At 64.8% G+C, this 57,671-nt stretch carries 47 protein-coding genes and 1 pseudogene (1 of these 48 running past the window's edge); 19 read left to right on the forward strand and 29 right to left on the reverse strand.

The window, feature by feature from the left end:
* From AB7849_RS16145 to AB7849_RS16180, 8 genes and pseudogenes are all read right to left on the reverse strand, one after another.
* Positions 1–382, reverse strand: a pseudogene (locus AB7849_RS16145) (transposase); the annotation flags it as partial.
* A 194-nt stretch (positions 383–576) separates the two neighbouring features.
* Complete coding sequence (locus AB7849_RS16150; protein ID WP_008216266.1) at positions 577–1,002, reverse strand: integrase core domain-containing protein; 426 nt, start codon at positions 1,000–1,002, stop codon at positions 577–579.
* Between the two features lie 310 nt (positions 1,003–1,312).
* Positions 1,313–2,677, reverse strand: coding sequence for an ABC transporter ATP-binding protein (locus tag AB7849_RS16155; RefSeq protein ID WP_008216264.1), 1,365 nt, complete (start codon positions 2,675–2,677; stop codon positions 1,313–1,315).
* Positions 2,667–3,518, reverse strand: coding sequence for an ABC transporter permease (locus AB7849_RS16160; RefSeq protein ID WP_369501391.1), 852 nt, complete (start codon positions 3,516–3,518; stop codon positions 2,667–2,669). Before AB7849_RS16160 ends, AB7849_RS16155 begins: the two co-directional genes overlap by 11 nt.
* Before the next feature lie 371 nt (positions 3,519–3,889).
* A complete protein-coding gene (locus AB7849_RS16165; protein ID WP_369501392.1) occupies positions 3,890–4,360 on the reverse strand; it encodes a copper resistance protein NlpE in 471 nt (156 codons plus the stop codon).
* Positions 4,361–4,407: 47 nt separating this feature from the next.
* Positions 4,408–5,769, reverse strand: a complete 1,362-nt coding sequence (locus AB7849_RS16170; protein ID WP_008216258.1) for a phosphomannomutase/phosphoglucomutase — start codon at positions 5,767–5,769, stop codon at positions 4,408–4,410.
* Positions 5,770–5,789: 20 nt separating this feature from the next.
* A complete protein-coding gene (locus AB7849_RS16175; protein WP_008216256.1) occupies positions 5,790–6,731 on the reverse strand; it encodes an electron transfer flavoprotein subunit alpha/FixB family protein in 942 nt (313 codons plus the stop codon).
* Between the two features lie 110 nt (positions 6,732–6,841).
* Positions 6,842–7,603, reverse strand: coding sequence for an electron transfer flavoprotein subunit beta/FixA family protein (locus AB7849_RS16180; RefSeq protein ID WP_008216254.1), 762 nt, complete (start codon positions 7,601–7,603; stop codon positions 6,842–6,844).
* Positions 7,604–7,956: 353 nt separating this feature from the next.
* On the opposite strand from AB7849_RS16180, the gene AB7849_RS16185 reads away from it, so the two are divergent.
* The gene (locus AB7849_RS16185; protein ID WP_037102290.1) at positions 7,957–8,943 is read left to right on the forward strand and encodes a glycosyltransferase family 2 protein; all 987 of its coding nucleotides are present in this window, start codon (positions 7,957–7,959) and stop codon (positions 8,941–8,943) included.
* Positions 8,936–9,853 carry a glycosyltransferase family 2 protein gene (locus AB7849_RS16190; RefSeq protein WP_037102289.1) on the forward strand — a complete coding sequence of 306 codons (918 nt, stop codon included), beginning with the start codon at positions 8,936–8,938 and terminating at the stop codon, positions 9,851–9,853. The genes AB7849_RS16185 and AB7849_RS16190 overlap by 8 nt, the downstream gene beginning before the upstream one ends.
* Before the next feature lie 30 nt (positions 9,854–9,883).
* On the opposite strand, the gene AB7849_RS16195 is transcribed toward AB7849_RS16190, so the two are convergent.
* A complete protein-coding gene (locus AB7849_RS16195) occupies positions 9,884–11,494 on the reverse strand; it encodes an electron transfer flavoprotein-ubiquinone oxidoreductase (protein WP_008216247.1) in 1,611 nt (536 codons plus the stop codon).
* 170 nt (positions 11,495–11,664) lie between these two features.
* Here AB7849_RS16195 and AB7849_RS16200 point away from each other — a divergent pair, with 170 nt between their 5' ends.
* The 9 genes from AB7849_RS16200 (at position 11,665) to AB7849_RS16240 (ending at position 22,380) form a co-directional block, all read left to right on the forward strand.
* Positions 11,665–13,062, forward strand: coding sequence for an amidase (locus tag AB7849_RS16200; protein WP_369501393.1), 1,398 nt, complete (start codon positions 11,665–11,667; stop codon positions 13,060–13,062).
* Positions 13,063–13,222: 160 nt separating this feature from the next.
* The gene (gene cysD, locus AB7849_RS16205) at positions 13,223–14,140 is read left to right on the forward strand and encodes a sulfate adenylyltransferase subunit CysD (protein WP_008213349.1); all 918 of its coding nucleotides are present in this window, start codon (positions 13,223–13,225) and stop codon (positions 14,138–14,140) included.
* A complete protein-coding gene (cysC, locus tag AB7849_RS16210; protein ID WP_008213348.1) occupies positions 14,140–16,011 on the forward strand; it encodes an adenylyl-sulfate kinase in 1,872 nt (623 codons plus the stop codon). Before cysD ends, cysC begins: the two co-directional genes overlap by 1 nt.
* A gap of 188 nt (positions 16,012–16,199) precedes the next feature.
* A complete protein-coding gene (locus AB7849_RS16215; RefSeq protein WP_369501394.1) occupies positions 16,200–17,378 on the forward strand; it encodes a DegT/DnrJ/EryC1/StrS family aminotransferase in 1,179 nt (392 codons plus the stop codon).
* 82 nt (positions 17,379–17,460) lie between these two features.
* Complete coding sequence (locus tag AB7849_RS16220; RefSeq protein WP_369501407.1) at positions 17,461–18,093, forward strand: alpha-ketoglutarate-dependent dioxygenase AlkB family protein; 633 nt, start codon at positions 17,461–17,463, stop codon at positions 18,091–18,093.
* A gap of 90 nt (positions 18,094–18,183) precedes the next feature.
* Positions 18,184–19,284 (forward strand): glycine cleavage system aminomethyltransferase GcvT, encoded by a 1,101-nt coding sequence (gcvT, locus tag AB7849_RS16225; protein WP_092703764.1) that lies wholly within the window; start codon positions 18,184–18,186, stop codon positions 19,282–19,284.
* Between the two features lie 86 nt (positions 19,285–19,370).
* Positions 19,371–19,766: a glycine cleavage system protein GcvH gene (gcvH, locus tag AB7849_RS16230; protein WP_008208509.1), complete on the forward strand. Its 396-nt coding sequence runs from the start codon at positions 19,371–19,373 to the stop codon at positions 19,764–19,766.
* Positions 19,767–20,442: 676 nt separating this feature from the next.
* A complete protein-coding gene (gene metJ, locus AB7849_RS16235) occupies positions 20,443–21,057 on the forward strand; it encodes a met regulon transcriptional regulator MetJ (RefSeq protein WP_081491697.1) in 615 nt (204 codons plus the stop codon).
* Between the two features lie 297 nt (positions 21,058–21,354).
* Positions 21,355–22,380, forward strand: coding sequence for an energy transducer TonB (locus AB7849_RS16240; protein WP_037098390.1), 1,026 nt, complete (start codon positions 21,355–21,357; stop codon positions 22,378–22,380).
* A 285-nt stretch (positions 22,381–22,665) separates the two neighbouring features.
* Here the strand turns inward: AB7849_RS16240 and AB7849_RS16245 are convergent, their stop codons facing one another.
* Both AB7849_RS16245 and AB7849_RS16250 read right to left on the reverse strand, forming a co-directional pair.
* The gene (locus AB7849_RS16245) at positions 22,666–23,961 is read right to left on the reverse strand and encodes a serine hydrolase domain-containing protein (protein WP_037098392.1); all 1,296 of its coding nucleotides are present in this window, start codon (positions 23,959–23,961) and stop codon (positions 22,666–22,668) included.
* A gap of 231 nt (positions 23,962–24,192) precedes the next feature.
* Complete coding sequence (locus tag AB7849_RS16250) at positions 24,193–25,794, reverse strand: GMC family oxidoreductase (RefSeq protein WP_008208515.1); 1,602 nt, start codon at positions 25,792–25,794, stop codon at positions 24,193–24,195.
* Between the two features lie 71 nt (positions 25,795–25,865).
* Here AB7849_RS16250 and AB7849_RS16255 point away from each other — a divergent pair, with 71 nt between their 5' ends.
* Positions 25,866–27,179, forward strand: a complete 1,314-nt coding sequence (locus AB7849_RS16255) for an NTP/NDP exchange transporter (RefSeq protein ID WP_008208516.1) — start codon at positions 25,866–25,868, stop codon at positions 27,177–27,179.
* Positions 27,180–27,228: 49 nt separating this feature from the next.
* Here the strand turns inward: AB7849_RS16255 and AB7849_RS16260 are convergent, their stop codons facing one another.
* The 3 genes from AB7849_RS16260 to mtgA all read right to left on the reverse strand — a co-directional run bounded on the left by AB7849_RS16260 (position 27,229) and on the right by mtgA (position 29,518).
* Positions 27,229–27,657 (reverse strand): CBS domain-containing protein, encoded by a 429-nt coding sequence (locus AB7849_RS16260; protein WP_008208517.1) that lies wholly within the window; start codon positions 27,655–27,657, stop codon positions 27,229–27,231.
* Positions 27,658–27,695: 38 nt separating this feature from the next.
* Entirely contained in the window at positions 27,696–28,670 is a 975-nt protein-coding gene (locus tag AB7849_RS16265; RefSeq protein WP_369501395.1) for a glycosyltransferase family 2 protein, read from the reverse strand.
* Between the two features lie 131 nt (positions 28,671–28,801).
* Entirely contained in the window at positions 28,802–29,518 is a 717-nt protein-coding gene (gene mtgA, locus AB7849_RS16270; protein ID WP_008212041.1) for a monofunctional biosynthetic peptidoglycan transglycosylase, read from the reverse strand.
* A 187-nt stretch (positions 29,519–29,705) separates the two neighbouring features.
* Between mtgA and AB7849_RS16275 the strand changes: the two genes are divergently transcribed.
* Positions 29,706–30,602, forward strand: a complete 897-nt coding sequence (locus AB7849_RS16275; RefSeq protein WP_092703772.1) for an Hsp33 family molecular chaperone HslO — start codon at positions 29,706–29,708, stop codon at positions 30,600–30,602.
* A gap of 116 nt (positions 30,603–30,718) precedes the next feature.
* On the opposite strand, the gene AB7849_RS16280 is transcribed toward AB7849_RS16275, so the two are convergent.
* Positions 30,719–33,598 carry a bifunctional diguanylate cyclase/phosphodiesterase gene (locus AB7849_RS16280; RefSeq protein ID WP_369501396.1) on the reverse strand — a complete coding sequence of 960 codons (2,880 nt, stop codon included), beginning with the start codon at positions 33,596–33,598 and terminating at the stop codon, positions 30,719–30,721.
* Between the two features lie 269 nt (positions 33,599–33,867).
* Here AB7849_RS16280 and AB7849_RS16285 point away from each other — a divergent pair, with 269 nt between their 5' ends.
* Entirely contained in the window at positions 33,868–34,782 is a 915-nt protein-coding gene (locus tag AB7849_RS16285; RefSeq protein ID WP_008209203.1) for a hypothetical protein, read from the forward strand.
* 121 nt (positions 34,783–34,903) lie between these two features.
* On the opposite strand, the gene AB7849_RS16290 is transcribed toward AB7849_RS16285, so the two are convergent.
* From AB7849_RS16290 to AB7849_RS16310, 5 genes are all read right to left on the reverse strand, one after another.
* Entirely contained in the window at positions 34,904–35,806 is a 903-nt protein-coding gene (locus AB7849_RS16290; protein ID WP_008209204.1) for a DUF4097 family beta strand repeat-containing protein, read from the reverse strand.
* A gap of 16 nt (positions 35,807–35,822) precedes the next feature.
* On the reverse strand, positions 35,823–36,245 hold the full coding sequence (locus AB7849_RS16295) for a hypothetical protein (RefSeq protein WP_008209206.1): 423 nt from the start codon (positions 36,243–36,245) through the stop codon (positions 35,823–35,825).
* Entirely contained in the window at positions 36,242–36,790 is a 549-nt protein-coding gene (locus AB7849_RS16300; protein WP_037098771.1) for an RNA polymerase sigma factor, read from the reverse strand. Before AB7849_RS16300 ends, AB7849_RS16295 begins: the two co-directional genes overlap by 4 nt.
* Before the next feature lie 599 nt (positions 36,791–37,389).
* Positions 37,390–39,168 carry a phosphoenolpyruvate carboxykinase (GTP) gene (locus AB7849_RS16305; RefSeq protein ID WP_008209474.1) on the reverse strand — a complete coding sequence of 593 codons (1,779 nt, stop codon included), beginning with the start codon at positions 39,166–39,168 and terminating at the stop codon, positions 37,390–37,392.
* A gap of 148 nt (positions 39,169–39,316) precedes the next feature.
* A complete protein-coding gene (locus tag AB7849_RS16310; protein WP_008209476.1) occupies positions 39,317–39,895 on the reverse strand; it encodes a TetR/AcrR family transcriptional regulator in 579 nt (192 codons plus the stop codon).
* Between the two features lie 121 nt (positions 39,896–40,016).
* Here AB7849_RS16310 and AB7849_RS16315 point away from each other — a divergent pair, with 121 nt between their 5' ends.
* Positions 40,017–40,904: an alpha/beta fold hydrolase gene (locus tag AB7849_RS16315; protein ID WP_008209478.1), complete on the forward strand. Its 888-nt coding sequence runs from the start codon at positions 40,017–40,019 to the stop codon at positions 40,902–40,904.
* A gap of 35 nt (positions 40,905–40,939) precedes the next feature.
* Complete coding sequence (locus AB7849_RS16320) at positions 40,940–43,408, forward strand: acyl-CoA dehydrogenase (RefSeq protein WP_008209480.1); 2,469 nt, start codon at positions 40,940–40,942, stop codon at positions 43,406–43,408.
* Positions 43,409–43,460: 52 nt separating this feature from the next.
* Here the strand turns inward: AB7849_RS16320 and AB7849_RS16325 are convergent, their stop codons facing one another.
* The 8 genes from AB7849_RS16325 to AB7849_RS16360 form a co-directional block, all read right to left on the reverse strand.
* Positions 43,461–44,465: a diguanylate cyclase domain-containing protein gene (locus tag AB7849_RS16325; RefSeq protein ID WP_092703788.1), complete on the reverse strand. Its 1,005-nt coding sequence runs from the start codon at positions 44,463–44,465 to the stop codon at positions 43,461–43,463.
* On the reverse strand, positions 44,462–45,028 hold the full coding sequence (locus tag AB7849_RS16330; protein WP_147626422.1) for a chemotaxis protein CheB: 567 nt from the start codon (positions 45,026–45,028) through the stop codon (positions 44,462–44,464). Before AB7849_RS16330 ends, AB7849_RS16325 begins: the two co-directional genes overlap by 4 nt.
* The gene (locus AB7849_RS16335) at positions 45,025–45,903 is read right to left on the reverse strand and encodes a CheR family methyltransferase (RefSeq protein WP_008215781.1); all 879 of its coding nucleotides are present in this window, start codon (positions 45,901–45,903) and stop codon (positions 45,025–45,027) included. The genes AB7849_RS16330 and AB7849_RS16335 overlap by 4 nt, the downstream gene beginning before the upstream one ends.
* Before the next feature lie 6 nt (positions 45,904–45,909).
* Positions 45,910–49,548, reverse strand: a complete 3,639-nt coding sequence (locus AB7849_RS16340) for a response regulator (protein WP_369501397.1) — start codon at positions 49,546–49,548, stop codon at positions 45,910–45,912.
* Positions 49,549–49,686: 138 nt separating this feature from the next.
* Complete coding sequence (locus tag AB7849_RS16345; RefSeq protein ID WP_008215778.1) at positions 49,687–50,589, reverse strand: CPBP family intramembrane glutamic endopeptidase; 903 nt, start codon at positions 50,587–50,589, stop codon at positions 49,687–49,689.
* A 522-nt stretch (positions 50,590–51,111) separates the two neighbouring features.
* A complete protein-coding gene (locus tag AB7849_RS16350) occupies positions 51,112–52,713 on the reverse strand; it encodes a peptide chain release factor 3 (protein WP_008207929.1) in 1,602 nt (533 codons plus the stop codon).
* Positions 52,714–52,783: 70 nt separating this feature from the next.
* On the reverse strand, positions 52,784–53,551 hold the full coding sequence (locus tag AB7849_RS16355) for an anti-sigma factor family protein (RefSeq protein WP_147626425.1): 768 nt from the start codon (positions 53,549–53,551) through the stop codon (positions 52,784–52,786).
* Positions 53,552–53,556: 5 nt separating this feature from the next.
* Positions 53,557–54,075, reverse strand: a complete 519-nt coding sequence (locus AB7849_RS16360; RefSeq protein ID WP_008209590.1) for an RNA polymerase sigma factor — start codon at positions 54,073–54,075, stop codon at positions 53,557–53,559.
* A gap of 205 nt (positions 54,076–54,280) precedes the next feature.
* Between AB7849_RS16360 and AB7849_RS16365 the strand changes: the two genes are divergently transcribed.
* The 3 genes from AB7849_RS16365 (at position 54,281) to AB7849_RS16375 (ending at position 56,643) form a co-directional block, all read left to right on the forward strand.
* The gene (locus AB7849_RS16365; RefSeq protein WP_157618042.1) at positions 54,281–55,282 is read left to right on the forward strand and encodes a cytochrome D1 domain-containing protein; all 1,002 of its coding nucleotides are present in this window, start codon (positions 54,281–54,283) and stop codon (positions 55,280–55,282) included.
* A gap of 86 nt (positions 55,283–55,368) precedes the next feature.
* On the forward strand, positions 55,369–55,680 hold the full coding sequence (locus tag AB7849_RS16370) for a high-potential iron-sulfur protein (RefSeq protein ID WP_008209587.1): 312 nt from the start codon (positions 55,369–55,371) through the stop codon (positions 55,678–55,680).
* Positions 55,681–55,839: 159 nt separating this feature from the next.
* Complete coding sequence (locus AB7849_RS16375) at positions 55,840–56,643, forward strand: extracellular solute-binding protein (RefSeq protein WP_008209586.1); 804 nt, start codon at positions 55,840–55,842, stop codon at positions 56,641–56,643.
* A 191-nt stretch (positions 56,644–56,834) separates the two neighbouring features.
* Here the strand turns inward: AB7849_RS16375 and fusA are convergent, their stop codons facing one another.
* Positions 56,835–57,671, reverse strand: the final stretch of a protein-coding gene (gene fusA / locus AB7849_RS16380) for an elongation factor G (RefSeq protein WP_369501398.1). 1,305 nt of this gene lie beyond the right edge of the window; only the last 837 of its 2,142 coding nucleotides appear in the window; its start codon lies off the right edge, out of view — the gene reads right to left on this strand; its stop codon occupies positions 56,835–56,837.

Consider the following 57,671-nt stretch of genomic DNA (forward strand, 5'->3'; position numbering starts at 1 on the left):
TGTGCTCGAAGAAGCGCTGCGCGACCTGCTCATCGAACAACCGCTCGCGGTTGAACGAGAACGTGGAGTGATCCCACGCCGCGTCGTCGATGTTGAGTCCGACGAACTATCGGAACAGCAGGTTGTAGTTCATCTGCTCCATCAGCAGGCGCTCGCTGCGCACGCTGTAGACCACCTGCAACAGCGAGGCTCGCAGGATGCGTTCGGGCGGGATCGAAGGCCGTCCGCCTTCGGCGTAGCGTTCGTCCAGCAGCCCGTCCAGCTCACCGAGGATCACGTCCACCAGCACGCGCAGCTTGCGGATCGGATGATCGGTCGGCACGCGCTGTTCGACGGATACGTACGAAAACATACCAAGCTGCTGGACGTCGGGGCTGCGCATCAAAGTGGGCCTGGTGATTGATCGCGTCTATGACAGCCGGCGCCGCAGGGAGTTTCTCAACAGCCTGCTAGACCAACAAGGGAGTCCCTCGGCTCGGTGTTCAGACTGGGGCATGGTGGACACGTTTAGGGAAGCTTCCGGTCGCTGATGGAAGTGTGTTCGACAACGTCGATCCGGGCAAAGAGGGTGGTTGATTAGTAGACGTCGAAGAGGTGTTGGTCGGTGGTAGGGCGGATCTCTACCGGCTCGCTGACGAAGACCTTGCCGACACGGTAGGCCTGGCCGCTCCAGCGGAGCAGACCACCGTCGCCGATGCGGCGAACGTACCTGGGGTCGGGGTATTCCGGCGACGAAGGCTTCTCGCAGTACTCGCGAGGGCTGGCTTGGTAACGCGTGACGGGAACCGCCATGTTCAGCGCCTCGTATGGTCGGTCCTGATTGTAAACGTCGCGCCACGTGTCGAAGTCGCGCTGGGCATGTGCCAGATCGTCGTACGCCGTACCTTGCAGCAGCTCGATCTTCAGTGTCCGGTGGAAACGCTTGTCCTTACCCTGGGTCTGGGGATGGTACGGGCGGGAGTGGCTAACGCGGATTCCCTGCTTCATCAGCCACACATCCATGGTCGTGAAACCTCCACGGTTGGTGTCGCATCCGCAAGCCGCGAATCACGCGTGCTCGAAAGAGGCTGCCGGGCAGCGAAAAAAGGCACGAAAACACAGCGGCGCGTCTGCGCGACCGTCCGGCGCGTGCGTCTACGTCAACATTCCTGCGTGTTTACCGACCGCCACGGCTGATCGGCAAAGAGCTATCTGCATAGCGCCACACCGGGGCCGGGCTTGTCCAGCAAACGGTTCAGATCGCGGCTCGCTTCGCTCGCACGATCTAACCTTTCTCGTTAGCAAAATTACAGAAAGGCGATTGCCATATCTGCTATTTGCTTTCAATCACGAGTCGAACAGCCAGACTGGGCGCGCCGGCAATGCCGTGAACCACGTGATTGTTGACCACATTGATCACCATTACGTCGTGCAACCAGTGGTGTTGGATGTGATCCAGGCCGGGACCCTCTGCGAAGGCCACATCCAGTGTGTACTCTCCGCGGACAAGGTTCGGCATGCGCATGATGAACTCGGCTTCCATGTTGACGTTAGGCGGAACCGTGATGGCTTCGTCGCGTAGATAACTGTCTGTGCTTTCGGTCAGTACATGTTGACCCTTGCGGTCCTTTACCATGAATCCGATGGCTGGATAGATCATCGCCTTGCGCGTGTTTGCGCGAACCACCAAAGTAACCTGCTCCGCCGAGGTGAATTCGGTCAACCGTGCTCCATCAGTTCCGCGGAACCACACGTCGGTAATCAGTCCACCGTGTTCGCCAAAGCCTTCCGAGTCAGCGCGAAACGGTGAGACGAGGAAACGCGCAGCGGATACGTGTTTGGCCAAGAAGACCTGATGGCTGTCGTTGGCGTCATCTGTCTCGTGCGCGTTGTCCGGAAACGGTTCGTCGGATAATGGCGCCCGGCCGATGGCAGAGAGCACATTTCGTTCGGTGTACATTTCCCGTAGATAAATTGCAGAAATGGCCTTTGCACTGCCCACGTCGCACTGATAATGGCCGTCGATATCACGACGAAGCAGGATGGCCGAGGCGCACAGCGCGTTGACAGTGCCCATATCATGGCTGACAAAAAGCAGTGTGCCTCCACGCCGCTGGAATCCGTTGAGAAAACGCATGCACTTCTGCTGAAAATAGGCGTCTCCAACACTTAGCGCCTCGTCCACAACGAGGATATCCGCGTCGACATGTGCGATTACCGCGAAGGCGAGGCGCACAAACATGCCGCTGGAGTAGGTCTTGACGGGCTGTTCGATGAAATCGCCGATATCGGCAAACGCAGCGATTGCATCAAATCGCGAAGATACCTCGGCGGCGGTCAAGCCGTAGAGTGCTGCAGCGACATTCACGTTCTCTCGACCCGTGAATTCGGGATTGAAGCCCGCTCCCAGTTCCAGCAAGGCTGCGATTTTGCCGTTTACGGTTATGCTGCCGGTCGTGGGGTTGAGCGTGCCGCAGACCATCTGTAACAGTGTGGATTTTCCGGCGCCGTTGCGACCGATGATGCCGACCGTCTCACCGCGACGTATTTCGAATGAAACATTCTCGACCGCCCAGAACTCGCGGCCATAGCTTTTGCGGCCACGTTGCAGTATGCGAAGAAGGCGGTGGATTGGCTTGTCGAAAACATGGTAGCGCTTGCCGAGTTGCTCCGCGCGAATGGCAATGTCAGAGGACATCGGCGAACCCCTGGCGAACCTTCTGGAAGAAGGCGAATCCCAGGAAGAGCACTACCAGCGAGATGACGATGCTGATTGCGAATGGGACGACTTCGATGCCGTGTCCCCAGATTAGCACGTTGCGAACCTGTTTCACTATGGATGCCAGCGGGTTCAAGGCAAGCAGGACTCGGTATCTCTCCGGAATGGCTTCGATCGGAAAGAAAATGGGTGTCAGAAACATGAAGGCGGTGGTGATGATGGAGGTCATCTGTGGTAGGTCTCGCATGTAGACCCCCAGCGCCGCGAGGAACCACGAGAGTCCGGCGAGCAGGACGAACAGCGGCAGCAATGCGACAGGGATAAGTATGACGGTCCAGTGAGGAGGGCCGATCGCGATGCAGTAGAAAGCGAGCCAGACCGCAACGTTGATGACGAGGCTAAAAGATGCGGAAATTACGCCTACGACGGGCAGAATCTCCAGCGGAAAGATGACGCGTTTGACGTAATTCGAATTTGCCAGAATAAGTTCGGGCGAGCGGTTGAAAACTTCGGCGAACATGTTGAATACCAACAACCCCGAAAAAAGCACCAATGCAAATTCGGCTTTTGAGCCCGTACCGCCGGGCCAACGTCCCTTGAGTACCTCGCTGAACACGAATGTGTACACGGCAAGCATGAGTATCGGTTGAAGTACAGACCACGTAAAGCCGAGAAACGAGCCGCGATAGCGCACGGCGATGTCGCGCGCGGCCAGTGTCCTGATCATCCTGCGGTGTTTTGCGACGATACCGATCAGATGGAGCGGATTGCTTGGGAAAGATTGCATGTTGACGGCTACGTGTGATTCGGTGGTGGGCAAGCTGGAGATGACGTTACGTTTGGATGGCTATTCGGCGAATGGCCCGGAGTCTCGCGTGGCCAGTGGTTCAGCATGGGGCGTCGGGCGCGTACGATTTCTGAGTTCAGGGCTTCGCCTGAGCTGCCGATTGTTTCTGACAGTTGGCAAGGTTGAAAGCGAAGGGACATCAGGCCGGCCTCCGGCCACAAGTTGGCCGAACTGCGGTGAGAGTTGGTTGCTAACTGGCGGCAGCGTGCTTGCTATCCTCGACTCGCAAGCAGTCTTGTCGCAGTCTCCGCGCTGCATCGAAATTGGCGGTGTCATGCCGTTCGTCGTTCTGGCGCCGCCATTTTGAGGTGGCCCAGTGCAGCGCTGGGGCAACAGGACGTGACTCAGTTCGTGGCGGAACCAGTCACTCGCTTCAAATGGTATGCGGAATCGTTGGTATAGGGTTTGCCCTCGTCACCCAACTGCCTGATTTCGCCCTTGCTGAGCACCTCGAACAGGCGGTGATCCCAACCTTGTTCGCTGGGGACGAGCACGAAATGATGTCCGTCCTGAACCTTCCATTGACCATGGCTGGAAAGGAAGTTGTTGGTTGGGCGGCCGACGAAGGTTTCGTCAAGCTGGTATTTGCCGTCGGCATTTAATTGCAGTTTTGTTTGAATGCCCTGGCAATCACCACATGCAATGGTGCCAACGAATTCACCGGCGAAAGCCTGCGTGGTCAAGGCGTTGCTTGCCGGCGCCCTGCTGTCGGGTGTTTGTGCCGCGGCCGCGGCCGCGGTCTGGTTGCTTGGGGCAGAGCAGGCTGTGACGCTGAGGGCGAGAGCAGCGGATAGCACCATTGCGCCGGATTTCATTGGCATGTGTCCTGGATGATTCCGGGGTAGGAAACCATGGGCATGGGTTAGTTCCGGGATGCCCGGGTAGATAACAGAGACGTGATCTCGGTGAGCCTGCGGTTGACCGTTTCCAGAATTCCGCGCGACTCGATGTTCAGTCGTAGCAGCGGCTCGGTATTTGAGCTGCGCAGGTTGAAGCGCCAGTCGCCAAAGTCTGCGCTGGTGCCATCGGTGTAATCAAGTACAGGGTTGAGCCTGCTGTAGTGATCCATGACGCGCTTGATGGCGTCGTGCGCGTCGGCGACCTTGAAGTTGATCTCTCCGCTGCATGGAAAGGCTTGCATCCGGTCCTCGACCATTTCCGCCAGACTCATTCCCGTGGTTGAAATGAGGCTCGCTATCAAAAGCCATGGGATCATGCCCGAGTCGCAATACGCGAAATCGCGGAAGTAATGGTGCGCACTCATTTCACCGCCGTAGATGGCGTCTTCTGCGCGCATCCGCTCCTTGATGAAAGCGTGGCCGGTCTTGCTTTGCACAGGGGTGCCGCCAGCTTGCCTGACCATCTCGATGGTGTTCCAAATCAGCCGGGGGTCGTGGATTACCTTGCTCCCCTGGCTCCGGGCTAGAAGTGCCTTGGCCAGCAGGCCGACCAGATAGTAGCCCTCGATGAAGCGGCCGTTCGCGTCGAAGAAAAAACAGCGGTCGAAATCGCCGTCCCAGGCAATGCCAAGGTTCGCATTGTGCGTGCGCACTGCTTCCGCAGTGACACTGCGGTTCTCCGGCAGGAGCGGGTTGGGGATGCCGTTCGGAAAGTGTCCATCGGGTTCATGCTGGATGCGGACGAATTCGAAGGGCAGATGTGCTGAAAGTTCGTCGATTACCGTGCCGGCTCCGCCGTTGCCCGCATTGGTCACGATCCTGAGTGGCTTGAGGTTGTCGCGGTCGACATAGCTGAGCAGGTGCTGGATGTAGGCGGTTTTTGAGTAGGCTTGTCTGGAGCTCCCGGCTGAAGGGGCCTGCGTGTGCATGCCGTTAGCCACACTGTCGCGGATCGTGAGCAACCCGGTGTCGCCGCTGATCGGGCGTGATCCTTCACGAACAAGCTTGAGGCCGTTGTAGTCCATCGGGTTGTGGCTTGCGGTCACCATGATGCCGCCTGCGGCCTCCCGATGACTGGTCTGGAAGTAAACCTCCTCCGTACCGCAAGGTCCTATGTCGATGATATCGCGCCCGGCCGCATTGATGCCGTCTGCCAGTGCTTTTTGCAACGCGGGGCTGCTCAGGCGCACGTCGCGTCCAAGCACCACGGGTCCGGGTACTAGTAGTTGAGCTGTAGCGTTGCCGATGCGGCGGGCCAAGTCTTCGTTCAGCTCGTCGGGGACACGGCCACGAATGTCGTAAGCTTTGAAGCAATTGAGATTCATCGTGCTTCCGTGGCAGCCCGTCAGAGCGCTCGTTCCAGTTCCGGCAGGATCTTGAACAGATCCCCCACCAGCCCGAAGTCGGCCACCTCGAAGATCGGCGCCTCACCGTCCTTGTTGATCGCGACGATGGTGCCGGCGTCCTTGATGCCGGTGAGGTGCTGGATGGCGCCGGAGATGCCGATGGCCATGTACAGTTCTGGCGCGATGATTTTGCCGGTCTGGCCAACCTGCAGATCGCTGGGAACGTAACCGGCATCGACGGCGGCGCGCGAGGCACCGACGGCGGCGCCGATCTTGTCCGCGAACTTGAAGATGATGTCGAAGTTTTCCTTCGAGCCGACTCCGCGGCCGCCGGAAACCACCTTGCTGGCGCTCTGCAGGTCGGGGCGATCGCTGGCACCCTGCTTCAGCTCGACGAAGCGGGTGTGCGACGGCAGTGCCACGTCCAGTGCCAGTGCTTCGATCGGTGCGCTGTTGGCGCCGCTGGCTGCGGCCGGCCATGAAGCGGTGCGGATGGTGGCGACGACCACGTGCGACGGCTCGGCCTCGACGGTGATGATGGCGTTGCCGGCGTAGATCGGCCGCTTGAACGTGTGCGTGCCTTCCACGCTCATCACGTCGCTGAGCTGGGCTACGCCGAGCAGGGCGGCGGCGCGCGGAGCGACGTCCTTGCCGAAGGTGGTGGAGGGCACGAATACGTGGCTGTAGCCGTCTGCGGCTTTGGCGATCTGCGGTGCCAGCACGGCAGCGAGCGGATGGGCGTTCTCGGCGCGGGCGACAGTGAGCACCCGGCTCACGCCGTCGATCTTTGCCGCGTCGGCGGCGATTGCATCGACGTTGTCGGCCAGCACCAGCACATCAATGGCTTCCGGTTTGACGGCGGCGGCGGCGCTGACAGCACGCGCGGTGGAGGGGTTCAGCTTGCCGTCCAGATGTTCGGCGATGACGAGGATCTTGCTCATGGAGTTGCTCCGAAAGCTTTTTGTAGGAGCCGCACCCTGCGGGCGATGCTCTTGCGACGCGTCGGTTGGAAGTGTCGCCCACAGGGTGGGCTCCTACATGGATAGGGTGATTACAGCAGGCCTTTTTGCTTCAGCTCCGCGACCAGTTCGGCCGCGTCCTTCAACATCACACCCTTGCTGCGCTTGGGCGGAGCGGCATAGTGGGTGGTCTTCAGGTGGTCGCCGGAGTCGATACCGAGCGAGGCGAACTCGATGGTGTCGATCGGCTTGGACTTCGCCTTCATGATGTCCGGCAGTTTGATGAAGCGCGGCTCGTTGAGACGCAGGTCGGAAGTGATCACGGCGGGCAGTTCCACCTCGATGGTTTCCAGGCCGGCGTCCACTTCGCGCGTCACGGTGGCCTTGCCATTGCCGCCGTTATCGAGCGTGATCTCGACCTTGCTGGCGAAAGTGGCCTGCGGGCGATCCCACAGCGCGGCGAGCATCTGGCCGGTCTGGTTGGCGTCGTCGTCGATGGCCTGCTTGCCGAGGATCACCAGTCCGGGCTGTTCCTTCTCGACCAGCTTCTGGAACGTGCGCGCGGCGGTCAGCGGCTGCATGGCCTCGGTGGTCACCACGTGGATGGCGCGATTGGCCCCCATCGCCAGACCATTGCGCAGATGCGCAGTGAGATCGGCCGGGCCGATGCCGACCACCACCACTTCCTCGGCGACGCCTTTCTCGCGCAGGCGCAGTGCTTCTTCCAGCGCGATGTCATCGAACGGATTGGCGGAAAGCTTCACGCCGTCGGTCACCACGCCGGTGCCGTCGGGTTTGACCTGGATGCGCACGTTGTAATCCACGACGCGCTTGTAGCCGACCAGAATCTTCATCTGCGGTTCCTTCAAGTTGCCGAGCGCCCGAGGCGCAGAAATGAGACATTCTAACCTGATCGAACTATCAGTGCGGGTGCGTATGGACGACGACGGCGCGTGTAGCGACGTGCTAGTGCTGGCGTCTCGCCCGGTGGCCGGACGGGAAGTCCGAATGCTGCGTATGAGCCATGATTCAGTAATACCAGTGCCTGCATGCATATGAGCCGGGAGGACACAGCTCAGCAAGGTCGAGCGGGATTGTCGGCAGCAGGGCTGACCCTGGCTCGGCTATCCTAGGCATCAATGGCGGCCGTCTGTGCACTAGCAGACCTCCTCGACAATCGACAACATTGGGCCGGTCTTCACAGGGCATGACGAAAATCAGTGTTTCAGTTGCCTTGTGCACCTACAACGGGGCTGCTTATCTGTCCAAGCAACTGGACAGCTTGCTTGGGCAAACGCGCTTGCCCGACGAGATCGTAATTGGCGACGACGGTTCGACCGACGACACTCTGAACATGCTCGACGCGTTTGCGCGCAGGGCCATGGACACCGGAGTACAGATTCACTTGATCCGCCAGCCGGGTAACGTCGGTTACGTGCGCAATTTTTCGGATATGTTGCTGCGTGCGAAAGGCGATGTAGTTTTCCTGTGCGACCAGGACGACCGCTGGCGTGCCGACAAGCTGGCCTTGATGACGGAGCGCTTCGAGCGCGAGCCGGATCTTTGGTTGTTATGTAGTGATGCGCGACTGGTCGATGCGCGGGGTCGATTTATGGGCGTCACCCAATTCGATGCGTTGGAGCTCGATGCGGACGAAAGACGGCTGGTTCATGCTGGCCGTGCGTTCGACGTGCTGTTGCGTCGGAGCATGGTGACCGGTGCCACGACTGCGTTGCGGCGCATCGCGCTGGAGCCGTGCCTGCCGGTGGGGCAGGATTGGATCCATGATGAATGGCTGGCCATCATCATGGCGGCCATGGGGCGGTTGGATGTGGTCGAGCAGACGCTGATCGACTACCGGCAGCATGCGGGCAACCAGGTTGGCATGCGCAAGCGCACGCTTCGCGACAAATGGCGTGACCTGACATGTGCGCGGGGTAAACAATTTCGCACGGAGGTCGCGCGCATGCGGGTGCTTGAGCGGCATCTTGCGAGCCTTGGTGATCGTGTCCGTGGCGATGCTCTGGCCAAACTGGCGCAACGACGAAGGCATTTCGAGATACGCATGGCCATTGGCCGGCGCGCGCGTTGGCGTCGTTTGCCTCTGGTCTGGCGCGAAGCACGTAACGGAAGCTACGCCATGTTTGGTACGGGTCGGCGCTCGATGCTTCGGGACTTGCTGCGCCATGACTGAATCACGAGCTGTCGGCGTTTGCGCGATTGTGGTGGCGTATTACCCGGATGCAGTTGCATTGCGGCATTTGCTCACCGCGATTCGCCCCCAGGTTGACGCCGTGGTACTGGTGGACAACTCGCCAGTGCCGCGCGAAAACGATCAGTTGGATGATGGCGTGTACGCGATCAGGCTCGAGCGCAACGTGGGTCTTGCCGCAGCGCAAAACATCGGCATCCAGTGGGCACGGAGGCATGACCATGCCCACGTATTGTTGCTGGACCAGGACAGCATCCCTGGCGAAGGTATGGTGATGGCGTTGCTCGATGCGCTCGTTGGTCTCGCAGGAAGCGGCATGACGGGGGCAGTTGGGCCGCGGTTTCGTGATTTGCGCGAGGATCGCGATGCGCCGTTTGTGCGCATCGGTTTTCCGTTCAACCGAAAGCGGTGGTGTGAGCACCCGGGGCAGACTGTGACATGCGATTTCCTTATCAGCTCGGGTGCCTTGATCCCGATGGCCGTGCTTGATGCCGTGGGGGGAATGGATGAGGCATTGTTTATCGACAATGTGGATCTGGAATGGGGTTTTCGCGCTCGCGCGAAGGGATACGAGCTGCACGGGGTGTGCGCGGCGACGATGTACCACCGACTGGGCGACGCGCGACGTACCATGCCATTCGGGCTGGGGCACGTGGTCGTGCACGGTTCGGCGCGGCTTTACTACATGATGCGCAATCGCGTGTTGTTGTACCGCATGCCGCACACGCCGGCTGTGTGGATAGCCCAGGATCTACCGCGAATCGCCGCCAAACTGGTCCTGTTTGGCGTGATGGTGGGGCCCCGGCTACGCAACCTCCGCTACATGCTTCAAGGGCTATACGACGGCGTGCGTGGCCGGCGCGGCGCGTGTCCGATCAGGCCGCCGGCCTGACGCAGCACACGGTGCGCCCGTCGATTCGCTTCACAGGTTCTGGTAATTCGGCCCCGAGCCGCCTTCCGGTGTGACCCAGGTGATGATCTCGTACGGGTCCTTGATGTCGCAGGTTTTGCAGTGGACGCAGTTGGCGGCATTGATCTGCAGGCGCTTGCCGTGCGGGGCGCTGGTGTCGGCCACCATCTCGTAGACGTTGGCGGGGCAGAAGCGGGTGCAGGGGTTGTCGTATTCCTCGACGCACTTCGTTGCGCAGATGTCGGTGTCGGCCACGTGCAGGTGGATCGGCTGGTCTTCGTCGTGCTCGGTGGCGGCGAAGTAGACGCCGGCGAGACGGTCGCGCGGCGGCAATTCGCGCTGCACGTAGTCACGCTTTGGCTCTTCCTGCTGGCCAAGTTTGTGCAGCGAGGCCCAGTCGGGCTTGTTCTTCAGCGTCCACGGCGAGCGGCCGCCGGTAACGGTTTCCCAGGCGGCGTTCAGCATGCCGAACCACAAGCCTTTCTTGAAGGCAGGCTTGATGTTGCGCACCTTCTTCAGCTCGGCCATGGCGTCCGAGTTGCGCAGTTTTGCGTCGAAGCCGGCGGCGACAAGGCTGTTTGCGGCCAGGTGTTCGGCAGCGAGCATGCCCGAGCGGATGGCTTGGTGCGTGCCCTTCACCTTGGGCACGTTGAGCAGGCCGGCGGTATCGCCGATCAACAGCGCGCCGGGCATTTCGCATTTCGGTAGCGACTGGTAGCCGCCGGTGACGATGGCGCGCGCGCCCGCCGAGAGAATGCTGCCGCCTTCGAGCAGCGGCTTCATCATCGGATGGTTCTTCCACTGCTGGAAGGCTTCCCATGGCTGGTAGTTCGGGTCGGTGTAGTCGAGCCCGCTGACATAGCCCAGCGCCACGCGATCCTTGTCCAGGTGATACAGGAAGCTGCCGCCGTAGGTGTGGCTGTCGGCGGGCCAGCCGAAGCTGTGCACGATCTTGCCCGGGGTCACGCGTCCAGCCGGCAGCTGCCACAGTTCCTTGATGCCGATGGAATAACCCTGTGGATCGCTGTCGGCGTCGAGCTTGAAGCGCTTGATCAGCTGCTTGGTCAGGCTGCCCCGCGCACCTTCGGCCAGCACGGTGACCTTGGCCTTGATGTCGATGCCTTCGGTGTAGCCGGGCTTGTGCGTGCCGTCCTTCGCCACGCCCATGTCGCCGATGCGCACGCCGGCGACGGAGCCATCCTCGTTGTAGACGGTATCGGCGGCGGCGAAGCCGGGGAATACGTCCACGCCCAGCGCCTCGGCCTGCGGTGCCAGCCAGGCACACATCGCGCCCAGCGAGACGATGAAGTTGCCGTGGTTGCGCATCCCCGGCGGCACCATCATCTTGCGGCCGCTGGTCTTGTTGAGCAGCCAGAACTCATCCTCGCCGGCGGGTACGCAGATCGGCGGCGGATTATCGCGCCAGCCTGGCAGCAAGGCGTCCAGCGGCTGCGGCTCGATCACCGCGCCGGAGAGAATCTGTGCACCGATGGTCGAGGCTTTCTCGATCACGCAGACGCTGGTTTCGGGCTGCAACTGCTTGAGACGAATCGCGAACGACAGGCCGGCAGGGCCGGCGCCGACGACAACGACGTCGTATTCCATGGTTTCGCGTTCGCTCATGGCGGACTCCAGTTCGATAATGGCTGGCACGGGTGTTCCGTGCGTGGCAGTACGGATTTCAGACGGCCCATTGTCCGGATTCGGGCCCCGGGCGGCAACGCGTGCTGCGATACCACTTGCAATCGCTTCACATGACATGGCGATAATCGGTCCACACCAAGGGAGACTCCATGAACTCATTGCCGCCGATCGCCGACCTCGACCTGCGCCGTGCCACCGTTTGCCAGCTGCTGCACTGGCTGGCCACCGACCGGGTGAGCCCGCGGGTGCTGGCGGATGCCTGCCAGACTGCGATCGATCGCATCAATCCGCAGCTGAATGCCTTTGTGGGACTCAGTTCGGGGCTGCTGCAGGAGCAGGCGCGCAACGCCGAGCATCGCCGTCGCGACGGGGTCATCGGCCGGCTCGACGGCATTCCCGTGGCGCTGAAGGACAATTTCGACATTGCCGGCTGGGTGACCCGCGCCGGTCTGCCGGGGCGCGAGCAGCCGGTGGAAAACGATGCTCATGTGGTGGCGCGGCTGCGTGCTTCCGGCGCCCTGCTGGTCGGCAAGACCAACATGGACGAGGGCGCGCTGGGTGCGGTCACCGACAACCCGCATTACGGCGCCACCCACAATCCGTGGAAGCATGGCTACAGCGCGGGTGGTTCCTCGGGCGGCGCTGCGGCGGCCGTGGCCGCGGGCTTGGTGGCGGCGGCGGTCGGCTCGGACAGCCTCGGCTCGATCCGCATTCCGGCCAGCTATTGCGGTCTGTATGCGCTCAAGCCCACCCATGGCGAGATTTCCGCGCGCGGCATGGTGCCGGCAGCGCGCCGGCTCGACGCCGTGGGCTTGCTCGCGCGCAGCGTGGCCGATCTCACCGTGCTGTTGCAGGTGCTGGCCGGTTACGACGCGGACGATGCGCGCTCGCGTCGCCGCCGGGTGGCGTTCGCGCTGCCGGACTGGGAGCCGGGCAAATTGCGTTGTGGCCTGTTGCCCGACTTGGCGGCGGTGGGCGTGCAGCCCGAGGTCATCGCGGTGTTCGAGGCCGCGCTGGCGAAGCTGCCGCGCGAGTTGGGCGAACGCCGCACCGTGGATTTCGACGATTGGCCGTTCGCGCGCACCCGTCGGGCCGGCCTGCTATTGATGGAGGCGGAAATGCTTGGCACCTTCGCCGAGGATCTGGCCGATACCGAACATCCGGTTTCCGAACGCTTCCGCAGCATGCTCGGTTACGCGGCGCGCAAGAGCGCCGCGGAATACGCGGCGGCGGATCGCGTGCTGGATGCCGCCACACTGAAGATGCGCCGGCTGTTCGCCCAGGTCGACGTGCTGGTGCTGCCGACCACGCCGCAAGGCGCGTTCCCGCTCGACGGTCCGATCCCGGATACGCAGGCGGACCTCACCAGTTTCGCCAGTCTGGCCGGCTGCCCGGCGGTCAGCATTCCGATGGGCACGCTGCCCAATGGAATGCCGATTGGCCTGCAGTTGGTCGGTGCGCGCGGTTCGGATTTGCGCCTGCTGGAGCTGGCCGCGGTATGCGAGGCGACGCTGGACGCGGACCCGGTCTATCCCGCCATCGCCTGAATCGACGGCCGGCGCCGTGAGGCGTGGTTCCGCCGGCATATGTCCGGCGGTCATCTTTCCATGGACCTTGGTTGTTTCTGGGGACATGGGTCCTCGCGTAGCATGGCGAGACGGTCCAGCATGAGCGTGGCCGCGCACCACGTCTGGATTCCGGCATTCCATGAGCACACGCAGTCCTTCCCAACGCACCCACCTCGACCAGCTTGAAGCCGAGAGCATTCACATCTTTCGCGAGGTGGCTGCCAGCTTCCAGCGGCCGGTGATGCTGTATTCCATCGGCAAGGATTCGTCGGTGCTGCTGCACTTGCTGCGCAAGGCATTCTTTCCGGCCAAGCCGCCCATGCCGCTGCTGCACGTGGATACCACCTGGAAATTTCGCGAGATGATCGCGTTTCGCGAGCAGGTGGCCGCCGCTGGCGACGTGCAGGTGCTGGTGCACATCAACCAGGACGGCGTGCGCCAGGGCATCTCGCCGCTGACCCATGGTGCCACCGTACATACCGACGTGATGAAGACCCAGTCGCTGAAGCAGGCGCTGGACCAGTACAAGTTCGACGCGGGCATCGGCGGCGCGCGGCGCGACGAGGAAAAGTCGCGTGCGAAGGAACGCGTGTTCTCGTTTCGCAATGCGCAGCACCGCTGGGATCCGAAGCAGCAGCGGCCGGAGCTGTGGAATCTGTACAACACGCATATCCATCAGGGCGAAAGCGTGCGCGCGTTCCCGCTGTCCAACTGGACCGAGATGGATGTGTGGTTGTACATCCGTCGCGAGAACATTCCCGTGGTGCCACTGTATTTCGCCAAGCCACGCCCGGTGGTGCAGCGCGATGGGGCGCTTATCATGGTCGATGACGACCGCTTCACCCTGCGCGAAGGCGAACAGGTGGAAACGCGCATGGTGCGCTTCCGCACGCTGGGCTGCTATCCGCTCACCGGTGCGGTGGAATCCGAGGCGGACACGCTGGACAAGATCATCGACGAAATGGCCGAGTCGCACACTTCCGAACGGCAGGGCCGGGTGATCGACCAGGATCCCACGGCGTCGATGGAACGCAAGAAGCAGGAGGGCTACTTCTGATGGCCGCGCAGATCGAGACCGCCACCGCCACCGAGCGCAGCCTGTTGCGTTTCATCACTTGCGGCAGCGTGGATGATGGCAAGAGCACCTTGCTGGGACGGCTGTTGTACGACGCCGGCATGCTGCCGGACGATCAGCGCGAGGCGCTGGAACGTGACAGCCGGCGTCGCCACGGCGACACCGGCGTGCTCGATTTTTCCCTGCTCACCGATGGCCTCGACGCCGAGCGCCAGCAGGGCATCACCATCGACGTGGCCTACCGCTACTTCCACACCGCGCGGCGCAACTTCATCGTAGCCGACTGTCCCGGGCACGAGCAGTACACGCGCAACATGGCCACCGGCGCCTCCACGGCCGATCTGGCCGTGGTACTGGTCGATGCGCGCAAGGGCGTGCTCACGCAAACCCGTCGACATACCTATATATGCGCACTGCTCGGTATTCGTCAGGTGGTGCTGGCCGTGAACAAGATGGACCTGGTCGATTACGACCGGGAAACCTACCAAGCCATTCTCGACGAATACCGTGCGCTGGCATCCGACCTGGGCATCACCACCGTCACCGGCTTGCCGGTATCGGCCCTGCTCGGCGACAACGTCGGTCATCGTTCCGCGCACATGCCGTGGCATGCGGGTCCGACCTTGCTGGAAGCGCTGGAGTCGGCTGAAACCGTCGTTGCGGCGGCGACGAACTTCCGCATGCCGGTGCAGTGGGTCAGCCGTCCCGACCAGTCGTTCCGTGGTTATGCCGGCACGATTTGCGGCGGTCGCGTGGCAGCCGGCGCCGAGATCGTGGTGCAGCCGGGTGGCCAGCGCGCGCGCATCGAGCGCATCGTGACTGCCGACGGCGACTTGCCCGAGGCCGGCAATGGTCAGGCGGTGACGCTGACCCTGGATCGAGAGCTGGACGCCAGCCGTGGCGATGTCATTGCCGATGTGGCACACCCCGCGCCGCAATCCGACCAGTTTGCCGCGCATGTGTTGTGGATGGGCGACGAAGCGTTGCTGCCCAACCGTAGTTACTGGCTGAAGATCGGTACGAGCACGGTCAACGCGCGCGTCACCGCGATCAAGCACAAGGTGGACGTGAATACCCAGGCGCAGCTGGCGGCGCACCGGCTGGAGTTGAACGAGGTCGGCTACTGCAATATCGATCTCGATCACGATGTGGCTTTCGAGTCGTATGCCGACAACCCGGCACTTGGCGGTTTCATCCTGGTTGATCGCCAGACCCATGCCACCGTGGCCTGCGGCATGCTGGACTTCGCGCTGCATCGCGCCGCCAACGTGCACTGGCAGCACACCGACATCGACAAGCATGCGCGTGGCCGCAGCAAGGGCCAGCAGCCGCGCTGCCTGTGGTTCACCGGTTTGTCCGGCGCAGGCAAGTCCACCGTCGCCAACCTGCTGGAGCGGCGCCTGCACGCGCAGGGCTATCACACCTATCTGCTCGACGGCGACAATCTGCGCCACGGCCTCAATCGCGATCTGGGCTTCACCGCCGAGGCGCGCGTGGAGAACGTGCGTCGCGTGGCCGAGGTGGCACACCTGATGGCCGATGCAGGGCTGATCGTGCTGGTGTGCGTGATCTCGCCGTTCCGCAGCGAGCGTCGCTTCGCCCGCGAGCTGTTCGACGATGGCGAATTCGTCGAGGTATTCGTCGACACGCCACTGGAAGAATGCGAACGGCGCGATCCAAAGGGGTTGTACCGCAAGGCGCGCGCCGGTGAGATCAGCAACTTCACCGGCATCGACTCGCCGTACGAGGTGCCCGAGTCACCGGAAATCCATCTGCGCACCTCGGGCTTGCGCGTGGAGCAGATGGTCGAGCAGTTGGCGACGCATCTGCTGGACGAGGCGGCGAAAGGCTAAGCCGCCTGTTCCAGGTTCCGCGCATCCCTCCGCCCCATGCCGGCGGTTCGTAGGAGCCCGCTCGCGGGCGATGCTCTTGTTTTCCAGAGCGCCCCACAACAAGAGCATCGCCCGCGAGCGTGCTCCTACATGGACGCCGTTGCGCTTTCGTACTAGAACGTACGCTCTTTACCCACAGAGCCTGGTGCATGCCCGCCGAATCCAGTTCCTCACCCTTCCTGGTCTTCGGCGCGCCGCAGATCGACGAGGCCGAGATTGACGAGGTGATCGCCTGCATGCGTTCGGGCTGGCTGGGCACCGGGCCGCGGGTGGCGCAGTTCGAGCACGACTTCGCCGCATGGCGCCGCGTGCAGCCGTCCCAGGTGGCCGCGGTGAACTCCTGCACCGCGGCGCTGCACGTAAGCATGGTGGCGGCCGGCATCGAGCCGGGCGGCGAAGTCATCACCACGCCGCTGACCTTCTGCGCCACCGTCAACGCGATCCTGCACGCGGGGCTGACGCCGGTGCTGGCGGATGTCGATCCGCACACGCAGAACATCGACCCCGCTGCCATCGAGGCCGCGATCACGCCACGTACGCGAGCGATTCTCCCGGTGCATTTCGCCGGGCGGCCGTGCGCGATGGATCGCATCATGGCGATCGCGAAGAAGCACCGGCTAGTGGTGATCGAAGACTGCGCGCACGCGGTGGAAACCGAATTCCGTGGCCAGCCAGCCGGCACCTTCGGTGATTTCGGCTGCTACAGCTTCTATGTCACCAAGAACGTGGTGACCGGCGAGGGCGGCATGATCGTGGGACGCCGCGAGGCAGATGTCGCGCGGGCACGCATGTTGGCGCTGCACGGCATGAGCAAGGACGCCTGGCATCGTTTCGGCGATGCCGGCTACAAGCATTACCAGGTGCTCGAATGCGGCTTCAAATACAACATGATGGACTTGCAGGCAGCGATCGGCCTGCACCAGCTGGCGCGGGTCGAGCCGAACTGGCAACGCCGGCGCGAGCTGTGGCTGCGTTATGACACGGCGTTTGCCGGACTGCCCATCGACCTGCCCGCAGCGCCGGAGGCGGATACGCGGCATGGTCACCATCTTTATACGGTGATGATTGATCCGGATCGCTGCGGCATCAGCCGCGATGCCTTCCTCGATGCGATGAACGCCGCGCGCATCGGCACCGGCGTGCATTACCTGTCGATTCCCGAGCACCCGTATTACCAGCAGCGCTTCGGCTGGCGGCCGGAACAATGGCCGCATGCGATGCGGCTGGGTCGGCAGACGGTGAGCCTGCCGCTGTCACCGGCGATGTCGGACGCCGATGCCGGGCGGGTGATCGAGGCGGTGCTCCGCATCGTGGGTCATTCGTCATGATCCATGACGGCGAAGGGTCCGATGTTACGGTGGCGTGCCGGACGCCATGACCGACCATGGGTCCGCCGACTTGTTCGCTAGCATGGGCAATGTGGCTGGCGGTCGTGGCGGCTGGCAGCCGCTCGATCTGCCCGGCGCGGAGGTGGCGCTGTTGCCGCATTGGCTGGCAGCTGATGAAGCCGATGCGCTGATGGATCGGTTGCTGGCGGATATTCCGTGGGAATCGCATCGCCTGCGCCTGTTCGGGCGTGAGGTGGCTTCGCCGCGCCTGAGTTGCTGGATCGGTGATCCGGGCGCGACTTACACGTATTCTAGGTCACGTTTCGAACCGCGAGCGTGGCCGGCGGCGCTGGCGGCGTTGCGGGAACGCATCGAGCAGGCCTGCGGCGGCCACTTCGACAGCGTGCTGGCCAACCTGTATCGCGACGGCAACGATTCGATGGGCTGGCATAGCGATGACGAGCCGGAGCTCGGTCCGCAGCCGTTGATCGCTTCGTTGAGCCTGGGTGCCGAGCGCCGTTTCCGGTTCCGCCGTCGCCGCGTCCGTGGCGAATCGGTGCAGGCGGGCGACACCCTGGAACTGCGATTGCCGCACGGTAGCCTGCTGCGCATGGCCGGCGATACGCAGCGCCTGTACCGGCATGACTTGCCGAAGATGCGCGCCGTTGTGGCGCCGCGCATCAACCTCACCTTTCGCCGCATTCTGGTGCCGTGAGAGTCCTGAGCATCCGCGCTGGTATGGCGGGTCGCTTGGCTTGTGGTGGCGCGACAGCGATAATTGGTCTTTCCCCAAGGTGCCTGCGCGATGACCGACAAGACCGTACTCAACGCCACCCATCGTGCGCTCGGCGCGCGCATGGTCGACTTCGGCGGTTGGGACATGCCGATCAATTACGGCTCGCAGATCGAGGAACATCACGCCGTGCGCCGCGACGCCGGCATGTTCGATGTCTCGCACATGACCGTGGTCGACCTGCACGGTGCGCGCACGCGCGATTTCCTCCGACATCTGCTGGCCAACAGCGTCGACAAGCTCAAGGTGCACGGCAAGGCGCTCTACTCGTGCATGCTCGACGAGCAGGGCGGGGTGATCGACGACCTGATCGTGTACTTCTTCGACGACAGCCATTACCGCGTGGTGGTGAATGCCGCCACCCGCGCCAAGGACCTGGCGTGGATCGAAAAGCAGGCCGCGCCGTTCGGGGTCGAAGTGAAGGAGCGCCCTGACTACGCCATGATCGCCGTGCAGGGCCCGAACGCCCGCGGCAAGGTGCTGGACCTGCTGCATGCGGAAGATCGTCCGCGCATCGAGAAGCTGGGCAAGTTCGCCGCTGCCGCCGCGCAGGGCCCGGGTGGCATGCCGCTGTTCGTGGCACGCACCGGCTACACCGGCGAGGACGGCTTCGAAATCCTGGTGCCCGAAGAGAAGGCCGTGGCCCTGTGGGAAGCCCTGGCGGCAGCCGGCGTGCGACCGGCCGGCCTGGGCGCGCGCGACACCTTGCGCCTGGAGGCGGGCATGAACCTCTACGGGCAGGACATGGACGAAACCGTCTCGCCGTGGGAAGCCAACCTTGGCTGGACCATCGTGCTGGACGAGGGTCGCGACTTCATTGGTCGGGCCGCGCTGGAAAAGCAGAAGGCCGAAGGCGTGAAGCGCGTGATGGTCGGGCTGGTGCTCGACGAGAAGGGCGTGCTGCGCCATGGCCAGAAAGTGCTGACCGCGAACGGCGAGGGCGAGATCCTGTCCGGCAGTTTCGCCCCGACGCTGGAGAAAGCGGTGGCCTTCGCGCGCATCCCGGCCGGCGAGCCCGGCGACATCCGCGTGGACATCCGTGGCCGCGAGGTACCGGTGCGCCGGGTGAAGTATCCGTTCGTGCGCGACGGCAAGCCCTGCGAAGGCATCTGATGCAAGAACCGGGCATGTTGCCCAAGGGCGGAAATGGCTAGAATCGCCACCTGCCTCACCCCGACACCTAACGACTGGACCCGATCATGAGCGAGATTCCCGGCGATCTGAAATTCCTCAAGTCCCACGAGTGGGCCCGCGTCGAAGACGACGGCCTGGTGCGCGTGGGTATCTCCGACCATGCCCAGGGCCAGCTTGGTGACCTGGTCTATGTCGAGCTGCCGGAAGTCGGCGCCAGCGTCCAGGCCGGCAACGGCGCGGTGGTGCTGGAGTCGGTGAAGGCGGCCTCGGACATCTATTCGCCGGTTTCCGGCGAGGTGGTGGAAGTGAACGAGGCGCTCAGCGACAAGCCCGAGATCATCAACGAAGACGCCTACGGCGATGGCTGGATCTTCACCGTGCGCATGAGCGATCGCGCCGAGCTGGACGAGTTGCTCGACGCCGATGCCTATGCCGAGCTGATCGAGAACGAAGACCACTGATCGCATCACGTGCACCAGGACGCCGTCGGCCGCGCAAGCAGCCGGCGGCGTTTTCGTGATGCGGCTGGTCGCGGTGGGTGCTGCGCGGGCAGGCAGGAAACGAACCGGATTTTCGTTGTCGCTCGATCGCGTGACGTGCGTGCATCCTGCACCCCGATCCTGTCGCGCGGGCTGTGCGCGATGGACGTCCATCGCAGATGCAGGCGCGAGTGGGTGGATCGATTTTCCGCATTCGCGTGATGCCGCCAGGTGCTCATCGGACTCTCGTCGGCACGCTCGTGGCGATGTGCCGGATGCTTTTTTCGCTGGTCGATGGATGGATTTCAGTGGCGTTCCGTTCATGCGGCAGGAGGTATTCACGACCCTGCGGAACGCGCTTTCCGGCGCCATCATTCGACACGTCGGCATATGACGCAAGTTGCGTGATGGCGTGGATCAACACGGGGAAAGCCTTGTGCCATGCGGCCTCCCGTGGATGGGGTTGTTTTTCGCTATTTCATCGATGGACGTATGGACGTCTATTTGCATATTTCCAAATGGCTCTCGGAATGCCGCAGTGACGGGCTTCCGGGCCCCTTGCGGGGTGGATGAAACAGATTGATTTCATGGCTAAAATCAATTGACAGAAGAAATCTTCAGGAATAGCTTTCGCTTCAGATTACGGGGAACAGGCGTCATGGCACTATCGAAATTCGTAAAGCCCTATGTAGAGCACGGTGAGAAGGCCGGGTCGGTACGCAAGATCACGGTCTCCATTCCGATGCATGTGCTTCGGCTTCTTTCCGATCTGCGTACCTATCGCCAAGTGAACAATCTTCGGCACGCCACCAATAGCGACTTGTTGGTTGAGGCGTTCCTGCACGCTTTTACTGGGCAAACACTGCCAACTGATGAGGAGCTGAGACGAACCATGGCCACTGCCAAGAAAACCACTGCCAAGAAACCGGCCGCCAAAAAGGCCGCCAAGAAAGCCGTCAAGAAAACCGCAGTCAAGAAGACTGCCGTGAAGAAGGCTGCCGTGAAGAAAGTCGCGGCGAAGAAGTCTTCCGCCAAGAAGCCGGTGGCTCGCAAGCCGGCTGCCAAGAAAGTCGCTGCGAAGAAGGTCGCCAAGAAGGCGACTGCCAAGCGCCCTGCTGCCGCCAAGAAGGCTGCGGTCAAGAAGGTCGCCGTGAAGAAGGTCGGCGCAAAGAAGGCTGCACCGCGCAAGGCCGCTGCCAAGAAGGCTGCACCGGCACGCGTGGTCAAGGCCACCCGTACCGCGAAGCCCAAGGCGAAAGCCAAGAAGAAGTAAGTACACAAAGACAAGATCGTAGATCGACTTGCCTCCCTGCGGTGCCCAGCGCGGGGAGACCTTTCGAGAGTACTTCGTCCCGGCCCCGTGCCGGGACGCTTCGTTTCCGGGGTGACATTTTGCGGCCATGCGGCTAGAGGAAATCCGGCCGGCGTGCCGTGATCCCGGCCCCGATTTGCCGAGCTGGCCCAATAGCGCTACCTTTCCGCCATCCGCGCTGCGGCGAGCCAGGGGGCTCGGCGCTCCTGGATTCACAGGGGGGAAGCGCGGGTATCTGATGCCACTCAGCGAGAGATCATGGATACCCGATACATGTACAGTGCGCGCCGCCGTGCGCGTGGGGCCGTCCGGCCCGTCATTCTAGCCGTCGTCGTCGTCGTCGTTTTGCTGGCCGCCGCCGCCTGGTTCCTGATTTTCATGCCGCACCAGGAATTGGTGGCTGCGGACAATGGCGGCCATCCGTCCACGCCCGTGACCGTCGACCATGTCGCCGCGGCTCCGGTGAACGTGGAAGCGATGAGCGTGAACCAGCTGCTGTCCGAAGCTGGCAAGGCGATGAAGGAACAGCGTTACCTGGCGCCGGCCGGCAACAACGCCTTCGAGTTCTATCTGAAGGTGCTGGAGAAGCAGCCGGGCAACCAGGTTGCCACCGATGCCTTGCGTGAAACGTTCCCGTTCGCCGCCTCCGCGGCGGAGCAGACGATCAACCAGCGCAACTTCGACGAGGCGCAGCGCGAGATCGACCTGCTGACCAAGGCCGATCCGACCAACTTCACTCTGACCATCCTGCGTTCCAAGCTCGATGCCCAGCGCAAGACGCTGGACCAGGAGCAGCAGAAGCAGCTCGATCAGCAGCATCAGCAGCAGCTGGCCGCACAGAAGGCCGCCGCGGACAAGGTGGCGGCGGCGAAGCTGGCGCAGGAGCAGGCTGCCGCGCAGGCCGAGCAGCAGAAGCAGCAGGCGCTGGCTGCACAGCAGAAGGCGCAGCAACCGGCATCCGCCTCCCCGGAAACGGCTGCTGCCAGCGGGCCCGCCAGCAGCACGGGTGTGACGCGCGATGCCGTGCTGACCCGGCAGGTCAATCCGCGCTATCCGACCCAGGCCCAGCGATCGGGTACCGAGGGCTGGGTGGAAGTGGACTTCAAGGTGGATACCGAGGGCAAGGTGCGTGATGCCAAGGTGGCGCAGGCACAGCCGCGGCACGTGTTCGACCGCTCCGCACTGGAGGCCGTGAATCGCTGGAGGTTCCAACCGGCCATGCGCAACGGCCAGCCGGTGGCCACCGAACTGCGTCGTCGCATCCAGTTCAAGCTGCGCCAGTAACGCCGCGGGTTGTACCACTACGAAAAGGGCGGAGCATTTCGATGCTTCGCCCTTTTTCGTTGGCTGCCGCTGTCAGTCGCGACCGTGCATTCGCCCGGCGCCCGTGGAAAATTCGGCATCATGCGGAATTTTCCATCGGCACGTCCGGCGCATGCCCCGGGCCTTCGCGGAACATTCATCGGCTTTGCGTCCGGCCATCGGGTAGTCGCCGCTCCTGCGTAGCCTCATGCCGGTCATCCATGACTTTGCCACGGCCGGGCCGTGAGTTTGAGCATTCACGAACGCTCAGCGTCGGTGATGGCGAGCCCGGCTGCGATGGTGTCGGGTGGGGCGGGCTTTCTTCACGGGCAGCGGGTGTTCGACCCCGGCCCAGTCCTCATGCGGCAGGCCGAGCACGCTGTCGAACAACATCGGCACCACGGCGGCGGGCGTCAGTCCGGGCGAGTCGCGCAACATCACCACGCCGAAGCGGTATTTCGGGAAGAACGCGATCAGCGTGCGATAGCTTTCCACGGCGCCGGCATGGAAGATCATGGTCTGCCCGGCGTAGGTGAACACGCGCCAGCCCAGTGCGTAGTTGGCACTGGTGAGGCGGGCACGCCGCCACGGCGTGGAGTGCAGTTCCGAAGGTGTGGCGACGCCGGGCGCGTGCAGCACCTTGAGCAGGGCCGGCGACAGCACGTCCGGGCGTCCACCCATTTGCGCGACCAGCCATTTCTCCATGTCACGCAAGCTGGCGTTGACGCCGGCGGCAGGTGCCACGCGGTAGTAGGCCTCGCGGGGTTCGTAGGGCACCCAGCCATCGCGTCTCTTGCGATGCGGATGGGCCCAGTTCTTGTTGGCTTCCAGTGCGGCGCGCCCGTAGCTGGCCGAATGCATGCCAAGCGGGAAGAACAGGCGCTTGTCGACCTGGTGGTAGTAGAAGTCCCCGGTCTCGGCGTAGATCACGTCGCCGATCAGGCTGAAGGCCACGTTCTGGTAGCCATAGCACTGGCCGACGTCGCAGGTGAGGTCCACTTCGTCCAGCTTGCGCACCAGCTCCTCGTAGGGGACGTTGTCCTCGAGCAGGTTGTCGTAGGTATTGCGTGGCAGGCCGATGCGCTGGCCGAGGATGTCACCCACGGTGGCGGCGCTGGACGCCTGCGCATCCTTGAGCTTGAAGAACGGCAGCACGTCGATCAGCTTGGTGTTCCAGCTGAAGCGGCCATCATCGATCAGCAAGCCGGCCGTCGCGGTGGCGAAGGCCTTGGACAGCGAAGCCAGGCGGAACACGGTGGTCGGTGTCACCTTCGAGCCGGTGGCAGCGTCGGCGTAGCCGCTGGTGTGTTCGTAAATCACCTTGTCGCCGTAGACCACCGCGGTGGCCAGTCCGGCCACTTCGTGACGCTGCTGCAGCGTGTCCAGCCAGCGGGTGTAGTCGGCAAGGGCCGCTTTCACGCGTGCGGGGGACAGTGTGTCGTGCGTGGATTGCGACGTGGGACGCGTGGCGGGTTGCGTGGGTGCAGCAGCGTAGGCGCTGCAGGGCAGGCTGGCCAGGCCGAGCAGGCCGGCGATCAACAGGGACATGGAGCGAAACGGCATGGGGCGGCGGTCTGACTTGGCGTTGGAGCGTGGCCCGGAGGCGGCGAAGATGCGGATGCGTGGAATCATTGCGTGCGTTCGTGGTCCTTCCGATTGTCATGCAGCGTGTCGCCGTTCACAACGGCGCGGCGACGGGCGCGTGCACGTGGGGTTCAGGGCAGGCGGAGATGCTGGAGACGCTACAGTCTGCGACAAGTCTCAGGCCAGTTCGTTCGGATCCGGATGCAGGCATCATCCGGCAACGCCGCAAAACGGCTCGTCGAGGATCAATGCGCTGGCGCGCTCGGCGATCATGATCGTCGGTGCGTTGGTGTTGCCGCTGGGCAGCGTCGGCATCACCGAGGCATCCACTACGCGCAAGCCTTGCACGCCATGCACGCGCAATTCGCTGTCGACCACGGCGGCGTCGTCGCTGCCCATGCGGCAGGTACCCACCGGGTGATAGATGGTCTCGGCCTTGCGTCGGATGAACTCGGCGTATTCGGCGTCGCTCTGCAGCCGGCGTTCGGGGAATACCGGGCCTCCGCGATAGGCGTCGAACGCCGCTTGGTCGAGGATCTCGCGCGACACTCGTGCCGCCACGATCATCCGCTGCAAGTCGAATCCTTCCGCATCGCCCAGGTAATTCGCGTGGATCGCGGCCGGTTGCGCCGGATCGGCCGAATGCAGCCGCAACTGGCCGCGGCTGCGCGGATGCAGCACGCAGGCATGCAAGGTGTAGCCGTCGCCGGGCAAGCGGTGGCGGCCGTGGTCGTCGAGCAGGGCCGGCACGAAATGGAACTGCAGGTCGCAGCGTTCGTCCTCGGCCAGTGCGCTGCGCACGAAACCGCCGGCCTCGGCCACGTTGGAACTGCCGGGCCCATCGCGATGGCGCCACCAGCGCCAGCCGGTGGCGAGTTCGTTGAGGTGGTCGTAACTGACGTGCGGTCGGCAGCCGTCGAGCGTGCAGATATCCAGGTGATCCTGCAGGTTGCCGCCCACGCCCGGCAGGTTCGCGATCGGCGCAATGCCGTGCTCGCGCAAGTGGTCGACCGGGCCGAGGCCGGACAACATCAGCAGTTGCGGCGAGTTGACCGCACCGCCGGCAAGGATCACTTCGCCGGCCTCGATGCGTTCACTGCCATGGCGGCCACGCACTTGCACGCCGACGGCGCGACCCTGCTCGATCAGCACGCGCTCGACCAGCGCATGCGTGCGTACATGCAGGTTGCTGCGCTCGCGCACCGGCTTCAGGAAGGCCGTGGCCGTCGAACAACGTGCGCCGTCGCGCTGGGTGACCTGGTACAGCCCGAAGCCGGCGTGGCTGGCGCCATTGAAGTCGTCGTTGCGGGCGTGGCCGTCGCTGGCCGCCGCATCGACCAGGGCGGTGGAGAGTTCGTTGTGATAACGCAGGTCGGAGACGCCCAGCGGTCCGCCGGTGCCGTGCCAGTCGCTGGCACCCCGGCTGTTGTCTTCGCTGCGCAGGAACCACGGCAGCACCTGTGCCCACGACCAGCGCGGATCGCCGGTAGTGGCTGCCCAGCCGTCGTAGTCGCCCGGCACGCCGCGTATGTAGCACATGGCATTGATCGAGCTGGAGCCGCCCAGGGTGCGTCCGCGCGGCCACCACAGGCGTCGTCCGAGCAGAGCCGGCTCCGGCTCGGTGACGTAACCCCAGTTCAGCTGGCGATTGTTGGCCAGCCGGGCGATGCCTGCGGGCATGTGGAGCAATGGGTTCCAGTCGGACGGGCCGGCTTCCAGCAGCAAGACGCGGCGCCCCGGCGAAGCGCTGAGCCGGTTGGCCAGCACGCAACCGGCCGAGCCGGCACCCACGATCACATAGTCGTAGTTCATCGGTTCCCCCCGTAGCCTGAACGGAGTCGCGCGCATGCTAGGCTTGCCGCGACCCATGCTGGATACCATCGGTGAGCTCGTCCCCACAAGTCGCTGCGAGCGAACGCTCCACCGCCGTGCTGTCCGCACTCGCGTTTTTCTTCGTGCTGACGTCGTATTACATCGTACGACCCGTGCGTGATCAGTTGAGTGGTGCCGTGGGCTCGTCGCAATTGCCGCTGTTCTACGGTGCCACTTTCGTCGCGATGCTGCTGCTGACACCGGTGTTCGGCGCGATGGTGGCGCGTTTCCCGCGCAAGCGCCTGCTTGGCTGGAGCTACTGCTTCTTCATTGCCTGCCTGATCGCGTTCGTGCCGGCTTTTCTGGCACAGGCACGCATCGGCGCGCGCCTGCTCGGGGTGGTGTTCTTCGTCTGGGTCAGCGTGTTCAACCTGTTCGTGGTGTCGCTGTTCTGGAGCTTCATGGCCGACATTTTCGACAGCGTGCAGGCGCGGAGTACATTTCCGCTGATCGCGTTGGGTGGCATGGCCGGCGCGGTGTTCGGGCCGATGGTGACCAGCGTGCTGGTCGGCCTGCTCGGCGTGGCGCCGTTGCTGGTGGTCTCGGCGGCGATGCTGGGCGGGGCCTTGCTGGTGTTGCTGCGGCTGTCGTCGCACGATGCCGCAGGCCGTGCGAAGCAGGCGGAAGAGGCGATCGGTGGCTCGCTGTGGGCCGGTGTCCGCGAACTGTGGTCACGACCGTTTCTGCGCTACATGGCGATCCTGATGGTGCTGGGCGACGGCATTGGCACGCTGGCCTATGCGCTGGTAGCCGATTACGCGAAGGCGCATTTCCACACGGCGGCATCGCGTACCGCGTTCTATGCGCACATGGACCTGGCGGTGAACATGCTCGGCGCGCTGCTGCAGATCAGCCTGACCCGCTGGTTGCTGACCCGCTGGGGCGCAGCCTGGGGTCTGGTGCTGCCGGCGCTGGTGAACGTGGCGCTGCTCGTGATGGTGGTGTTTGCCGGCCACGGTGCGGTCACCCTGTTTGGCTTCACGGTGCCGCTGCTGGCCATGGTGATGGTGGTGACGCGAGGCTACGCCTACGGCATGACCAAGCCGGCGGTGGACGCGCTGTACACCCGCGTGCCGCGCGAGACGCGCTACAAGGGCAAGAACTTCGTCGAGACCGCGGTATGGCGCTTCGGCGACCTGGTGGTGACCAGTGGCGTCAGCGCGCTGGGCAAGCTGGGCATGGGTGTAGCCGGCATGGCGCTGATTGGCGCCGGGATATCCGGCGTGGCCACCTGGGTGGCGCAGCGCGCCGGGCATTCGCCGGACCTGCTGCCGGAAGGTCGCCCGGCTCCGCCCGCGCGACCGGCTGCTTCACGGGCAAGCTGACACCCCGTGCCGTGCCCGTTGTGCGCTGCCGCCGAGGTTGGGTCGGGGCCTAGCTGCTGATGTAGCGCTGCAACTGCTCGATCTGCTCGGCCTGCGCCTCGATCACTTCCTTGACCAGGTCGCCGATGGAGATCACGCCAACCACGTTCTCGCCCTCCACCACCGGCAGGTGGCGGATGCGGCGGTCGGTGCACAGGCGCATGCAGTCGAACACGTCGGTGGCGGGGCCGACGGTGAGCGGCGGGCTGCTCATGATTTCCGACACGGCGGTGTGGGCTGACGAGTGGCCTTGCAGGATCACCTTGCGGGCGTAGTCGCGCTCGGACACGATGCCGAGCAGCCGTTCGCCGCGCATGACCAGCAACGCGCCGACGCGCTGTTCGGCCATGTGCTTGATCGCGTCGAGCACGGGCGCCTCGGGCGCAATGGCGAAGATGTCGTTGCCTTTCCGTTCCAGCAGATGCCTGACCTGACGCATGTCGAACCTCCCGGCGGCCGCGGGCTGGCCGCGTGGGGTCAGTCTAGCGCGGGCGCGTGCGGCGGGCGTGAAGCCGGCGTGGGGGCGCCGGGCCGGCGTTGTTCCTCGATGAAATACAGCGGGCGTTGCTTGCTCTCGGCGTAGTTGCGGCCCAGGTATTCGCCGATCACGCCGAGTGCCAGCAACTGGATGCCGCCGAGGAACAGGATCACCACCATCAGCGACGGATAGCCGCGAACAGAGTTGCCGTAGAGCAGGGCGCTGGCGAGCACCCACAAACCGTAGACGAAGGCGAACAGCGCCGCTGCCAGGCCGGTCCAGGTGGCCAGTCGCAGCGGTGCGGTGGAGAACGAGGTGATGCCCTCGATGGCCAGCTGGGTCAGGCGCCAGTAATTCCATTTCGTCTGGCCGGCCTGGCGCGGGTCGCGCTGGTAGTAGACGGCGGTCTGGCGGTAGCCGATCCACGCGAACAGGCCTTTCATGAAACGCTGGCGCTCGCGCAACTGGCGCAGCGCGTCGAGCGCGCGACGCGAGAGCAGGCGGAAGTCGCCGGTGTCACGCGGCACCGTGGTATCGGACAGCTTCTCCATCGAGCGATAGAACGCTGCCGCGGTGAAGCGCTTGAAACCGCTCTCGCCGGCACGCGCGCTACGCGTGGCGTAGACCACGTCGTGTCCGGCCTGCCATTGCGCGACCAGTTCGGGAATCAGCTCGGGGGGATCCTGCAGGTCGGCATCGATGACCACGGCGGCATCGGCAACGACATGATCCAGCCCGGCAGTGAGCGCGGCCTCCTTGCCGAAGTTGCGCGACAGCTTCAGCCCGCCGCAGCGTGGATCGCGCGCCGCCAACGCCGTGATGATGGCCCAGGTATCGTCGTCGCTGCCGTCGTCGACATAGAGCACGTCGCAATGCAGCGGCAACGCGTCGAGCACCGCGCCAAGGCGCTGGTGGAACTGTTCCAGCACGACGGATTCGTTGTAGGCGGGAACGACGACGGTGAGCTGCGACATGCACGGCACCTTGCGAGGAAACATTCGCATGCTAGCGAAGTGCTGCGGCTTTTACTCCATCTCTCCGGCGGAGAGATGAAGCGAACGGCACGGGCGGTTTCGAATCCGGGGAAAAGCTGACGCAGCCGGCATCAACGGGAGAGTTGCTTCAAATAGTCCGTGCCGCCCAACTGGCGCATCTGCTGGCCGATCCAGTCGGTACGGCGCTGCACGTAGGCGCTGGGGCGGTCGACGTGGAAACGTCGCGGGCTGGGCAGTACCGACGCCAGTCGCGCCGCCTGTGCCGGGCTGATGCGCGCGGGCGGTTCGTGGTAGTAGATGTCGCTGGCCGCACCCACACCGTAGATGCCGTTGCCCAGCTCGGCGATGTTCATGTACACCTCGAGGATGCGCTGCTTCGGCCAGGTGATTTCCAGCAGCACGGTGAAATACGCCTCCAGCCCCTTGCGCACGAAGCTGCGGCCATTCCACAGGAACAGGTTCTTCGCGGTCTGCTGGCTGATCGTGCTGGCGCCGCGCAGGCGCTTGCCCTCGTCGGCGGCATCGATCGCCTCGTGGATCGAGTCGAAATCGAAGCCGTGGTGGAACGGGAATTTCTGGTCCTCGCCGGCCATCATCGCCAGCGGCACGTAGGGCGACACTTGCGACCACGGCACCCAGTGGTGGTGCAGGTGGAAATCCTTCTCGCCGTGGACCCACGCGCCGAGCTGGCGCTCGATCATCACCGCCGAGGTCAGCGGCGGCACGAAGCGCATCACCAGCACCGCCAGCCAGGTGAGCGACACCCAGGCCAGCACGAGGATCGCGAGCCAGCGCAGCAGGCGACGCAACAAGGGACGACGGGACATGGCAACCAGGCAGAGTGAGCTCGGGTCAGTATAGGGAATCCGGGGAAATGGCCGTGTGAGCGGCTTCCAGACCTGGCGCCAACCCTGTCTGCGGGTGGGTTCCCGTCGCCCGGGTCGGGGACGTCGTGTATTGTCCCGTGCCATGCCGGCCCCATATCAGGCGGCTTGTATCGATGCGAGGTGAACCGTGGAAACCGTGCTTGTCGATGATGTGCTGCATCGCTTCCTGCTCGAAGGCGCCGGCGTGCGCGGCGTGCTGGTGCGGCTGGGCCCGGCGTGGCGCGAGGTTGCCGGCCGTTCCGACTATCCGGCCCCGCTGCGCGCGCTGCTCGGCGAGGCGCTGGCGGCCAGCGCACTGCTCACCGGCAACATCAAGTTCGAGGGAGCGCTGTCGATCGAGCTGAAAAGCGCCGGTGCACCGCATCTGCTGTTTGCCGAAAGCACCGACCAGGGCCGCTTGCGCGGCCTGGCGCGCTGGCATGGCGAGGTGGCCGATCCGCTGCGGCTGGATGCGCTGGCACAGGCGGTGATGGCGATCACCATCGGCCATGCCGAGCGTGGCCAGCGTTACCAGGGCCTGGTCGAACTGCAGCATGCCGATCTCGCCGGTGCGCTGGAAAACTATTTCCGCCAGTCCGAGCAGTTGCCGGCGAAAATCGTGCTGGCTGCCGACGGTGAGCATGCCGCAGGCCTGATCCTGCAGAAGCTGCCGGGCGAAGGCGGTCACGATGCGGTCGAGGATGACGCTGATGCATGGACGCGCATCGAGCATCTCACGGCCACGCTCGGAGCCGCCGAGCTGCTCGCCACGCCACCGGAACAGCTGTTGTACCGGCTGTATCACGAAGAGTCGGTGCGCCTGTTCGAGCCACGCCCGCTGGCGTTCGGTTGCAGCTGTTCGCGCGAGCGGGTGGAGACGATGCTGCGCTCGCTCGGTCGCGACGAGGTCGAAGCCGCGCTGGCTGCACGCGATGGCGAAATCGAGGTGATCTGCGAATTCTGCGCGCAGCGCTACACCTTCGATCGCATCGATGCCGAGCATTTGCTGGGTGGTGGCGGCACAGCGGCACCGACCGTGCAATAACGCGGGACACAAGCTCGTGCAGGAGCCCGCTCGCGGGCGATGCTTTCCTTCCACGAAAGTCCGGCAAAAGCATTGCCCGCGAGCGGGCTCCTGGAAGCGGGCTGGCCGGCGAGTGCTCAGCCGGTCGTGGCCAGCGCGGCGTCGAGCCATTCCTCGGCGGCGCGCGCATGGGAGAACAGGAAACCCTGGCCGAAGCGGCTGCCGATCTGCAGCAGGGCCTGGCGCTGCTGTTCTTCCTCGATGCCTTCGGCGATCACCTGCATGCCCAGCGAGTCGGCCAACACCTGGATGGCGCGGACCACGGCCACGCCGCCGGCGTGTTCCATTTCCACGATGAAGGAACGATCGATCTTCAGGGTCTGGATCGGGTACTGGTGCAGGTAGCTCAGCGAGGAATAGCCGGTGCCGAAATCGTCCAGCGCGATGCCGGCGCCATGGGCGCGCAGGTTGGCGAGGATGCGTTTCACCTGCGCCGGGTTTTCCAGCAGGGTGTGCTCGGTGACTTCCACGCGCAGGCGGCTTGCCGGCACCTGGTAGGCCTGGAACAGGTCGAGCAGGCGCTGGTCGAGGTCGGGTGAACGGAAGTGCCGGGCGGAAACGTTGAAGCTGATGAAGCCGTGGTCGCCGATCAGTGAGCGGGCCTGTGCGCAGACCTGTTCGAAAATCTGCCAGTCGATGTTTTCCGCGCTGCCGTTTTCCTCGGCCACGGCAAGGAAGTCGCCGGGCGAGAGCAGGCCGCGTTCCGGATGGCGCCAGCGCAGCAGCGCTTCGTAACCCACGGTGCGACCGTCCTCCAGCGACACGATGGGCTGGTAGAACGGCACAAACTCGCGCCGGTTCAGCGCCCGGCGCAGGTCGCCTTCCATCTCCAATAGCGACAGTGCTTCATAGCGCAGGCGATCATCGAACACCGCCGTGCAGTGACGGCCGGCGTCCTTGGCGCGATACATTGCCGAGTCGGCATCGCGCAGCAGTTCCTCGGGGCGCTGGTAGTGCGGGCCGGCGATGGTGACGCCGATGGAAGCGGAGGTGAACACCTCCTTGGCACCCAAGCGGAATGGCACCTGCAGCTCGCCGATGATGCGTTCGGCAATCTGCACCGCGGTGGCCTGGCTTTCCACGTTGCCCAGCAAGACCGCGAACTCGTCGCCGCCCAGTCGCGCCACGATGTCGCGCGTCTTCAGGCAGGCGCGGATGCGGCCACCCACCTGGAACAGCAGGTCATCGCCGATCAGGTGGCCGACCGAGTCGTTGATCACCTTGAAGCGATCCAGGTCGATGAACAGCACGGCGAACAGCGTGGCGGGATCGTGCTGGTATTTCTGCAGCGAGTGTTCCAGCCGTTGCAACAGGAAGGTGCGGTTGGGCAGGCCGGTGAGCGAGTCGTGCAGGGTCTCGTATTTCAGCCGTCGTTCCACGCGTTCGCGCTCGGCGATCTGTTCACGCAGGTCGCGGTTGGCCAGCGCCAGCGCGCGGGTGCGTTCGGTGACCCGGCGTTCCAGGTTGGCGTAGGCGTGCTTCAGCGATTCGTTGCCGTGCTTGCGTTGCAGCGCATTGGACACGTGGTAGCTGACGAAGGTCAGCAGTTCCTGGTCGCGCGCGTCGTACATGTGCTCGGGCGAATAGCTCTGCACCACCAGCGCGCCCTTCACCTGGTTGTCCCAGCGCAGCGGCACGCCAAGCCAGCACACCGAGCGCGCGCCGGTTTGGGTGCATTCGCCCTGTTCGGCGAGACGGTCGAAGGCGGCACGATCCGCCAGCAGCGGCTGGCCATGGCGCAGCACGTATTCGGTGGCGCCGCAGCCGGGCTCGCGAGCAAGGCGCACGCCGTCGATTTCGTCCACCGAATAGGGGAAGCTGATGCGCTGACCCTGCTCCTCGAGCAGGGCAATGTAGAAGTTGCGCGCATACAACAGGCCACCGATCACGCGATGCATGGCCGCGTAGAAATCATCGCTGCCTTCGGGGGCGCTGGCCAGTTCGGCGATGCGAAACAACGCCGTTTGCAGGCGTTCGCCACGCTGGCGTTCCAGCACTTGCTGGCGCAGTACGCGATTGGCGGCACGCAGCGCCGCGGTGCGGTCGGCCACGCGGTGTTCCAGTTCCGACTGCGCCTCGCGCCGTTCCAGTGCGGTCTGCACGTGCTGCGCCACGTAGCCGAGCAGTTCGCGGTCCTGCGTCGTGTAGTGCGTATCGGTGCGATAGCTCTGGATCACGATGCCGCCGACCACGCGGCCATCGCGCAGCAGCGGCACGGCCAGGAAGTGTTCGCAGGCTGGTCCGACCAGTTCGAAATGACCTTCGAACTGCCGCATCAGCTCCGGCATCGAGCCCATGATCGGCTGGCTGCTCTTGAGCAGGTTCCAGGTCAGGCTGTGGTGGATGTCCTGCAGTGGAATGTCCTGCTCGGGCAACGGCGGCTGCGGATCGGCCGTGTCCACGAAGTAGGGATAGCGCACGGTGCCGGTGCTGGCGTCGTACAGCACGATGAAGAAGTTCTCGGCGTACATCAGGCTGGCGACGATGGCGTGCAGCGAGCGCATCATCTCGGGCATGGAGTGCGTCGATCCGGCCTGCTCGGCGATGGCATACAGCGCGCGCTGCAGGCGTTCGGCCAGGGCCAGGCGTGAAATCGCTTCGTACAGGCGGCTGGTTTCGGCCTGCTGGCGCAAGCGGCTGGTCACCAGTCGGCCCAGCCAGGCCAGTTGATCGCGCAGGACCGGGTCGAGTGCGCCGGGGTCGTCCAGCACCAGCGTGCGCAATCCTTGCGCATCTCGCGCAAGATCCAGTGCCGTCGGGTCCGAAGGTTCGCTGGTCGGGCGCCAGTGGACGTGGCCGCGGATGCCGAGCCGATGGATCGCCTCGATACAGATGTTCAGCACGCTGGCGGCGTCGCTGGCGTCAGACAGCTGTTCCACGCTGTCGTACAGCACCGCCTCGGCCGCCCCTTTGGGCCGAAGGGACAGGGCGGGACTGCTGTCGGGCACTGAACTCATCGGAGGGTGTCGGGTCTATGCAGCTGGATGACGCCGTGACTATATATCCGGATGGCGTGGCTTTGTCGTGAGCAATTGCGGCGATTCCCCGACCCGGACGCCTCACGTAGCACGTTTTGTGCCGGTTTTCGGGCGAAAAAGGATCATTTCGTGCCGCAAACCGCAAAAACAGGGTGTTAGAAAGAAGTAAAACGACGTATACTCGGTGCCGTGGAACTTCCTGTCTCCACAGGCTTTATCTGTTAAACGGGGGCTTTGGCCAGATCATCATGCGCCGCTTGCTGCTTACATTGCCGCTGTTGCTGCTGCCGCTTGTCGCGGCAGGCCAGTCGCTGGGCGGCAGTTCATCGCAGACGATCGGAGACAGCCTGTTGCAGACGCCTCCGGCACAGGCCGGTGTGCGCTCGACGGATGCCTCCGCCGTGCCGCTGTGGCGCGGCGCGAATGGCCATGTGCTGTCAGTGCAGTCGAGTGCCGTCGACGCAAGCGAAGCCGAGCAAGGCTCGCCGTTGTCGTTCCGCGGCGTGGATGCCGGCACGGTGGCTTCGAGCAGCCTGAACTATGGCCTGGCGCCCCATCTGACCGCGCATGCCGGGGTCAGCGAGCGCTCCTGGGCCAATCGTGCGCCACGCGTCGTGGGCAGCGAAGTGGGCGCCAGCTACAACGCGGGCCGCTACAGCGTGGGCCTGAGCGTGGGCACCAACGGTACGTCCAACAGCCCGACGCTGCCGCGGGTTCTGCCCGGTGCCACACCCAGCGTGAACGGGTTGAGCGACTTCGACAGCAGTACCCAGTTCAATGCCCGCGGTCGCATGTCCTTGGGCAGCGGCAGCGGTATCGACATTGGTGCCAGCGTGGGGCGCATCCGGTTGTTGCCGGGCAATGCGCTGGGCCTCAATACGCTGGACCAGAAGGCGCTGAGCTTCGGCGTCGACCACGGTTCGATCAGCGGCAACATCATCGGTCGCGTGATGCAGCCGGAAGCCGGCGTGCCCGGTGCCCTGAGTGGCGACCACCGCTGGAGCAGCATCGATCTTGGCGTCACCTGGCACCTGCCGTGGCAGGGCTCGTTGAGCTTCGGCGCGCAGAACGTGTGGTCGTCCGGCAATGCGGCGAACACCCCGGTCGGCCCCGAGCCGGACCAGTCGCGCACGCCATACGTGCAATACCACCAGGATCTCTGATCCCCGACGCGGTATCGGATCGGCGCGTTGCGGTCGCTGACGAATCCGTCTGACCCACTTGTCCCGATAACCTTCCGGCCATGCGGCTTCCCGTGTCGCGGGCCGTGCGCGTGGGCGGCGATCAGCCCTGCTTGCGGATGCGCAGGTCGCCGCTGAAGGTTTCCACCTTGATCGTGCCGCGGCCGTCGCCGACGGTGGTGTCCAGCGCGCTGCCGGGGCCGTGCGCGGATGATGTCGGCGTGCCGAAATCGCTGTGCAGGTCGCCGCTGAACGTGCTGGCGTGGATCGAGCCGGACAGGCCGGCGGGCAGGCGCAGGTCGATGTCGCCACTCATGCTGTCGATGTTGATCTGCCCGTTGGCGGCGAGATTGCCGCTGATCGTTGCGTCGCCGGAAACGGTACCGAGCTTGAAGTGCTTCCACGGACCGCCGCTGACCTGGATGTGGCCGGAGACCGTTTGCAGCCTCGCGTCGTCGCCCAGCGATGGCGCGAGGATATCGCCGCTGACGGTCTGCAGGTCGGCGCGATCGGCGTGGCCGGAAAACGCGATGCCGCCGCTGACACTGTCCACGTCCAGACTGGGGGTCTGTGCGTTGACGCGGACCCGGCCGCTGATGGAGTTGAGTTTCAGCGTGCCGCCGCGGGTGCCGTCGATGGCCAGCGGTGCGCTGACCACGTTCACATGCAAGGTGGCGCCGCGCGGTACGCGCACGTCGAGCGTGGTGGCGCCCATGTGGTTGCTGTCGCCCCAGTCGAACCAGCCGCCACCGCCCTGCGGCTGCACCTTGATCGACAGATTGTCGTCGCTGCCGGTAATGGCCAGCGGCTTGGCGCCATCGCCGAGTTGGCCGCCGACCTGCACCTCGTTGCGATCCCATGCGGTGACATGCACTTCGCCGGCGACGTTGCTGATGCTGATGCGGGCAGTGGACGTGGCGACGTGTTGCAACTGGATCGGCGTGTCGGCCAGTGCGTGGCCGAACGGGAGGCAGAGCAGCAGCGGGAGGTAGCGTGCGGTTTTCATGGGAATCCTCGTGGCCTCAGCCGGCCTGGTGTTCGAGCTGGCGCAGGCTGGCCTGCTGTCGTTCGGTGTTCGCCAGCAATTGTTGCAGGGCGGTTGAATTGGGCGCCTGTTGCAATGCCTGGCGCAGTTCGATCTGGGCGGCGGTGAGCTCGATCGCGGCGCCGGCCAGGCGCGGGTCGGCCGGTTTCCATGGTTGCGACGCGGATGCGACGGCCGGGGTCGGTTGCAGTTGCTGCTGCAGGCGGCCGCCGAACCAACCGGCAAGGACCAGCGCCGCGGCGATGCCGATGGCGGGCAGCCAATGCCACGGCCGGCGCACCGGTTTTGCCGCCGCCGTGGCGCTGTCCAGCGCGGCATCGATGCGGTTCCACAGCTCGTGCGGGGGCGCAAGCGGCTGGCGCAATTCACGCATTTGTCGACGCCATTCGAATTCGTTCATGAGTCTTCTCCGAGTGCCTTGCGCAACAGACCGCGGGCACGATGCAGTTGCGCCTTCGACGATCCCACCGCCATGCCCAGCTCCAGTCCGATGTCCTCGTGCCGCCAGCCTTCCACGTCGTGCAGCACCAGGACGGCGCGGGCGCGTGGCGGCAGGCGTCCGATTGCGTGCTCCAGCTCTTCGCGTTCGGCGGCGCAGAACGGCGTTTCGCCGTGATCGGGCAGGCTGTCCTCATCCATGAAGCCGACCGGATCGGCACCGCGCGCGCGGATGTCCATCAGCGCCACATTCACCGCCAGACGGTACAGCCAGGTGCCGAATGCGCTTTGTCCGCGAAAGCTGTCCAGTTTTTGCCAGGCACGCACGAAGGCTTCCTGGGTGAGATCTTCGGCGCGTGCGTGGTCGTAGCCAGCCAACCGGTAGACCGCGCCGTGGACGCGCCCCACATGTCGCTGGTAGATCCGCTGGAACGCCGCCCGATCACCGCGCACCGCCGCTTCCACGTCGACCGTGTCGGGGTGTCCCTCGGCAGGAGCAGGTGGCATGGAACTTCCGGTGGCGCAGGCGGCGATCATCTTGCCAGCTTGGATGCACGCCCGGGCACAAGCGTTTAAGCGGATTGCCGCAATGTCTTGCTGCAGCCTCTCCTTCCGCGCATAGGGGAAGGGCCGCACGAATCGCAGCGCGGTAGCGACCCCGTATCCTCACCCCAAACTCCTCTCCCGGAGGGGTATGGGCTCAAAAGCGCCGCGAGGCAACGCGTGTGTTCCCTTCTCCCATCGGGAGAAGGTGCCGGCAGGCGGATGAGGGTTCAGGCTAGCTAGGGAAGGTCTGATCAATCGGCTTCTTGCTCGTCATTCCTGCGGAAGCAGGAATCCAGTGCCTTTGCATTCGAAGACCTACAGGCACTGGATCCCAGCTTTCGCTGGGATGACGAGCAAAATCAGACCTTCCCTAGGAGCGTGGGCGGCAGAAATCTTCCGGGCTGCAAAAGCGCCTGCGTGGTCCATATCTCCGTCGCTTCTTGGCCCATAGAACCACTATGGGCCGGCGAATCGTCGAAGCGCTTCATAACAGCGAAGCTGGTCAAATCTGTCCTCACGCAGCCACTTTTTCGCCTCGAAAGTTTCTACCGCCCACGCTCCTAGGCCGTGGCGGTGTGGGGAGAGGTGGCATCGGCATCCAGCGCATCGGCTACGCGCTGGCGTTCCTGACGCAAGCGTTCGGGCAGGCGCGGGCTGAAGCTTTCCAGGTATTCGCCGATCGCTTCGATTTCAGCCTGCCAGCCGGCGTTGTCCACCGTGAGCAACTCGTCGATCTGGCCGGGCTTGAGGGCCAGGCCGTTGAGCTTCAGCTCGTTGCGGGCGGGCAAGGTGCCGATCGGCGTCTGCACGCCGCGTGCGGTGCCCTTCACGCGCTCGATCATCCATTCCAGCACGCGCAGGTTCTCGCCAAAGCCGGGCCACAGGAACTTGCCGTCGGCGCCCTTGCGGAACCAGTTGACGTGGAAGATCTTCGGCAGCTTCGCGCCGGCCTTGTCCAGCGCCAGCCAATGCGCGAAGTAGTCGCCGTAGTGATAGCCGCAGAACGGCTTCATCGCCATCGAGTCGCGGCGCAGCACGCCGACCGCGCCGGTGGCGGCGGCGGTGGTTTCCGAACCCATCGCGGCACCCATCAGCACGCCGTGGGTCCAGTCGCAGGCTTCCATCACCAGCGGCAACAGCGACGGCCGACGCCCACCGAACACGATGGCGCTGATCGGCACGCCTTGCGGCGCCTCGGCCTTCTCCGACCAGGTCGGACACTGCTTTGCGCTGACCGTGAAGCGCGAGTTGGGATGCGCGGCCGGGCCGTTGGCCGGGTCATACGGGCGCCCCTGCCAGTCGGTCACCGGCTCGCCGGGCAGGCCGTCCCACCATGGCTGATTGTCGGCGGTGACGGCGACGTTGGTGAAGATGGTGTCGTGCGAGACGCTCTTCAGCGCGTTCGGGTTGGTGCTGTTGCTGGTGCCCGGGGCCACGCCGAAGAAACCGGCCTCGGGATTGATCGCGTACAGGCGGCCATCCTTGCCCGGATGCATCCAGCAGATGTCGTCGCCGACCGTCCACACCTTCCAGCCATCGCGGCGATAGCCTTCCGGCGGAATCAGCATGGCGAGGTTGGTCTTGCCGCAGGCGGAAGGAAACGCGGCGGCGATGTAGTGGGTTTCGCCCTGCGGGTTCTCGATGCCCACGATCAGCATGTGCTCGGCCAGCCAGCCTTCCTCGCGTGCCTGGTTGCTGGCGATGCGCAGGGCGTGGCACTTCTTGCCCAGCAGCGCATTGCCGCCGTAGCCGGAGCCGTAGGACTTGATCGATTTCTCGGCCGGGAAGTGCATGATCCAGCGCCGTTTGGGATCGAGCTCACCGGTGGAGTGCAGGCCCTTCACGAAGGCCGCTTCCCGCTCGATGCGCGCCTGCGCGGCCGCGCCCATGCGGGTCATGATCTTCATGTTGGCGACCACGTACGGGCTGTCGGTGATCTCCACGCCGCAGCGCGACAGCGGCGAGTCGATCGGCCCCATGCAATACGGGATCACGTACATGGTGCGGCCTTCCATGCAGCCGTCGAACAGCGCGTCGATCTTGGCGTGGGCGTCGGCCGGAGCCATCCAGTGGTTGTTCGGGCCAGCGTCTTCCTGCTCCGGGTGGCAGACCAGGGTGAGCTGCTCGACCCGGGCCACGTCGGACGGGTTCGAGCGATGCAGGTAGCAACCCGGATGGGTCTGCTGGTTCAGCTCGATCAGGGTGCCATCGGCCAGCATTTGCCGTACCAGGGACTGGTATTCGGTGTCCGATCCGTCGCACCAGTGGATGTGGGCGGGACGGGTCAGGGCGGCCACGTCGTTGACCCAGTGTTGCAGCGCTTCCAGCTTGCTTGCCATGGTTTCTCCCAAGTTGGTCTTCAAGTTTGGTCTTCAGCCAAATAAGAGCCAAAACACTATGTTGCGAAAACTGGCATTGCAAGGTCAGACGCAGCAAAAAGGGCGCCCCGAAGGCGCCCGTGTGCTCGTGTTCAGGTTTTCGCCGGGATCAGGCGGGGATCAGGGTCGCGATCATGTGTTCGATGTAGGCATCGAACTCGTCGTGGCCCAGGCGCGGCAGGCCCAGTGTGAAGTTCAGCTGCAGGAAGCCGACGTAGGCGGCATAGGTCAGCCGCGCGCGGTTGATGGCGTCTTCCGGCGGCAGCCCGGCTTCGCGATAGGCGGTGTTGAGGAAATCGGTACGGCGCTGCGACACGCGGGCCATCACCGGCACCACCAACGGGTGGTCCAGCGCCTTGAGCAGGGCGGCGTAGACCCGGTGCGGACGCAGTTCGTGGGCCACGCGGCGGAACAGTTCGGGCAGGCGTTCGCGCGGGTCGGCGATGGTCTCGATCTGGCCCAGCACTTCACGCTCGCCGTACTGTTCCCAGCGCTCCAGCGCGGCCAGCAGCAAGGCCTCGCGGGTGCGGAAGTGCCAGTAGAAGCTGCCCTTGGTGACGCCAAGCTGGCGCGCCAGTGCTTCCACGGCCAGCGCGCCCACGCCCTGGTCGGCGATCAGGCCGAGCGCGGCCTCTTCCCAGTCCTCGGCGGAGAGGCGGGTACGTTCCGGTTTGCTGCTTGCATTCATGGCCGTATGGTAGCCCAGACCGGGTAGCACAGGCAGTGGTGGCCCGGATGCACGGTGGGCGGTGAGATTGGCGAGTCTGGGAGGTTGACGGCACTGGGCGTGGCGATCCATACTCAAGCGTATGGAAAAGACCCGCCCTCAGGCAGAGCCCTTTCGGACTGGCGACGGTATCGCGCTGGCCGTGGAGTCGTTGAATCCGGCCGGCTCGCCGACGTTGCTGTTCGCGCACGGCTTTGGCCAGACCCGTGGCGCCTGGGGCGGTTCGGCCGCAGCCTTGGCTCGACAAGGTTGCCATTGCGTCACGTTCGACACGCGCGGGCATGGCGAGAGCGAACGTTCGCCGGATGGCAGCTACCACATGCAGCAGTTCGCTGAGGACCTGCTGCGACTGGCACGCGCGCAGTCCCAGCCGCCGATCCTGATCGGCGCCTCGATGGGCGGCCTGCTCGGTTTGGTGGTGGCCGGGGAAACCCGTCCGGCACCGTTTCGCGCAATGGTGCTGGTGGATATCACGCCACGCTGGGAGACGGCGGGGGTGGAGCGCATCCTGGCCTTCATGCAGGCGCACCCCGATGGTTTTGCGGATTACGCCGAGGCCGCCACGCAGATCGCCACCTACCTGCCGCAGCGCAACGGTCGCAAGAGCGAGCAGCAGCTGCGCCCGTTGATGCGCGAAGCGGCCGATGGCCGGCTGCACTGGCACTGGGACCCGGCCTTGCTGGCGGGCGGGCTGGTGCAGGAGAGCGAACGCTACCAGCCGCGCCTGCTGTCCGCCGCCGCGAAGGTGGATGTGCCCGTATTGCTGCTCTCCGGTGAACGCAGCGACGTGGTTTCGCGCGACACCGTCGACGAATTCCTGCAGCTCGTGCCGCATGCCCGACACGTGGAGGTGGCGGGCGCCACGCACATGGTGGCCGGCGATGCGAACGATGCATTCACGCGCGAGATCGCAGGCTTCATCCATACCCTGGACGACGCGGACGCCCGGCGGGGCGTTCGGGTTTCATAGTCACCACAAGTACGCACCGCAACGAGGAAGTCGAGATGTCCGTGATACTGACCCTGCTGGCGGCGCTCATCGCGACCGGCGCCTGCGCTTACCACCGCACGAGCCTGCGCACCTGGGCCATCGCCACGCTGATCACCACCATCGTGGTGGGCCTGCTGGTGCATGCACCCGTGACCACCGTCATCCTGGTCATCATCGAGCTGGCGATCGCCATCCCGCTGCTGTTGCCGACGTTCCGTCGCAAGCAGATCAGCGCGCCGCTGCTGAAGATGTTCGCCAAGGTCACGCCGAAACTGTCCGCGACCGAGCAGACCGCGCTGGAAGCGGGCACCGTCGGCTTCGAAGGCGAGCTGTTTTCCGGCAAGCCGGAATGGAACGAACTGCTGCGTCAGCCGAAGCCGGAACTGAGCACCGAGGAGCAGGCCTTCCTCGATGGCCCGGTGGAAGAACTCTGCGCGATGATCGACGATTGGCAGATCACCCACGAGCTGGCCGACCTGCCGCCGAACGTGTGGGAGTTCATCAAGAAGAACAAGTTCTTCGGCATGATCATCCCGAAGCAGTACGGCGGCCTGCAGTTCTCCGCGCTGGCGCATTCGGCGGTGCTGCAGAAGCTGTCGACCATGTCGGCCACGGTGTCCTCCACCGTCGCGGTGCCGAACTCGCTGGGGCCGGCCGAATTGCTGCTGCATTACGGCAGCGAGGAGCAGAAGGACTACTACCTGCCGCGCCTGGCGGTGGGCGAGGAAATTCCCTGTTTCGCGCTGACCGGCCCGTATGCGGGTTCCGACGCCACCTCGATTCCGGACTACGGCATCGTCTGCAAGCAGATGGTGGACGGCGTGGAAACGCTGGGCATCAAGCTCACTTTCGACAAGCGTTACATCACGCTGGCGCCGGTCGCCACCGTGGTCGGCCTCGCTTTCCGCATGTACGACCCGGAACACCTGCTGGGCGACAAGGACGACCTGGGCATCACCCTGGCGTTGCTGCCGCGCACGACGCCGGGGCTGCAGATCGGTCGCCGCCACTTCCCGCTCAACATTCCGTTCCAGAACGGCCCGATCCACGGCAAGGACGTGTTCGCGCCGTTGTCGGTGCTGATTGGTGGCCCGCAGATGGCCGGCCACGGCTGGCGCATGCTGGTGGAATGCCTGTCGGTGGGGCGCGCCATTTCACTGCCGTCGAACGCCACCGGCGCGATGCGGGCCTCGGCCGCGGCCACCGGCGCCTACTCGCGCATGCGCAAGCAGTTCGGCCTGGCGATCGCCCGCTTCGAGGGCGTGGAAGAGGCATTGGGCCGCATCGGCGGCCTGACCTATGCCACCACTGCGCTGTCGCGCGCCACTGCGGCCGCGGTGGATCGTGGCGAGAAGCCGGCGGTGCCCTCGGCGATCGCCAAGTACCACGCCACCGAATGGGCCCGTACCGTGGCCGGCGACACCATGGACGTGCACGGCGGCAAGGCGGTGCAGCTCGGTCCGAAGAATTACGCCGGGCGTGGCTGGTCGTCCGTGCCGATCGCGATCACCGTGGAAGGCGCGAACATCATGACGCGCAGCCTGATGATCTTCGGCCAGGGGGCCATCCGCTGCCATCCCTATGTGCTGAAGGAAATGCAGGCGTTGTCCATGGCCGATTACGGCGAGCGCCTGCGCACCTTCGACAAGGCACTGTTCGGCCATATCGGCTTCGGCATCTCCAATGCCGTGCGCAGCTTCGTGATGGGCTTGTCCGGCGGTCGCATGGGCGACGCGGCGGGTGATGCCTACACGCGCCGCTACTACCGCAAGCTCAACCGCTACTCCGCCGCGCTGGCCTTGTGCGCGGACGTGTTCATGGGCGTGCTGGGTGGCAAGCTGAAGTTCAAGGAGAAACTCTCCGCGCGCCTGGGCGACGTGCTCAGCTATCTGTACATCGCCAGCGCCATGCTCAAGCGCTACGAGGATACCGGCCGGCCGGAAGCGGATCGCCCGTTCCTCGCCTGGGGTTTCCACGAGTGCATGTGGCTGATCCAGAACGCGCTGGACGGCGCCATCCGCAACTTCCCGGTGCGTCCGGTGGCGTGGCTGTTGCGCGTGCTGGTGTTCCCGTTCGGTCGTCGCGAAGTGCCGCCGTCGGATCGGCTGGGGCGTCGCGTGGCCGCGTTGCTCACCGCACCGAACGAGGCACGCGGGCGTCTGCTGGAATGGGTTTACCTGACGCCCAGTGCCAACAACACCGTGGGTCGCATGAACGCATTGCTGCCCGACGTGATCGCCGCCGAGCCGGTGGAGCGGAAGTTCCTGAAGGGGCTCAAGGCGGGCCAGTTCAAGGCGCACGAGTACGACGGCCAGTTGGCCGAGGCGCTGGCGGCCGGCGTGATCAGCCAGGCCGAGCACGACCTGCTCAAGCGCGTGCATGCGGCGGTGTTCGAGTTCATCTCGGTGGACGATTTCGATCCGTCCGAATTGCGCGCGGCCGTGACGCGCGCGGACGAGAAGAAGCTGACCCGCGTGGCCTGACCAACCCGTGAGTGACTGCGGCCCGGGTGTCGAATGCGCCCGGGCCGCGCTGTCAGCTTTCCTGGCTGGACAGCACGCAGCGGTTCTTGCCGCTGCCCTTGGCTTCGTAGAGTGCACGGTCGGCGGCCTGGATCAGCGATTCCTCCGCATCCACGGCGCCGTTCCACAACGCGATGCCGATGCTGGCACTGACGGTGGCCACGAATTCACGCTGGCCGGTTTCCAGCGGATAAGGCAGCGCCAGCATGTCGCACAGATGCTGGCAGCGTTCCATCAGCAGCGGTACGTCGCCCACCTCTTCGAGGATCAGCGCGAATTCGTCGCCGCCGAGGCGCGCCACCGTATCGTTCGCCCGCACATGACTGCCCAGCCGGGCGGCAATCGAGCGCAGCAGCGCATCGCCGGCCGGATGTCCCCAGGTATCGTTGACCGCCTTGAAGCCGTCGATGTCCAGCATCGCCAGTGCAAAGCCGCTGTCATGGCGCGCGCCGCGCTGCATGGCCGCTTGCAGGCGATCATGGAACAACGCCCGGTTCGGCAGGCCGGTCAGCATGTCGTGGGTGGCCTGGTGGCGCACCTTGGCCTCGGCGCGTTCGCGCTCGGCGATCTCGATGTTCAGTTGCGTATTGCGCTCGGCCAGCTCGTCCAGTGCTTGCTGCAATTGCATGCGCGCGGCGTACAACTCCAGGAATACGCGTACCTTCGATTGCAGGATGGCGTCGTTGATCGGCTTGGCGATGTAGTCCACCGCACCGGAACGATAGCCGTGCAGGCGATTGAGGTCGTCGGCGTAGGCGGCGGTGACGAAGATGATCGGCGTGCCCTTGAGCTGGTCGGTTTCGCCGAGCAGGGCCGCCACTTCGAAGCCGTCCATCCCGGGCATGTTGACGTCGAGCAGGATCAGCGCGAATTCGTGGTCGAGGCACAGCGCCAGTGCCTGGTTGCCGCTGTCTGCCTCGACCAGTTCGGCATCGAAGCCGGCCAGCAGTCGGCGCATCGCCACCAGGTTGGCGTGGGTATCGTCGACGACGAGGATCTTGGGGCGGCTTGGGTTCATGCCAGGCACAGGCGGTTGAGCAGCGCCGGAATGGCCTCCAGCGGCACGCAGTGGTCGGCGCCCGCCAGGTCGAGGGCAGCCTGCGGCATGGCCGGCGCCTGTGCGCTGGCGGGTGATTGCACGATGGCGATGCCACCGTAGCGGCGGATCAGGCGCAGGCCTTCGGCGCCATCGGTGTTGGCACCGGTCAGCACCACGCCGACGAGGCCGGCACGCCACGCCTGTGCGGCGGAGCAGAACAGCACGTCGATCGACGGCCGTGCGTGTGACACGTGCGGGTCGACCGAGAGCGCAAAGCGATTGTCGCTTTCCATGAGCAAATGGTATCCCGGTGGCGCCAGATGCACCACGCCGCCGCGCGCCGGTTCGCGTTCCGCGGCCTCGACCACCGGCAGCCGCGAGGAGCGGGCCAGCACCCCGGCCAGGTTGGCGGAATCGTCCGCACTGCGGTGGCAGCACACCACGAGGGCTTGCGCCAGGTGGGGATCCAGCCCGCCGAGCAGGGTTTGCAGGGCCGTCACGCCGCCCGCCGAGCACCCCACCACGATGGCGGTCACCGTCATGCCTTGCTTCCTGCGGTCGGATGAATGGATCGCCGGTAGATGCGCTGCGGTTCGTCGAACGGGTCGAAATCCGCCGCAGTGGTGGCGAAGTCGGTGCTTTCGCGCAAGCCGAGGCACAGAAAGCCGCCACGCACCAGGCTGTCGCGGAACAAGGCCAGGGCGTGGCTTTGCAGTGGGTTGGAAAAATAGATCAGCACGTTCCGGCACAGCACCAGGTGCGCCTCGCAGAACACCTTGTCGGAAACCAGGTTGTGCTGGGCGAAGGTGACATTCCGGCGCAGGCGCTTGTCGATCTTGAGCAGGTTGTAGCGCACGCTGTAGTAGTCGGCGAACGAGCGCGTGCCGCCGGTGGCGATGTAGTTGCGCGACCACTGCTGCGCCTCGCGTGCCGGGTAGATGCCTTCCTGCGCATGCTGCAGGGCGCGTGTGCTGAGGTCGGTGGCGAAGATGTGGCTGCGTTCGTACAGCCCGGCTTCTTCCAGCAGGATGGCCAGCGAATAGACCTCTTCGCCATGCGCGCAGCCGGCCTGCCAGATGTCGATGCGCGGGTACGATGCCAGTACGGGCAAGACCTGCTCGCGCAGCGCGCGAAAGACGCGTGGGTCGCGGAACATGTCCGAGACCGGTACCGACAGTCCTTCCAGCACGCGGGGCAGCAGTTCCGGCTGGTGCAGGGTGCGGCTGGTCAGTCCGCTGATCGTGCCGCATTCGAGGCTGTTGGCCAGCTGGCGCACGCGGCGCAGCAACGAGGCCGGTGCGTACTGGCTGAAGTCGTAGCCGTGGCGGCGCTGCATCGCGCGCACGAACAGTTCCAGCTCGATGTCGGTGAGCGTGGCCTCGTCGATGTCGTCATGGCTAGGGGAGCTCGGATCCATGCGGGCTCAGCGGCGCAACCAGACGCGGATCATCGAGGCGAGCTTGTCGATGTCGATCGGTTTGGACAGGTAATCGTTGGCGCCGGCTTCCAGGCATTTCTCGCGATCGCCGCGCATCGCCTTGGCGGTGAGCGCGATGACCGGCAACTGCGCGAAGCGGGGCTTGGCGCGGAGGGTGCGGATCGCCTCGTAGCCGTCCATGCCCGGCATCATGATGTCCATCAGCACCAGTTCCAGTGCGTCGTTCTCGTCGAGCTGGGCCAGCGCCTTGGGCGCGTCCTGCGCCATGCTGACCTGGATGCCCCAGTCGCGCAGCACCTTCGCCAACGCGAACAGGTTGCGCATGTCATCATCGACGACCAGCACGTGGCGGCCCTTCAGTTCGTCATCCGTGGCTGGACTGGTCGACGCGCCTTCGGGGGCGCGGTGGATGCTGTGCAGGAACAGGCTCACTTCGTCGAGCAGGCGTTCGGGCGAACGCACACCCTTGATCACGATGCTGTCGGTGTACTGGCGCAGTGCGAGGTTTTCCTCGCGGCTGAGCTCGCGCCCGGAGTACACCACCACGGGCGGCACGCTGCCTTCGCGCGCGAGCTGTTGCAGCAGCTCCAGGCCGGACATGCCGGGCAGGCCGAGGTCGAGCACGATGCAGTCGTACCCGGTGGCGGCGATTTTCTGCAGGGCTTCCTCGGCCGAGCCGGCCTCGTCGATGCTGACGTCGTCCTGGCGCAGCAGGCTGCGCACGGCGCTGCGTGCATCGGCCTCGTCATCCACCACCAGCAGGCGGCGCGGGCGCCCTTCGGCGAAATGCAGCAGGCGCTCGAAGGCGCCGTCGAGTGCCTCGCGACTGACCGGCTTGGTCAGGAAGCCGACCGCGCCGAGCTCGCGGCTGCGCTCGGTCTCGTCGATGGCGGACAGGAAGTGCACGGGAATGTGCCGGGTGGCCGGCTCGGCCTTCAGCCGTTCGATCACGGTCCAGCCGTCCATGCCAGGCAACATCACGTCGAGCAGGATGCCGAGTGGGCGGAAGCGCCGCGCCAGTTCCAGCGCGCTCTCGCCGTCCGCGGCATGCAGCACGCGATAGTTCTTCTGCCGTGCCATGCCGGCGAGGATGCGCGCATAGGCCAGGTCGTCCTCCACCACCAGGATGATGCTGTCGCCGGGCGCGATGTGTTCGCGATCGTCGCCGATGTTCTGTGTCGGCATCGCGGGGATGGCGACGGGGCGCCGCATGGCTACAGGTTCCGGCGGTTTCGTCGCCGCGTTCGCGGGCGCGCGTTCGGGCAGCAGCAGGGTGAAGGTGCTGCCTGTGCCGATTTGGCTCTGCAACACCACGTCGCCGCCGAGCAGTTCGGCCATCTGCCGCGAGATGGACAAGCCCAGCCCGGTGCCGCCGTAGTGGCGACTGGTGCTGGCATCCACCTGTTCGAAGGCGTTGAAGATGCGCTGCTGCTTGTCTTCGGGAATGCCGATGCCGCCGTCCTGCACGCTGATGGCCAGCAGGGATTGGCCGAGCAGGGCCGCGGGTACCGGCAGCTCGGCCGCGGGGCGACCGATGACAGCCCGGACCGTGCCGTGCGACGTGAACTTGAATGCGTTGGAAAGCAGGTTGTTGGCGATCTGTTCCAGTTTGCCCGGATCGGTGTGGATCTGTTCCGGCAGCCCGGCTTGAAGCACGACCTCGTAGGCCACCTGCTTGTCGCGCGCCACGTGGTCGAAATTGCGGCGCAGGCTTTGCGCCAGTTGTGCCAGCGGGTAATCGACGGTGGACAGTTCCATCTTGCCGGCCTCGATCTTGGACAGGTCGAGGATGTCGTTGATCAGTCGCAGCAGGCTGGTGCCGGCATCGTTGATGATGCGTGCCGACTCCACCTGCTCGTCGTCCAGGTTGCCGTCGCGGTTGTCGGCCAGGCTGCGCGAGAGGATCAGCAGGCTGTTCAGCGGCGTGCGCAGTTCGTGCGACATGTTGGCGAGGAACTCGCTCTTGTACTGGCTTGCGCGCGCCAGTTCGGCGGCCTTTTCCTCGGTGTCGCGCTGCAGGGTTTGCAAGGTGCGCTTCTGTTCGCGGAGCGTGTCGGTTTTCAGCCGCAGTTCCTCGTTGGATGCCTGCAGCTCATCGGCCTGCACGCGCAGTTCCTCTTCCGAGGCGAGCAGGCGCTGCGACTGCTCTTCCAGCTCCATGGTCTTGCGCTGCAGCGACTCGTTGCTTTCGGTCAGCGCTTCCTGTTGCTGGCGCAGGGTGATGCCGGAGACACGCAGGTCGTCGGCCTGCTCGCGGGTCTGCTCCAGCAGCTCCTGGGTGCTGACGGCCCGGTTGAGGTTTTCCAGGGTCAGCGCCATCAGCGGCAGCAGGGCATCCAGCAATTCTCGTTGCAGGCTGGTCAGTGGCGCGAAGCTGGCCAGTTCCAGCACGCCGACCAGTTGCTCGCGCAGCAGCACCGGCAGGATCGTGACGCAGTGCGGCAGCGCGGCTCCGCTGCGCGAGTCGATGCGCAGGTAGTCCTCGGGCACCTGGTCGAGCTGGATCGGCTGGTGGTCCAGCGCGCACTGGCCGACCAGGCCTTCGCCGGGGACGTAACGGACGCCAGCCTGGATATCCATGCGCAGGCCGTAACTGCCGAGCAGGTCCAGACGCTGGCGGTCAGCGTCGTAGCCATAGAAAAGGCTGATGCCGAGCTGCAGCAGGCGCGACAGTTCGGAGGTCAGCCGCTGGCCGAATTCGCGATGGGTCGTGGCTTCCTGCAGCTGCAGGGAGACCTCGCCGATGCGCCCCTTCAGCCAGTTCTGTTCGGCAGTCTCGATCGCCATCTGCTTGAACACCTGCAGCGCGCGGGCAATTTCGCCGATCTCGTCGCGCCGGTCGACGCTGCGGATCTCGATGCCGTAATCGTGCGCGGCCAGCCGATTCATCTGGTTGGTGATGCGCCGCAACGGATGGGTGACCAGGCGCGAGGTCAGCGAGATCACCATCAGCCCGAGCGCCAGGCTGAGCAGGGCGAAGATGCCGTTCAGCAGCCGGTTGACCAGCAGCATGTGGTGCAGATGCGTGCTGCGCTGGTCGAGCAGGGTCCGTTCGGTGGCATTCATCTGCGCCAGCACGTGGCTGATGTCCTGCATGCTCACGCTGCGGTGCGCGAAGTAATCGTCCCCGATGATGTCGCTCTGTTCGGCGGCCTGTCTGGGGTCGACATTCGCCAGTTTGCCCAGCGGCAGGATGACCTTCTCCTCGGCCTCCTTGTGCCATTGGGCCAGCATCGACTCGAAGCGGTCGAGGCGGGATTGCTGCAAGGGGTTGTCGATAGTCAGCTGGCGCAGCACGGGAACCTGCGCATCCAGTTGCTGCATGCCCGTGTTGAACTGATCCAGCTCGCTGGGCCGGAGCGAGAGCAGGTATCCGCGCAAGCCCAGTTGGCTGGATTGCAGGTTGCGCTGTTGCCGGGCGATGGCCAGTTGCACGTGATAGCCGTGATCGGTCCAGCGCCGGCTGGTTTCCTGCTGGTTCTGGGTATACAGCGTGATGGAACTGGCGATGAGGAACAGCCCGAGCAGCAGCACGATCCCGAGCAGGATTTTCCGGCTGATCGGCAAGTGGGCCAGCCAGGAGTATTTCCTCACGGATTGCCGGGGTGTCGGAGCGGCGGTCATGCGGATTCCAGTCGGTAGGATCGGGCGCAGGCAGATGCGCAACGAGGCCAGATTAGCGAGCTGGATGTGATGGCGGTAGCTTGATCGTCATCTGCCGATGCCCCTGGCCCGTGCCGCTGCGTCACGTTCCTGGGGCACTCAGCGGCGGCGCCAGCACGGCGGCACGAACAGACGCCGGCGCCACGCCACCACCAGCAGTGCCACCGAGCAAAGCGAACACAGGGCCAGCGCCACCACGGAGGCTTCGGCGCCGAACGCGCCGCCACTCAGCCAGTCCGGGCCGCTGCGGCTGGAGACCAGCCAGCCATCGGCGTGGGTGCCGGACACCGGGATGCCATAGATCGTGCCCTGCGCGATATTCCAGGCTGCGTGCAGGCCGATGCAGGTCCACAGCGAGCGCGTGACCAGATAGAGCAGGGCCAGCAGTATCCCGGCCTCGATCGCGATGGCCGCCGAACTCCACAGCGTGGCGCCGGGGTTGGCAATGTGCGCGGCACCGAAGAACACGGCCGAGATCAGCAGCGCCCAGCCGCTGCCCAGACCTTCCTCGGCCACGCGGAACAGTACGCCGCGCGTGATGATTTCCTCGGCGATGCCGGCGCCGATGCCGGCCACCAGCACTTGCGGCAGCCAGTCGGCATGGGGGTTCGTGCCCAGTACGTGATAGCTGCCCAGCAGCCACAGCAGGCCGACCACCGCACTGAAAAGAACCAGCCCACCCGCGAAACCGCCCAGCCCGAACGTGGGAACATCGCGCAAGGCCAGTTCGCGAAGGCGCCGCCGCTCGATCGCCTTCACCAGAATGGCGTAGGCGATCAGCGCGGGCAGCAATTCCACCGCAAGCAGGGCGAGTGCGAAGTGCAGGGGGCCGGCAGTCTTGGCCGTCCATCCCAACGATGCAACGACGGCATGCGCGGCAAAGCCGAGGATCGCCATCGTGACGGCGAAGAACACGATGCGCGCACCCGGCGAGAACACCAGCCAGCGCTGCCAGCGCGGGGCGTCGGCTGGGGTGGAAAAGGCAATGGCTGCTGCGGACATGGCGGCGCTTCCGTGGAAAACCGGCAGATTATCAGCATGGCAGCCATCGCTCCCGCAGCAGGGTGCAGCCGGAAGAACGGCGGACTTGCCGCGAGGCTGCTTTGGCCCCTTTCCGACCCGATGCTCCGGACTTTGGCGACACGGCCGAGAACTCGTCATTCCGGCCTTCGCCCACTGCTGTCCGGAATAATCCTGGGATGTCCTTCGAGAGTGAATACCCGCGCCGCTTGCGCGAGATGCAACAAGGGGGCGATTCCATTTCTGGCAGCGACCCCCTCTCCGGCTCGTCATCCCGGCGCAGGCCGGGATCCAGTAGCGATCACGCCTGTCCTAGCCATACGGCTACTGGATTCCGGCCTGCGCCGGAATGACGGGCAAAAACCGATTTCGGCATATGCCACCGCACGACTGCAGGTATTCGAAATTATTCCGGACAGCAGTGGGCAGTCGCCGGGATGACGATCCTGCAAGGTTCGGAGCAGGGTCTTCGGCCCTCCCCGGCGAGCAGGGAGGGGCCGGACATCAAACCTCGACGGCCGCCGCATGTTCGCGCGTGGCGGCGAAGCGCACCTGCGGCCAGCGCTCCTGCGCCAGTTGCAGGTTGACCCGGGTCGGGGCGATGTAGACCAGTTCGCCGGCCGCATCCAGCGCCAGATTCATCGCGTTCTTCTCGCGGAATTCTTCCAGCTTCTTCTCGTCGTCGCAGTGCACCCAGCGCGCGGTGGTCACGCTGACCGGCTCGAACGTGGCGTCCACGCCGTATTCGTCTTTCAGCCGGTAGGCGACCACGTCGAACTGCAGCACGCCGACAGCGCCCAGGATCAGGTCGTTCGACATCAGCGGACGGAAGAACTGCGTGGCGCCTTCCTCGGACAGCTGGGCCAGGCCCTTCTGCAACGCCTTCATCTTCAGCGGGTCGCGCAGGCGTGCGCGGCGGAACAACTCGGGCGCGAAGTTGGGAATGCCGGTGAAGCTCACGGCTTCGCCTTCGGTGAAGGTGTCGCCGATGGAAATGGTGCCGTGGTTGTGCAGGCCGATCACGTCGCCCGGATAGGCGCTTTCCACGATCTCGCGATCAGATGCCATGAAGGTGAGCGCGTTGGCGATGCGCACGTCCTTGCCGGTGCGGGTCTGGATCATCTTCATGCCGGCGGTATAGGTACCCGAACACACGCGCATGAAGGCCACGCGGTCGCGGTGCGCGGGGTCCATGTTGGCCTGGATCTTGAACACGAAGCCGCTGAGCTTTTCCTCGTCCGGCTGCACTTCGCGCGAGGTGGTGGTGCGAGGGCGCGGCGCGGGGGCATGCTCGACGAAGAAGTCCAGCAGCAGCTGCACGCCGAAGTTGTTCACAGCTGAGCCGAAAAACACCGGGGTGAGCTTGCCGGCCAGGTATTCGTCCTGGTCGAACGAGGGCGCGGCGCCCTGCACCAGCTCCAGTTCCTCGCGCAGCTCGGCCAGTGCCGCGGCGCCGACGGCCGCTTCCAGTCCCGGTGCATCCAGACCCTTGAAGATGGTCGAATCCTGCCGGGTGAAATTCTTGCCCTGCTCGAACACGTGCACTTCGTCCAGCAGCAGGTGGTAGACGCCTTTCAGGCGCTTGCCCATGCCGATCGGCCAGGTCAGCGGCGCGCAGGCGATGCCGAGCACCGACTCCACTTCGTCCAGCAGTTCGATCGGCGAGCGGCCCTCGCGGTCGAGCTTGTTGATGAAGGTCATGATCGGCGTGTCACGCAGCCGGCAGACTTCCATCAGCTTGATCGTGCGTTCCTCCACGCCCTTGGCGCAGTCGATCACCATCAGTGCCGAATCGACCGCGGTCAGCACGCGGTAGGTGTCTTCGGAGAAGTCCGCGTGTCCCGGCGTATCGAGCAGGTTGACGATCTTGCCTTCGTACGGGAACTGCATCACCGACGAGGTGACCGAGATGCCGCGTTCCTTTTCCAGCGCCATCCAGTCCGAGGTGGCGTGGCGTGCCGCCTTGCGGCCCTTCACGCTGCCGGCCATCTGGATCGCGCCGCCGAACAGCAGCAGCTTTTCGGTCAGCGTGGTCTTGCCCGCGTCGGGATGGCTGACGATGGCGAAGGTGCGGCGGCGGCGGGTTTCTTGCAGATGGGAGGGCATGGGATACGGTCAGGCAGCTGTATGCGAACCGCTCATTCTACCGTGAATCGGACCGTGGCCTTGTGTCGCGTCAAATGGCCGAGGGCCGTGATGCATCGCGGATGGCACGCATGTCGGAGGCGTCGTCGTGGCTGACCAGGGCGTAGTTGTAGCCGTTGCCGGACCAGTACGACGCGACCAGTTGCCCTTCGCGCCGCTGCCCGCGCCGCAAGGTGCCGGTGTTGGGCGACGGCGGCCGGATGTAGAAACTGATGGCATCGCCCTGGCGATCTTCGTACAGCACCATCGCGGCGGGCCCGTTGTCGGTCGCCAGTAGGCGGCCGCCGACGGGGCGAAAGCCGGAGTCCGCCAGGTTGGGCAGTCGCGCCGCGTTGCGGAAGTGCTGGTCCAGCCAGCCTTGCAGCTCGCCGGCATGCTGCTGCGTCACATCGAGGTTGACGTGCCGGTTCAGCGCGAACATGCGGTAGGCCTGCAGTGCATCGGCCATGGGCGCCGCGGCCGTCGGCATCGTCATGCGCCGCGCCTGCCAGCCACTGATCGCGCCCACGCCCAGTGCCAGCACCAGCATCGCGGCCATGGAGAGGCGCGCACGCACGCGGTGCCGGCGTCGTGCCCGGATCGTCGCCGGGTCGAGGGCGGCCTGCCCGGTCGAAGCGGGCAGGCCGCCGAGCATGGCGCGCAACTGCTGGGCATCCTGCTGCCACCCGCGAATCTCTTTGGCGCGCGCCGGGTTGCGCTCCAGCCACGCCTCCATGCGGGCGCTGTCGGCTTCGTCCAGGCGGCCGTCGATGTACGCGTGGATGTCGGCTTCGCCGGGAAACGGGGTTGTCTCGTTCATGTCGTTCACTTGAGTAACCGCAGGGCGGGTGTCTTCAATGTTTCGCCATCGCTCAGCCGGTGCAACGCCGCCCGGGCCCGTGACAGGCGCGACATCACGGTGCCCATGGGCACGTCCAGAAGCTGGGCCACTTCACGGTAGCTGAGGCCTTCCACCGAAACCCACAGCAGCAGGTGCCGCTGTTCGTCGGGCAGGCGTTCCAGCGCCTGCAATGCCGACTGCGCCATCACTTCGCGTTCCACCGATGGCTGTTCGCCTTCGCTGCCATGGTGCAGGAACCTGAGCATGCTGGCGTAGCGCTGCGCGCGGCGCTTGCCATCCAGGAACAGACGGTACGCGATGGTGAACAGCCACGCCCGCAGCGCGGTGTCGTCGCGCCGGCTTTCCCAGCGTGAAAGCGCCCGCTCCAGGGTCGACTGGACCAGGTCGTCGGCGTTGTTGGCGTCGCGCGTCAGCCAGCGCGCAAAGCGGCGCAGGCGCGGCAACAACTCGCGCAATTGATCGTCGATGTCGTGTTCGAGCATGGCCGGAGAGGCCTCCCGCGGCGTGGCAGATGCAGGGTAGACGCTATCGCGCGGGAATTATTCCCCGTGCCATGGAATAAATGTCGACGCGGGGCGTCTGCCTTGTGCAATCCGGACCGTCGAAGGCCCGGGAACGGTTCACGGCGAACATTCATGACCGCCATGACCGGATGCAAACAGATCCTCCCACATGACAGGAATTGGCATGAGTTTGAGCAATAACCTTACGACAGGCGGCTTGCGCCGCACACTGACCTGTTGCGCCGTGACGCTGGTGCTTGGCGGCGGTATCGCTGGCGCCGGTGCGGCCGAACCGGAAAGCCTGTTTCCTGCACCGGTCTACGTGACCTTGCAGGCGGGCAACGCCGTCGAAAACATGCCGTCGGGCAAGACGTGGGGCGGCGTGGCCAGCGCCCACTACGACGCCGTCAGCCGGGATGGCAAATATCTGCTGGCCAGCAGCAAGGATCGCCCGGAGGCCTATCTGCTGGACGCACACAGCGGCAAGAAGCTGGCCACTTACGACATCGGCCCGACACCGCAAGGCGTGGCGATCAGCCCGGATGGACGCTGGGGCATGGCAGTCAGCGCGGGCAATGGCACGGTGGCGGTGATCGACATGACGACCCGCAAGCTGGTCAAGTCGATTGCGGTCGGCAAGGTGCCGCACAACATCCGCTTCATCGCGGACAGCAAGCTCGCCTACGTGACCCTGCAAGGCGGCACCGGCGTGGCCGTGGTGGACATGCAGTCGCTGAAGAAGATCGACGAAATCCCGGTGCCGGGCATCCACGGTCCGCACAACCTCGATCTTTCCGCCGACGAAAAGACCCTGTGGGTACGCGACCTGGTCGGCAAGGTCGCCGTCGTCGACATTCCGTCGCGCAAGGAGCTGGCAGTGATCCCGGTGGGTCTGGGCCACGCCGGCATCGACGTCATCCCCGGTGGCCGCTACGTGTTCACCGGGGCGATTGCCGACCACGTGGTGGACGTGATCGACCCGACCACGTTCAAGGTGGTCAAGCGCATCGATGTCGGCCAGGGGCCGCATGGCGTGCGCGCCAGCCGCGATGGCCGCTGGGTCTACGTGGGCGTCACCGGCACCGACAAGGTAGCGGTGATCGATTCCCGCAGCCTCGATGTGGTGAAGCAGATATCCACCGATGGCAAGTTGCCGTTCTGGCTCACCGTCGTCGGCAACGACTGAGCCGAGCCGGTTTCCATGGCGCAGGCAGCCGGCTTCGCGCGGGCTGCCGCGCCCATCACTTTTCCATGAACACGAGAACCCAGGTCATGACCGACTCATTCAACCCCGTCATTTCGCGCCGCCTGATGCTGCGGCACATGGCGGTGGCCGCAGGTGCGGTCGCCAGCTTGCCGCTGCTCGGCCGACCCGCCTTGGCGCGTGCGGACGCGGCTCCCGCCTCCGGCACGGCGGCCAAATCGGCGTTGCAATACCAGGATCACCCGAAGGGCACGTCGGCGTGTGCGAACTGCGCCAACTACATCCCGGGCAAGGACCCCAAGGCCGACGGTCGCTGCATCATCGTGGCCGGCGATATCAGTCCGAAGGGCTGGTGCCTGGCCTACGCCGGCAACGGTTGAGGCCGCCGTTGCCCTGGTTTCGGCGCGGAGGAACAGGGAAAACCCGTCGCCGCGGGAATAAACCAGATGACCCGGGCGTCTCTCTCCTGACCACGCGGCCATGCGATGGCCGCTGAAAAGCCCCGCAAGGGATACCCGTACCCGGATCAGGAAACGTTGATGAAACCCGTCATTCCCGCTTTGCTTGCCGCCGTGCTGCCGTGGGCACTCTGCCTTTCGGCAACGGCGCACGAGATACCCGACCCGACGATCGTGCACAACGCCAGGGACGGCGTGGTGCGGTTGTACGGCGCCGGCGGACCCGACACGGCTTTCCGCAAGGTGGCCGCGGCATACCAGAAGAAAACCGGCGTGCAGGTGATCATCACCGCCGGCCCCGAACCCACCTGGACGAAGAACGTCCAGGCTAACGCCGACATCCTCTGGGGCACCGCCGAGCAGGACATCACGGCTTTTCTGGAAACCTACAAGACGTTTTCTTCCCGCGATGTCATGCCGATCTATATCCGTCCCGCGATCATCGCGGTGCAGAAGGGCAACCCCAAGGGCATCCGCGGCTTCGACGACCTGCTGAAGAACGGCATGAAGATCGTCGTCACCGAAGGTTCCGGCGTGGCGAATACGTCCGGGACAGGCGTGTGGGAAGACGTTGCCGGTCGCCTGGGCAGCCTCGATGACGTCAAGCGCTTCCGCGCGAATATCGTCGCCTTCGGCAAGGGCAGCGGTGCGTCCTACAAGGCCTTCGTCAGCATGCATGCCGATGCCTGGATCACCTGGCCGGACTGGCCGATCACCCATCCGGAGCAGGCGGACCTGGTGCCGTTGTCCAAGGCGCGAACCATCTGGCGCGACGTCAATGTCGTGCTGGCTCCGGATGCCGACCCCGAGGCCCGGAAGTTCGTGGGTTTCCTGACCAGTGAAGAGGGCGCCCGCATCATGAAAACCGAGGGCTGGGTGCGCTGATCCGACAACCCTCGTGGTCGTGGCACATGCGGCACGCCCCTATGGCTCTGGGGGCGAGTGTGTCATCGGCCCTTCGGCCCCGATGAATGGGTGCCTCGCCCTGCAGTGCCATCTGGCGTGCACTGCAGGGCGACTTTTTGCCTGCTTCATCCCGCCGGCACCGCGTGCCATCGCGGATGAAGGAACACGACCTACTTGGCCTCTTTTTCCATCAGCTTCTCGACCATGTGCGAAGGCACTTCCTCGTAGTGGTCGAAGATCATCGTGAAGGTGCCGCGACCCGACGTGGCCGAACGCAGGAAGTTGATGTAGCCGAACATTTCCGACAGCGGCACGTGGCCGTCGACGTAGGCCTGCGTGCCGCGCTGGCCCTGGTCGTTGATGGTGCCGCGGCGGCGATTGATGTCGCCGATCACGTCGCCGAGATAAGTGGCCTCGGTGACCACCTCCAGGCTCATGATCGGTTCCAGCAGCTTCGGGTTCGACAGTCGCTGCGCCTCGCGGAAGCAGGAGCGGCCGGCGATCTCGAAGGCCAGTGCCGAGGAGTCGACATCGTGGTACTTGCCGTCGATCAGGCGCGCCTTGAAGTCCAGCACTTCATAGCCGGCCACCTGGCCCTGCAAGGCCTCGGTGCGGATCGCATGCTCCACCGCCGGAATGTATTCGCGCGGCACGCGGCCACCCACCACCTCGTCGGAGAACACCACGCCCGAACCGGTCTCGCCCGGCTCGAAAATCATCTTCACCTCGGCGAACTGGCCCGAGCCGCCGGACTGTTTCTTGTGCGTGTAGGTGTGCTCGACGCTCTTGCCGAAGGCCTCGCGGAAGCTGACCTTGGGCTTGCCCATGTTGGCTTCCACGCCCAGTTCGGTGCGCATGCGGTCGATGGTGATTTCCAGGTGCAGCTCGCCCATGCCCTTGAGCACGGTCTCGCCGGTTTCCTTGTCCACTTCCATCTTCAGCGAGGGGTCGGCCTTGACCATCTTGTAGAGCGCGGTGGACATCTTGTCGACGTCGTTGCGGCTCTT

The organism is Rhodanobacter sp. FW021-MT20 (genome assembly GCF_041107475.1).
Lineage (GTDB): Bacteria > Pseudomonadota > Gammaproteobacteria > Xanthomonadales > Rhodanobacteraceae > Rhodanobacter_A > Rhodanobacter_A glycinis.

Bases quoted from the DNA above. Each gene is read 5' to 3' on its own strand.
- AB7849_RS16150 (WP_008216266.1), bottom strand. From the start codon at position 1,002: ATGGATGTGTGGCTGATGAAGCAGGGAATCCGCGTTAGCCACTCCCGC.
- AB7849_RS16155 (WP_008216264.1), bottom strand. From the start codon at position 2,677: ATGTCCTCTGACATTGCCATTCGCGCGGAGCAACTCGGCAAGCGCTAC.
- AB7849_RS16165 (WP_369501392.1), bottom strand. From the start codon at position 4,360: ATGAAATCCGGCGCAATGGTGCTATCCGCTGCTCTCGCCCTCAGCGTC.
- AB7849_RS16170 (WP_008216258.1), bottom strand. From the start codon at position 5,769: ATGAATCTCAATTGCTTCAAAGCTTACGACATTCGTGGCCGTGTCCCC.
- AB7849_RS16175 (WP_008216256.1), bottom strand. From the start codon at position 6,731: ATGAGCAAGATCCTCGTCATCGCCGAACATCTGGACGGCAAGCTGAAC.
- AB7849_RS16180 (WP_008216254.1), bottom strand. From the start codon at position 7,603: ATGAAGATTCTGGTCGGCTACAAGCGCGTCGTGGATTACAACGTGCGC.
- AB7849_RS16185 (WP_037102290.1), top strand. From the start codon at position 7,957: ATGACGAAAATCAGTGTTTCAGTTGCCTTGTGCACCTACAACGGGGCT.
- AB7849_RS16190 (WP_037102289.1), top strand. From the start codon at position 8,936: ATGACTGAATCACGAGCTGTCGGCGTTTGCGCGATTGTGGTGGCGTAT.
- AB7849_RS16195 (WP_008216247.1), bottom strand. From the start codon at position 11,494: ATGAGCGAACGCGAAACCATGGAATACGACGTCGTTGTCGTCGGCGCC.
- AB7849_RS16200 (WP_369501393.1), top strand. From the start codon at position 11,665: ATGAACTCATTGCCGCCGATCGCCGACCTCGACCTGCGCCGTGCCACC.
- cysD (WP_008213349.1), top strand. From the start codon at position 13,223: ATGAGCACACGCAGTCCTTCCCAACGCACCCACCTCGACCAGCTTGAA.
- cysC (WP_008213348.1), top strand. From the start codon at position 14,140: ATGGCCGCGCAGATCGAGACCGCCACCGCCACCGAGCGCAGCCTGTTG.
- AB7849_RS16215 (WP_369501394.1), top strand. From the start codon at position 16,200: ATGCCCGCCGAATCCAGTTCCTCACCCTTCCTGGTCTTCGGCGCGCCG.
- AB7849_RS16220 (WP_369501407.1), top strand. From the start codon at position 17,461: ATGGGCAATGTGGCTGGCGGTCGTGGCGGCTGGCAGCCGCTCGATCTG.
- gcvT (WP_092703764.1), top strand. From the start codon at position 18,184: ATGACCGACAAGACCGTACTCAACGCCACCCATCGTGCGCTCGGCGCG.
- gcvH (WP_008208509.1), top strand. From the start codon at position 19,371: ATGAGCGAGATTCCCGGCGATCTGAAATTCCTCAAGTCCCACGAGTGG.
- metJ (WP_081491697.1), top strand. From the start codon at position 20,443: ATGGCACTATCGAAATTCGTAAAGCCCTATGTAGAGCACGGTGAGAAG.
- AB7849_RS16240 (WP_037098390.1), top strand. From the start codon at position 21,355: ATGGATACCCGATACATGTACAGTGCGCGCCGCCGTGCGCGTGGGGCC.
- AB7849_RS16245 (WP_037098392.1), bottom strand. From the start codon at position 23,961: ATGCCGTTTCGCTCCATGTCCCTGTTGATCGCCGGCCTGCTCGGCCTG.
- AB7849_RS16250 (WP_008208515.1), bottom strand. From the start codon at position 25,794: ATGAACTACGACTATGTGATCGTGGGTGCCGGCTCGGCCGGTTGCGTG.
- AB7849_RS16260 (WP_008208517.1), bottom strand. From the start codon at position 27,657: ATGCGTCAGGTCAGGCATCTGCTGGAACGGAAAGGCAACGACATCTTC.
- AB7849_RS16265 (WP_369501395.1), bottom strand. From the start codon at position 28,670: ATGTCGCAGCTCACCGTCGTCGTTCCCGCCTACAACGAATCCGTCGTG.
- mtgA (WP_008212041.1), bottom strand. From the start codon at position 29,518: ATGTCCCGTCGTCCCTTGTTGCGTCGCCTGCTGCGCTGGCTCGCGATC.
- AB7849_RS16280 (WP_369501396.1), bottom strand. From the start codon at position 33,598: ATGAGTTCAGTGCCCGACAGCAGTCCCGCCCTGTCCCTTCGGCCCAAA.
- AB7849_RS16285 (WP_008209203.1), top strand. From the start codon at position 33,868: ATGCGCCGCTTGCTGCTTACATTGCCGCTGTTGCTGCTGCCGCTTGTC.
- AB7849_RS16290 (WP_008209204.1), bottom strand. From the start codon at position 35,806: ATGAAAACCGCACGCTACCTCCCGCTGCTGCTCTGCCTCCCGTTCGGC.
- AB7849_RS16295 (WP_008209206.1), bottom strand. From the start codon at position 36,245: ATGAACGAATTCGAATGGCGTCGACAAATGCGTGAATTGCGCCAGCCG.
- AB7849_RS16300 (WP_037098771.1), bottom strand. From the start codon at position 36,790: ATGCCACCTGCTCCTGCCGAGGGACACCCCGACACGGTCGACGTGGAA.
- AB7849_RS16305 (WP_008209474.1), bottom strand. From the start codon at position 39,168: ATGGCAAGCAAGCTGGAAGCGCTGCAACACTGGGTCAACGACGTGGCC.
- AB7849_RS16310 (WP_008209476.1), bottom strand. From the start codon at position 39,895: ATGAATGCAAGCAGCAAACCGGAACGTACCCGCCTCTCCGCCGAGGAC.
- AB7849_RS16315 (WP_008209478.1), top strand. From the start codon at position 40,017: ATGGAAAAGACCCGCCCTCAGGCAGAGCCCTTTCGGACTGGCGACGGT.
- AB7849_RS16320 (WP_008209480.1), top strand. From the start codon at position 40,940: ATGTCCGTGATACTGACCCTGCTGGCGGCGCTCATCGCGACCGGCGCC.
- AB7849_RS16325 (WP_092703788.1), bottom strand. From the start codon at position 44,465: ATGAACCCAAGCCGCCCCAAGATCCTCGTCGTCGACGATACCCACGCC.
- AB7849_RS16330 (WP_147626422.1), bottom strand. From the start codon at position 45,028: ATGACGGTGACCGCCATCGTGGTGGGGTGCTCGGCGGGCGGCGTGACG.
- AB7849_RS16335 (WP_008215781.1), bottom strand. From the start codon at position 45,903: ATGGATCCGAGCTCCCCTAGCCATGACGACATCGACGAGGCCACGCTC.
- AB7849_RS16340 (WP_369501397.1), bottom strand. From the start codon at position 49,548: ATGACCGCCGCTCCGACACCCCGGCAATCCGTGAGGAAATACTCCTGG.
- AB7849_RS16345 (WP_008215778.1), bottom strand. From the start codon at position 50,589: ATGTCCGCAGCAGCCATTGCCTTTTCCACCCCAGCCGACGCCCCGCGC.
- AB7849_RS16350 (WP_008207929.1), bottom strand. From the start codon at position 52,713: ATGCCCTCCCATCTGCAAGAAACCCGCCGCCGCCGCACCTTCGCCATC.
- AB7849_RS16355 (WP_147626425.1), bottom strand. From the start codon at position 53,551: ATGAACGAGACAACCCCGTTTCCCGGCGAAGCCGACATCCACGCGTAC.
- AB7849_RS16360 (WP_008209590.1), bottom strand. From the start codon at position 54,075: ATGCTCGAACACGACATCGACGATCAATTGCGCGAGTTGTTGCCGCGC.
- AB7849_RS16365 (WP_157618042.1), top strand. From the start codon at position 54,281: ATGAGTTTGAGCAATAACCTTACGACAGGCGGCTTGCGCCGCACACTG.
- AB7849_RS16370 (WP_008209587.1), top strand. From the start codon at position 55,369: ATGACCGACTCATTCAACCCCGTCATTTCGCGCCGCCTGATGCTGCGG.
- AB7849_RS16375 (WP_008209586.1), top strand. From the start codon at position 55,840: ATGAAACCCGTCATTCCCGCTTTGCTTGCCGCCGTGCTGCCGTGGGCA.